This window comes from Shewanella glacialipiscicola (assembly GCF_023283485.1).
GTDB classification, from domain to species: Bacteria; Pseudomonadota; Gammaproteobacteria; order Enterobacterales; family Shewanellaceae; genus Shewanella; species Shewanella glacialipiscicola.
Genome location: NZ_JAKILU010000015.1, coordinates 1 through 57,671 on the forward strand (window position 1 = coordinate 1; position 57,671 = coordinate 57,671).

Consider the following 57,671-nt stretch of genomic DNA (forward strand, 5'->3'; position numbering starts at 1 on the left):
ATGCCTTAGGCGTTGACGATACTGATGATATCGATGCCTTACTGGCTGATTTTGATAAGCCGACACCCGCTTATGTACCTGAACCTGAAATCACCGAGCCTGATCTTAGCGCTGAAATTGCTGCTGAGTTAGATGCAGAGCTTAATGCCTTTGGCGTTGCCGATACTGATGATATCGATGCCTTGTTGGCAGATTTTGACAAGCCGACACCTATTTCTGTACCAGAATCTGAACCAGAAATCACCGAGCCTGATTTTAGCGCTGAAATTGCTGCTGAGTTAGATGCAGAGCTTGATGCCTTAGGCGTTGACGATACTGATGATATCGATGCCTTACTGGCTGATTTTGATAAGCCGACACCCGCTTATGTACCTGAACCTGAAATTACCGAGCCTGATTTTAGCGCTGAAATTGCCGCTGAGTTAGACGCTGAACTTGATGATTTAGGTGTTGATAATAGCGATGACATTGACTCCTTATTAGCAAGTTTTGAGACCAAACCTGAAATTGATCTTGATACCACTGCTGAGTTTCAAAACAGTGTCCAAGACGGTTCGCAAAACGTTACTCAACACGATGTTACTGATGATGTTAAAGAGAGCATCGACAACGAAATCAACGCAGTCATTGCCGCAGAGCTGCAAGCTTCGTTGCCTGAAGATTTAACCGATGAAGAAGATTTAGATGCGCTTTTAGCTCAGTTTGAATTACCAGAGCAATCAGAGGCCGATGCAGACGAAATTAATTTTGATCTCGAAACTGCAGAAATAACGCCTACTGACACCGATGATACTGATGATTTACTTAAAGGTATTGGTGCTGGGCATGACTTAAATGGTACTGACGATACGTTTGAACTCGATGATGAACCTCAAGTGAGTCTAACGACTACTGGGGTAGCCGCAGCCACGGCCGCTGCATTAATCATTGCTAAAGATAAAGAATCATCATTCTTTAATGATTTAAAAGCCAATAAAAATCCAGATCCTCATGTACTCGATTGGGATTCAGAGCTTGATTTTGCCCCTAAAGTTAACCCTGTAACGCCTCCAACAGATATTGAGGATAATGATGTCGAGCTTAAAATCGATGCCATTACCCAGACGACTGAAGAAAAGCCTATTAAGGCTACACGCAACGATCTTGATTTCAGTGAAGATTTTAAACTCGATACTCAAAAAGAGCCGGACGAGTTAGATTTTGAGCAAGGGTTTGATTTAAGTGACGATAACGTACTCGCCGCCTTTACGGCCAATGTCGATTTTGATGAAGACGAAGATGTACTGACGTCGGAAGACAGCTTTTCCCTTATCGATGACCATAATCTTACGGTCGATGAAGCCTTGGCCGCGCTTGACGCCCAAGAGTCGCGTAAAGCACAGCAGAGGTTTGTGCCAGAACACGATTTAACTCATTTCCAAAATGAAAATGGTTTTATTGATATCGATAAGTTATTAAATGATGCCAATGAAGAAGGCTCTGATACTGATCAGTATTCGGAAATTGACGTTGAAATGAGTGATGTCGATGCGTTAATCGGTGATGCGGCGATGATTGATGTGGATGACGAGGAAAACTCAGTTAGTGCAAAGCTTGATTTAGCCCGTGCTTATATTGAAATTGACGACAGTGATAGCGCTAAAGCCTTGCTTAAAGAAGTCAACATTGATGGCAATGCGCGTCAGCAAGAAGAAGCGCAACGTTTACTGAAGGATATCACCTAAAGCAGTTTCTCTTTCAGTTTCGATTAAACGGCGCTAACAGCGCCGTTTTTTTTAGTTAATGCTGTGATAAAATGCGCCGCTAAATAATAGTCACAAGTGAGGATAAGTGAATGCGGATTGCATTAGGTATTGAATATGACGGTAATGGCTATTTTGGCTGGCAACGCCAAACCGACGTCGATTCAGTACAAACGCAATTAGAACGCGCGTTATCGATAGTGGCCAATGAGCCTATCGGCGTATTCTGTGCAGGCCGAACCGATGCGGGGGTTCATGCTACTGGCCAAGTGGTGCATTTTGAAACAAATGCAATTCGTAACGAAAGCGCATGGACCCTTGGGGTGAATGCTAATCTGCCTGATAATATTGCCGTACGCTGGGTGAAAGAGGTGGATGATAGCTTCCATGCCCGTTTTTCTGCCACGGCTCGTCGCTACCGTTATGTGATTTATAATCATCAATTTCGCCCAGGAATTTTGCGTCAGGGCGTCAGTCATTATCATGGCGATATCGATGCTAACAAAATGCATCAAGCGGCGCAGTTATTACTCGGTGAACATGATTTTACCAGTTTCCGTGCTATGCAGTGTCAATCTAAAACGCCATTTCGTAATGTGCATTGCGTAAATGTGACTCGCCAAGGTATGTACGTGATTGTTGATATTGCTGCTAATGCCTTTTTGCACCACATGGTGCGTAATATTGTGGGTTCGTTATTAGAAATTGGTTTAGGTAATCAGCCTTTAACGTGGATGACAGAGCTATTAGCGCTAAAAGATAGAAAACAAGCGGCAGCAACGGCAAAACCTAATGGGCTTTATTTAGTTGATGTGACGTATCCAGAGCAATACCAATTACCTAAATTGGCTCTAGGGCCACTGTTTATGTTGGATTAAGATTACCGCTCCACACTCAAGCTTTATTGCAATAGATTGTAAGGCATCGAATACGAGGATGTACCGATATGCTAACAGTACCAGCGTCAAATGCAGAACTTAATCAGTGGCTTGATTATTTATTATCCATTCATCCCACTGAAATCGACATGGGCTTAAGCCGTGTTTCGCAAGTGGCGCGCCGCTTAGATCTACTGGCATTGGGTCAGGCTAAAGTGGTTACTGTGGCTGGCACAAATGGTAAAGGCACCACTTGCGCTATGTTAGAACAAATTCTGCGCTTATCGGGTTTAACGGTGGGCGTGTACAGTTCGCCGCACATGCTCAAGTATAATGAGCGAGTGCGTATCAATGGTGAAGATGCGCAAGACCGCGCTTTTGTGGCGGCTTTTGAGCAAATTGAAGCGGCGCGCGCCGAGATTTCTCTGACCTTTTTTGAATACGCTACGCTGGCGGGATTAATCATTTTTAAAGCCGCAAAGCTCGATGTGGTGATCCTCGAAGTTGGATTAGGAGGGCGTTTAGATGCCACCAATATCATTGATGCCGATATCAGCGTGGTCACATCGGTGGATTTAGATCACGAAAGTTATCTTGGTAATACCCGTGAACTCGTGGGCCGTGAAAAGGCGGGGATTTTCCGCGCCGGTAAACCCGCTATCGTGGGGGAGCCTAATTTGCCATGCAGTGTGAATGATGTCGCTAACGAAGTTGGCGCAAGCTTGTACCGTGTTGGTCATGAATTTAGTTATCAGAATAATGGCAACTCATGGGATTTCTTGGGGCAAATAAGGCAGCTTAATCAATTAACGTTACCTACCTTGCCCTTGCCCAATGCGGCATCGGTACTGGCGGTGATTGAACATGGCTGGCCTGATATTTCGGCGGATATTATTGATAAAGGTATTAGTTCGGCTCGTTTAACCGGTCGATTAGAGCGAGTGAGCGAACAGCCTTTGGTGGTGCTTGATGTGGCTCACAATCCCCATGCGGCTCGATTTTTAGTGCAACAGCTACAGCCGATAGTTGCAGGTAAACGTGTATTTGCGCTATGTGGCATGCTTAAAGATAAAGATATTACGGGCGTGCTATCGGTGGTTGAACCCTTAGTTGACACTTGGTATTTAGTGAGTCTGCAAGGTGAACGCGGTGCAAGCGCGGCACAATTACGTCAAACCTTAGCTGCAGATAGCAAAGCGATTGAGTTTGAGGGCATAGATGCCGCCTGGTCGGCACTAAAAGCGCAAATAACCCCAGATGATGTGGTAATTGTGTTTGGCTCCTTTTACACTGTGGCAGGTTTTAAGTCTCAATTTAAGCAGGAAGTGCGTTTTGTCTAGCCAGTTTCATAATCGTTTAGTTGGCACTGTAGTGCTGGTTGCGCTTGGTGTGCTTTTTTTGCCAGATATTTTGGATGGCAAAATAGATCGCCAAGAAGAGCAATTTTCAGAAATCCCTTTACGTCCAACTGTGATTGAACAGCAAAAAACCGACGATATGTTTGAGGTTTTATCGGTTGATGATGTGCCTAGCTCAAAGGAACCTGAGTTAGCGGCTGATGACCAAACTCATGCGGATAATCAGCTGGCGACAGCCGTCAAAGAGACCGCTAAGCAAGACGTTAAGGCTGAAGTCCAGCCTGAGGTAAAAAAGTCTGAGGTTAAAAAAGAACCACCTAAGGCAACCGCTAAAGCTGAACCGGCCAAAAAGCCTGAGAGAAAACCGGTTACAGTAGCAAAGGTTGAAAAACCTAAAGTTGAAACGCCTAAAGCGAATACGGCAAAAGAGGCCACGGTTAAAACGGTCAATCCTGACAAAATAAAAAGCGGTTTTACCTTGCAGTTAGGTGGGTTTAATAATGCCGCTAATGTTAAAACCTTAGTTGCGCAGCTGCGTAAAAGTGGTTTTAAAGCTTACACTATCCCAGCAACACCTAAGGATGGCGTATTGACTAAAGTTTTTGTTGGGCCAGATGTGTCCGAAGCCAAACTGAAAAAAATACAAGCTGAGGTTGAAACCCTCACACGGCTTAAGGGCTGGATAGTACCTTTTAACCCCTTAGAGTCTTAATGGCGATACTACACCTGAGACTGTAAATGATTTATTTACCTCGCTAGGGGTGAGAATCGTTTCAGTCTCTGGTAGAATCGCGCCGTCTTAAAGCCCATGTCGGAAAGCCATCTCAATGGTTTGGATTGATTACGCTATCATATTCGTCATCGGATTATCGACTCTCATCAGTCTGATCCGAGGATTTGCCAAAGAAGCCATGTCGTTAGTGGTATGGTTTGCAGCATTCTTTATTGCCAGCCAATTTTACCTCGATCTTGCCGTTCATTTAACGCAAATGAGCGATGAGATGCTGCGCAATGGCGTTTCCATTGCCATTCTGTTTATTACTACCTTAGTGCTCGGCGCTCTAGTTAACTACATTCTTGGACAACTGGTTGTTAAAACCGGATTATCTGGCACTGACAGGCTTTTAGGCCTTTGTTTCGGTGCCATTCGCGGCGCCTTGATTGTGAGTGCTTTACTGTTTTTTATGGATGCTTTTACAGGCTCACCCAACACCCAATGGTGGAAGGACTCTGTGCTAGTGCCCGAATTTGGCGTGGTTATTCAATGGTTTTTTAACTATTTGGAAAACACCTCCAGCTTTGTACCCAAACTATAAGAAATAAAATTAATTAATCCTAAATGCTGAAAAACGCTGTCGCTTGGGAATTTATGTTACGCATGTTTAAGGGCTGATGCCTATTACATACACGCGCCATTTAGATAATGACCTCGATGTTGTTATTTGAATAAGCAGAAACGTGACCGAATACCTGAGTGATAAATAACGTCGTATTTAAACCGAAAGGTAAAAGTATGACCTTATAACCTGCTTATATTTCAGCATAAAAGGCATAGAACATCTTACAATGAGGAAGCTTATCCATGTGTGGTATCGTCGGAATAGTTGGCCAATCATCGGTTAATCAAACCATTTATGATGCACTGACAGTGCTGCAGCACAGAGGTCAGGATGCGGCAGGTATTGTGACCATTGATCGTGGTGCTTTCAGGCTGCGTAAAGCCAATGGTTTAGTCAAAGACGTTTTTGAAGTCAAACACATGCAACGCCTACAAGGTAATGCTGGTATTGGCCATGTGCGCTATCCAACGGCGGGTAGTTCAAGCGCATCAGAGGCGCAACCTTTCTATGTTAACTCGCCATTTGGGATCTCTTTAGCCCACAACGGCAACTTAACCAACACAGTTGAATTAGCCGAAGGGCTGATCAAAAAACGTCGCCATGTTAATACTACTTCAGACTCTGAAGTGTTATTAAACCTATTGGCTGATGAATTACAAAAAACCACTAGCTTAACCCTGACTTCAGAAGAAGTATTTGATGCGGTTGCTAACGTGCACCAGCAAGCTCGCGGCGCTTATGCGGTAGTGGCGATGATCATTGGTCAAGGCCTTGTCGCGTTTCGCGATCCCTTTGGTATTCGTCCTTTGGTGTTAGGTAAGCACGAAACGCCAACAGGTACCGAATACATGGTCGCCTCTGAAAGTGTTGCCCTTGATGCCGTCGGCTTTGAAGTGATGCGTGATGTAGCGCCGGGTGAAGCGATTTATGTGTCTATTGATGGTAAGCTCTATACTCGTCAATGTGCGGCCGATCCTAGCTATGCACCTTGTATTTTCGAGTTTGTCTATTTTGCCCGTCCAGATTCGACCATCGACAAAGTGTCTGTGTATGCAAGTCGCGTCAATATGGGCGCTAAGCTTGGCGAGAAAATTAAGAAGGAATGGTGCGATCACGATATCGATGTGGTTATTCCTATTCCTGAAACCTCTTGCGATATCGCGCTTGAAATTGCCCGTTGCATGGATTTACCTTATCGACAAGGGTTTGTTAAAAATCGTTATATTGGCCGTACTTTCATTATGCCGGGTCAACAGGAACGTAAAAAGTCTGTACGCCGAAAACTCAATGCTATTAATACCGAATTTTACGGTAAAAATGTATTGTTGGTGGATGACTCGATTGTTCGCGGTACGACCTCTGAGCAAATCATTGAAATGGCACGTGAAGCGGGTGCTAAGAAAGTGTATTTTGCCTCAGCAGCTCCAGAAATTCGTTTCCCTAACGTGTACGGCATCGACATGCCAACATCAAACGAGTTAATCGCTTATGGGCGTGATGCTGATGAAATCGCTAAATTAATCGGTGCCGATGGCATTATCTTCCAAGATTTACCCGACTTAATTGAAGCGGTAAGAATGGAGAATCCAGCGATTAAACGTTTCGAAACCTCAGTATTTGATGGACATTATATTACTAACGATGTCGATCAAGCGTATTTAGATCACTTAACGCAGCTGCGTAATGATGATGCTAAAGTGGATCGTAATAAAGATATCGGCACTAACCTAGAGCTGCATAACGTCTGTCATCCATAATAAAGACAAGCGTTTGAGCAGGAGTCGTTAGCGTATCGATACCATAAGCCAGTGATTTTTTCACTGGCTTTTTTTATTGACTCTGATTACCCCAAAAACCATAACAGCATCCACACACCAAATAAGTAGCTCAAGCTATAACGCGTCACCTGATGCCTTAGCAGTAGCGATAAACTCACCGCAATCGGTAGCAATAACATCAATCCCCATGCTAGTGGTAAATCGATAATGTTAACCTGTCCAAACCATCGGTTAGCAAGCAGGCTAATCGCGAGTAACATTAAACTGTAAAATAGCAGTAGTTGGTTGAATCTTAACGTTAATGCAGGGCTGAATGTCATCTTTTCTCGTGCGTGTATCGTAAACTGTCTCATAATCACTCCCGTTGAATTCATTGTACTTTAGTCGTTGTTGAGAACTATTATCAATTGAATTTACAGTTGAGGCGGTTTTTAAATGAACGAGTTTGATAGAAATTTGCACTCAGCTCATGTTTGGGCTAAATTGTACTGTAATTATATCCAGTGCTTGGTGTTTGTATGATCCTCTATATCGCAGAAAAACCTAGCCTAGGGCGGGCCATCGCCGATGTATTGCCTAAACCTCATAAAAAAGGCGATGGATTTATTGAAGCCGCCAATGGTGATTGTGTGTCTTGGTGTGTGGGGCATTTGCTAGAACAAGCCGAACCAGATGCCTACAATCCTGAATTTAAGTCTTGGAAGTTCGAGCATTTACCGATTGTGCCAGACAAGTGGCAATTGAAACCCAAAGCTGCAACTCGTAGCCAGCTCACAGTGCTTAAACGATTAGTTAAACAAGCCAACACGCTGGTCAATGCGGGCGATCCTGATAGGGAAGGGCAGTTGTTAGTGGATGAAGTGATTGCCTATCTTGGGGTGACGGGCGATAAATTGCATCAAACCCAGCGCTTACTTATCAGTGATTTAAACCCCCAAGCAGTAAAACGTGCGCTGACACAATTACGCAGTAACCGTGAATTTATTCCATTATCAACCTCAGCTCTTGCCCGTAGCCGCGCCGATTGGCTCTATGGAATGAACATGACGCGTGCCTACACTATCCAAGGTAAAAAGGTCGGTTATCAAGGCGTGTTATCCGTTGGTCGAGTGCAAACCCCCTTACTTGGGCTGGTGGTGCGCCGAGATGAAGAGATAGCCAATTTTCAATCTAAACCTTTCTATGAAGTGTTGGCCCATTTGGCGACACAAAAGCAAGAAACCTTCAGCGCAAAATGGCAACCCAGTGAGGCCTGTTTACCTTATATGGATGAAGAACGGCGAGTGTTAGTCAGAGGTTTAGCACAAAATGTGGTGAGTCGGATTAGTGATAAATCTGCTGTCATTACACAATTAGTCTCTAAGGATAAAAAACAGCATCCACCGTTACCTTATAGTTTGTCTGCGTTGCAAATTGATGCGGCAAAACGCTTTGGTATGAGTGCTAAGGATGTACTTGATACCTGCCAGAGTCTGTATGAACGGCATAAACTGATCACTTATCCACGATCCGACAGCCGTTATTTGCCCGTTGAGCAACATGGTCTCGCACCTTTAGTATTAAAAGCGATTAGTGGTGGAGCCGCTGAACTATTACAACAGGTTGACGCGCCCGATCATCGCCTTAAATCCAAAGCATGGGATGATAAAAAAGTTGATGCTCACCATGCGATAGTGCCTACAGAGAAAACAGCTAATTTATCGAGTTTGAGTCTACGGGAAAAACAGCTATATCTGCATATTGCTCGTCAGTACTTAGCACAGTTTTATCCCGCTTATTGTTATGGCGAAACCACAGTGCAAGTGACTATCGAGGGTGGATTATTTAATACCAAAGCGCGTCAGGACAAATCTTTAGGCTGGAAGCAACTCTTCGCCCGCCAAGAATCTCATGGCAATAAACCTATAGAAAAAAAGCCAGCGGAGGAAAGCACCAGCAAAGACGATGATGACAATGACGAGTTTATCGGCCAACTGCCGCCCTTAACATTAGGGCAATTGTTGCATTGCACTCGGGGTGAACTGCTTGAAAAAAATACGCAGCCGCCTAAAGCCTTTACCGATGCAACTTTACTTGGCGCTATGACTGGGATTAATCGTTATGTGACCGATGCTAATATTCGTAAAATTCTCAAAGAAACCGATGGCTTAGGCACTGAGGCCACCCGTGCGGGTATTATTGAATTACTATTTAAACGCAGCTTTTTACAGCGTTTGGGTAAATCTATCGTATCAACTGAAGTGGGTAAAGGGTTGATAAACAGTTTGCCCGTCAGCGCAACGTCACCTGATATGACAGCACTATGGGAGGCGAGTTTGAACAGTATTTGCCGTAAAGAAACATCCTATCAAGCCTTTATGCAGCCACTACTGGACACACTATTTACCCTTATCCAAAATGCAGGGGCGCAGCTGCCTACCGCGCTTAATGGCTTAAAGGGCCAAGGCTATGGTAAATCTACGAGTGGTAAATCGGGTTATCGCAAGTCGACTTATCGTAAAGCGTCAAATGGGTCAAAAATAATTGCCACTAAAGCCAGTGGTGCTAAAGGCTCTGGCATTAAAAGCCGCACCGGCAAGCCGCTTGCTGTATAGGCTTGATTATTTTAACTCGTTAAAATGTAAGGGATTGATGACTAGCTGATACAGGTATATTGGCTGGTTAAGTTTTTCTGGTGCACGACATAGATATTAATAAATATTCAATTAGCTTATTCAGTGAACCATTTTAAAACCGTTATTAAAGATAAAAAAAGAGTAAACCAATACGGTCTACTCTTACGGAAATAAGTCGTTGTAAATTGGCAAAATCACTCAATTGATGTAGAGCCAGAGCATCATGCCAGCGCTATCTTAATTAACGCTTAAAAACGAACATTGAGTTTTACCTTAAGCTTTGGCCTCGATTTAAACTAATCAGTTTATCGAGTATTCGTTCGCCATCCATGCGAATGCCATTGTGTTCATATTCAGATGTTAACCAATATTTGAGCCTACCGACTTGCTGGGCCGTTTCTAGACTGTATTGCATCTCTACGAACATATCTTCGCTGTATATCGCCGCCGCGACTGGCACACGATTTTTTGCTAGCTGCTCAAGATTATAAAGTGCTGGCCAATCTGCTTTATGGGCCAAGATTTCTGCCGCTGCCTTTAAAGGCATTAAGTGGCTAAATTGGTCAAACATCCATGGGTAAATCATCTCACCGGTAAATAACAACGCTTTGCCAACTTGATAGTTAAAGGCTGGGAAGTTTTTTCTAACCCTGTGCGCCGCCCATTGTGAGGCGGAGTGTTGGCAATAGATGGCTTCGTGCAGCATAGCAAAAATAGGGTTAGTGTTGTAATCGAGCAGCTGGCCGAAGTGATTTAAAAACAAGGGATTGACCTCAACCCCAGATGCAGTGTCAATCAATGCTTGTTCAAGTAGGTAATAAACCGATTCTGGTCCTTGCTCCATACCAATATTGATACCAAGTAGCTGCAACATTTCAACCGTAAGCTGTTCTCCGGTGGCTAAATACACTTCATGTTCACATAAATGCTTTGCTAAGCGTGTGGCCAAGTGTTGCGCATCGTGGAAACGCTGAAAAAACTGCTTGTTTTTGGCCAGTACTCGTTGATAGGTCGCGAGATAAACGTCATCGGCGCTGCGGGTAAGCGACGGTATGCCGCCGGTAATATAGGCTTCACTAATGCCTTGAGGCGCCGCGCTTAAATAATGTAAAACGCAAAATCCTCCAAAACTTTGGCCTAGAATTGCCCATTTATCGGCGGGACAGAGTTGTGCTCGAATGGCTTCAGCATCGCGTACTATATTATCTGCACGAAAATGGCTAAGGTAATCTGCCTGCGCGACCGGATCTAAATGCTTTAAACTGAGGTGGTTGATGGGCGTTGATAAGCCAGTGCCCCGTTGGTCGAGTAATAAAACCCGATACTCTTTTAAGGCGCGGCGGATCCAGCCGCTGTTACTGGCAGGACGCATGGCAGCAAACCCCGGACCACCTTGAAAAAACACCAGATAAGGTAACTTTTTGTCTTTATTTTCTAGGCTACAGAGTTCTCTGGCAAATATTTGGATTTGTTCTGCGATAGGATGTTGATAGTTTAGTGGCAAGGTAAAAGTGTGCTTTTTAGCCAAAACATCAGCAAGAATAATATCGGGTTTCATCAGGTCACCTTAATGGCTGAGGATGCTGTATTGTATTTAGCAGATTGTATACAAAACAGTTTATGCTGCAAGCTAGGATTATTTGCTTGGCTTCGGGTTAAGATCAACTTTTTCAATCCTAATTTGAGCCATGATGAGTGGCTTAGCGTAATCTATCGCTTATGGATAACACGAGATTGAAGCTATGAAATATCAGATTATTCCAGTGACACCTTTTCAGCAAAATTGCAGCCTTATCTGGTGTGAGAAAACCAAGCGTGCAGCGGTTGTTGATCCTGGGGGGAACATAGATAGGATCCAAAACGAAGTCGTCAAGCTCGGCTTAGTTCTCGAAAAAATTCTGCTTACTCATGGCCATATCGATCACGTCGGCGGCGCTAAAGCGTTAGCTAAAGCTGCAAATATTCCAATTATCGGCCCGCATATTGCCGATAAATTTTGGATTGAAAACTTACCTAAGCAAAGCCAAAATTTCGGTTTTCCCCATTGCGATGCCTTCGAGCCCGAGCAATATCTACAGGACGGCGACATCGTTAATCTGGGCGAACAACGTTTGTCTGTACTGCATTGCCCTGGGCATACGCCGGGACATATCGCTTTTTTCTCTGCTCAATCTCAGTTAGCTTGGGTCGGCGATGTTTTGTTTAGAAGCTCGATTGGTCGCACTGATTTCCCCCAATCGAACCATCAGGATTTAATTCACTCAATCACCGAGAAGCTTTGGCCTTTGGGCGCAGAGGTAGCATTTATTCCAGGCCACGGTCCTATGTCCACTTTTGGTGAAGAACGCGAGCATAACCCCTTTGTAGCAGACCAACTTTTGCGTTAATACAGCACAGTGTATTGAAAATAAATATCACAATTTAGAATGTGCTCTCAAACATACTTTTTTTTGCAACAATAAACACACATTTCGTTCCTCTATATTGTATTTTACCTCTAGACTCACATGAGTGATTGCGTGTGTCTACTGAGGTGTTTATGAAAACAAAAACAATGATGAGTGTGGTATTTTCGACGATAGTCGCCAGTGCCGTGATTACTGCGGTGCTGAGTTTTAATCTTAAATCAAAAGTTGACTTATTTAATGACGCGGCAAGTATTCGATATCAGTCCTATCAGGTCGCTGATGAGCTAAGACAAAGTTCAGATGACTTAACTCGCTTTGCTCGTACTTATGCCGTTACGGGTGATGAAAAGTACGAAAAAATGTATATGGATATTTTAGCTATCCGTAATGGTGAAAAACCAAGGCCAGAAAAATATCACCAAATTTATTGGGATCTGGTGCTTAATTATGGTGATAAACCCAAACCAGATGGCGCCAAAGTTGTATTGAAAACCAAAATGCAAGCTCTTGGTTTTTCAGATGAAGAGTTTCGTTACCTTGAAGAGGCTCAACAAAATTCAAATGCTTTAGTGGCTATCGAGCTGAAAGCGATGAATGCAGTTAAAGGCATTTTTCTCGACCCTAATACTCAAGCGTATACTGTAAAAGGCGATCCTAATATCGTGATGGCGAGGGAGTTATTGCATAGTGAGCAATACCATAAAGAAAAAGCCAAGATTATGACTCCAATCGATAGCTTTTTTAGTGCCTTAGATAAGCGTACCGAAGGAGAGGTCGTCCATCGGCTGGATAATCTTCATGCTGCGTTGAATTGGGTCCAATTAGTGTTGTTACTTGTTATTTTAGCGGCAGTTAGCGGTTTTGTGATAGTGAAGAGTCGCATCGTTACTCCCTTAGTACAAATGTGTCGTGAGTTACTGGATATCCAGCAATCTAAAAATCTTGCACGGAGAATTACTGTGACGACTCAAGGTGAAATCGGTGAAATTGTAAATCAAATCAATTTGTTTATAGCTTCACTTGCGAATTCATTATCGACGACTGACAGTATTGCAAAAGAGGTTGCTGACTTAGCTAAACAGACTAAAGCATCGATTCAAATTTCCCGTGAAAGTTCAAATCGCGTGGCAAGAGAGCTGGACGCTAGCGCGAGTGCCATGGAAGAAATGACCACAACACTGGTTCATGTGAGCGAAAGCACTTCCAATGCTGAAAGCCGAGCGGCTGAAAACGAAACTCATGTCACTGTGGGTCAGCAGACAGTATCGGAAGCACTCAAAGCGATGTCAGTATTAGAAGGTGCATTCACCAACACCCAAGACTCTATGTTGCATTTGGTCAATGAAAGTACCCAAGTTAGTAATGTGTTGAGTGTGATTAAGGCTATTGCCGAACAAACTAATTTGCTGGCACTGAATGCGGCGATTGAAGCGGCACGTGCTGGTGAGCAGGGACGAGGCTTTGCGGTGGTGGCTGATGAGGTGCGATCATTAGCCCAGCGCACTCAAGATTCAACCAAGGAAATCGATGACATAGTTGCAAGTCTTCAAAATCGGACTCATCAAGTGGGCACATCAGTTACTCAAGCCGCGACATTAATGCAAAAGGCTGGGGGTGAACTACAACGTATCGTCATCGTTTTTGAGGATATTCGTTCTAGCACTGAAGCCATCCATGGGCTCAATACTCAAGTGGCCGCCTCGACCGAGGAGCAGTCATTGGTGTCTAAAGAAATAGCCACGAGTATGATAGTGATCCGTGATAATTCCCGCGAGGTATCACAGATTATTGAACAAATTGAGTCAACCTCTATTTGCCTCGATAATCAATCACAAATGTTGCGTACTAAAGCGGGAGAATATCAGTTTTAGTTTAGCTGCGGCTCAGTTGCGATAAACAAGAATTATAGTTCCCCCCTTAAGACATGGATGTCTACCCCCTTCACTTGATGCACTTTCACACTGATTTTTGACATCAATACTTTTGTGCTCTATTACTCCTTTCAATACGTACACGCCTTTGCTAACTTGGTTATTCAGCGGCTTAATGTAGGGACACGGCAATTTCTCACAATGGCTTAATTTTGTGAAAATACTGATTGTGAATACCTATCGTATTGAGTTTTTACCTATCCTAACCCAATGGAGCCCGTGCAAATGGATCACCAAATCGAAGGTTTATTAGAGCATTGGTTACCGCTTGCAGATGATGCTTGGGTACTGGCAGTCATCACTCACATTCAAGGCTCTGCCTACCGTAAACCAGGTGCCATGATGTTATTTCATGAATTTGGCCAAGGCGCAGGAATGTTAAGCGGAGGATGTTTAGAGGCTGATTTACGCCGCCATGCGCAAAAAGCCATGCAAACTAAGCAAGTGATGTGCGTGACGTATGATGCTAGCGATGAGTCCGATGCCAGTTACCGTCTTGGTTGTGGCGGTATTGTCGATGTTATGTTGGTGCCATTACTGAAAGAAAATCATGATTTAGGTTTAGTTGAACTGGTAAAGGCATTTCGTCACGGCCAATCGGGCTTTTATCAATTGCCCTTAGTGAGCGCGGGCTTTGATGCTCGGTTGTATCAAGCGGCCTTTTACCCAGCAGAGTTAACGCCTTTTCCTGCCAGTGATTATGTGCGCACGGGTATCTTTAACCAAGAAACGGGTGAGTCGTTAATTATCCCCCTAAGGCCGAGGTTTCATCTTGGGATTATGGGCGGTGGGATTGATGCCAAACCCCTTGCCGCGATAGCGTATTCTTTAGGCTGGCAGGTGACGGTTATTGATAGTCGTACTGCTTATGCTAGAGCGGCAGATTTCCCCCATGCACACATTATCAAACAACCCATTGAAGATATTGCGGCTAGCGTTATCGCATCACTCGATTGCGTTGTAGTGATGAATCACAACCTTGGGTTAGATGCAGCGGTATTAAAGGTCATTCAGCCTTATGCTTTGGCATATATTGGATTGCTTGGGCCAGCCCATAGACGCGATAAAGTGCTGGATATAGCAGGACTTAACACTCAATCTTTTTCGGGAGTGTTTTCAGCGCCTGCGGGACTGGCCCTTGGCGGCGAATTACCCAGTAGTATTGCGTTAAGTATTTTGGCTCAATGTCATGGTGTGCTTCACGGCGCAACGTTAAAGCAATTAGTTGAGGTTATGCGTTGATAACACCCACAATACCTCTGGAATCTTCGCCTAAGCGATTACTTATCGTGGTACTTGCTGCGGGCCAGAGCCAGCGTTTTGAAGGGGTAAAGTTAGCGCAACTTATTCCTTCACATTATGCTTTTAGCACAGAAAAATTGCCTATCATCAACTGCCATATTGCCCGCTTGCAGCAACTCGATGGCCTCACTTTAGATAGGGCGCGCCCAGATGCTCATTCGCCTCAAGTCGCGCCTTTACTCATTATACTTGGCACTCATCATCATATATTACAGCCATTATTAGCTGAGCTTAATTCCCGTCAGCCATTTGATGTAGTGATTAATCAGCAGTCGCATACGGGCTTAGCATCCTCTGTTCGTTTGGCGGCAAGTTACGCGCTGGAACAGGGCTTTGATGGCATGTTGTTAACACTGGCCGACCAAGTTGCGCTGGACGTTGATGATTACCAGCAATTGATTTCGATGTGGCATCAAACAGGTAAAGACGTTGCTGCTTACTATTTAGATGATGTCGGTGTACCTGCTATTTTTAATGCCTCAACATTGCCGTTACTCACACATTTGAGTGGTGATCGCGGGGCAAAACCTATCTTAAAACAACAAGAGAAACTGGGCGCGTTAGTGACAATACCCCTCCCTCGCGCCGCCATTGATATTGATACCCAAGCCGATCTTGCGTCGTGGTTGGCACTTAAGGAGTGAGTTATGGCAGAAGTTTTATCAACCAAAGCAGTCGTCAAGGAAGCGAATACCGCCGCTTCCACCCAGACACTTTCCACCCAGACACTGATCATCAACGGGAAATCATTTACCTTAGATGCCGATCCTAAAATGCCAATCCTTTGGGCGTTACGGGATATTTTAGGGCTCACGGGTACTAAATATGGTTGTGGAGCTGGGCTATGCGGTGCTTGCACTGTGCATTTAGACGGCCAACCCGTACGCGCTTGCTTAACCAGTTTGGGGCAGGCGCAGGGTAAACAACTCACTACCATTGAAGGACTTGATAATCAAAAGCTTAAAGATGCATGGGCTGAGTATAACGTGCCCCAGTGCGGCTATTGTCAGGCAGGGCAATTGATGTCAGCTGCGGCGTTAGTAGCGCAGCATCCGAAACCTTCTGAAGCACAAATCAACTCGGCCATGTCGGGGAATATCTGCCGCTGCGGCACATACCCGCGGATTAAAGCGGCACTGCAAAACTATGCCAAACAGGAGGACTAATATGAGTACTTTTACTGCCGTAGAAAATATCAGCCGCCGCGATGTGTTAAAGCTGTTTGGCGCAGTGGGTGGCGGATTAGCATTAGGGGCGAGTGGACTAACATGGAGCCCCATGGCGCTGGCGCAGGATAAAGAAGCGCGGCTAAATTTATTTATTGCCATTGGTGAGGACGACAAAGTATATCTCACCTGTCATCGCTCAGAAATGGGGCAGGGGATCCGCACTGGTATTTTGCAAGTATTAGCCGAAGAGTTAGAAGCGGATTGGGATAAAATCGTCCCTATTCAAGGCTTAGCCGATAAACGTTATGCCAGCCAAAATACCGACGGTAGCCGCAGTATTCGCGAAAATTACGACCGTATGCGTCAGATGGGGGCGATGGCAAGAGCCATGCTAGAGCAAGCCGCCGCCGCGCGCTGGAAAGTCCCCGTGAGCGAGGTGCATACTGCTCACCATAAAGTGCTGCATGTTAAATCGGGCCGCTCGGCTAAGTTTGGCGAGTTAGCGTTAGCGGCGTCTGAGCAGGTAGTTCCCGCTGTTGAGTCGCTAACCTTTAAAGACGTTAAAGATTTCAAACAGATTGGCGCATCACGCCAAATTGTTGATATGGATGCCATGTTAACTGGGCGCGCAATTTATGGTTACGATATCAAACTCGATGGCATGTTCTACGCTAGCATCATGCGTCCGCCTGTGCTTGGGAGCGATGTGGCAACCTTGGATGATACTGCGGCGCGTAACGTGGCAGGAGTATTGGATGTGTATCGTTTGCCCGCCGCTAAGGGCGCGCCCGCGTTCCAGGCTTTGGGCGGCGTAGCTGTTATCGCTACAAATACTTGGAGCGCCCTTGAGGGCCGCAAAGCATTAAAGGTCACTTGGACTGCGTCCGATAATAGCCAGCATGATTCAAGTCTTTATTTGCAAGAGCTCGTCGAGCGGGTGCAGCAAAGCGGTAACGTTGTGCGTCAATATGGTGATGAGATTAAAAACTGGCCCGAGGCGAATACGCTAAAGGCGGTTTATACCGTGCCTTATTTAATTCATTCCTCCATTGAGCCGCCTGTAGCGACTGCCCATGTCACTGATAAGGGCTGTGAAATATGGGCATCGACCCAAACGCCCCAAAGCACACAGCAAAATGTGGCTGCAGCGTTAGGCATGGAAGAAGAGGCGATTAAAGTAAATGTGACTCTGCTGGGCGGCGGCTTTGGGCGTAAATCTAAACCTGACTTTAGCGTTGAAGCCGCGCTGTTATCGAAGCAATTTAAGCGCCCCGTTAAAGTGAGTTGGAGCCGCGAAGATGAAATCCAAAATGGTTATTACCACGCCATCAGCGCGCAGTCCTATCAAGCGTTGTTCGATGCCAACAATAAACCGAGCGCTCTTTTAGCCCGTACCGGATTCCCGTCCATCAGTTCAACCTTTGCCGAAGGGGTGGAATATCCTTCTGGTGGCGAGCTAGATTTAGGCTTTGTCGATGTACCCTTTGCTTTGCCGAATTTAAGATACGAAGCGGTAAAAGCGCAGGCGCACAGCCGCATAGGTTGGATGCGCTCTGTGTGTAATATTCAACATGGTTTCAGTGTGGGCAGTTTTGTCGATGAAATGGCTCACCGTTCTCAGGTTTCTTGCCCGCAGATGTGGCGTAACCTGTTAGGTGAGGCAAGGCGTGAAACCTTTACCGACCAGCAGTTTAAATACGGCAACTATGGCGAAGAGCTTAATCGTCATCCCGTAGATGTGAGCCGCTATTTAGGGGTAATCGATGCGGTTGAAAAAGCCCAAGCTAAAGCGCCCAAGGCAGGTAAAAATCAGGGCTGGGGTTTTGCCGTACATCGCAGTTTTGTCAGTTATGTTGCTGTGGCTATGCTGGTGGAAGTGAGCGAGGATAAACAGCTTAAAGTGCTGAATGCCATCGCTGCCATCGATGCGGGCACGATAGTTAACCCCGATAGGGTAAAAGCCCAGACTGAAGGCGCGATAGTGTTTGGTCTGAGCTTAGCCTTGATGGGCGAAATCACTTATAAAGAGGGTAAAGTGCAGCAATCGAATTTTCACGATTATCCTTTACTGCGCATGCCTCAAGCACCGGATATCGAGATCATAATTATTGAATCTGATGCGCCGCCAGCAGGTGTGGGTGAGCCAGGTGTGCCGCCCGTTGCCCCGAGCTTAACCAATGCGATTTTTGCTGCCACGGGACAAAGGATCCGCGATCTTCCCGTTAATAAGCTGCTTCGAGTTTAAGTACTGCAAAGCAATATAAGTGAAACAGCCGAACAAAAAAGCGTCTAAAAAGCGCTTTTTTTGTTTTTTTACTACAAAATATTTGCTTGTTAGTTATTTTGCAGGCATTAATGCGGAAAATTTGTAATAGATCAGGTTTTTGTTACCGTAATAGAGGTAATTTAACCAATGTGTTTACCCACGCGAGCTTAAGACATGAGTTTCAGAGCAGCCAAGGGTATGAACTTCCGTGATTGAATAAAAAAGGGGTCATCCATGGAAAATCGTTGGCAAGTCGCTATTTCTGCCGGCCTATTGGCTGCAATTTGGTGTGGCGTCGCAGATGCCTTTCATCTGGTTACTTGGATTGGCTTTTTAGGTTGCAGCACTTTTTTTGCGCAACCTAAAGCGGGCTTTCAGGGCGTGATGATGGCGTGGTGTACCAATCTGTCGGGTGTATTTTGGGCTTGGCTCATTATTGCGGGTAGTAGCTTTTTTATCTCGCCGGTATTTGGCCATATTTTTACAGGCATAGCCACATCGGCTATGTGCTTACAGGCAAGCTATCAAAAGCTTAGTTTTATTCCTGGTGCCTTTATTGGCTGTTGTATTACGTTTGCGATGGCGGGTGATGTCGCTAATATAGTGCCATCGTTAATCATCGGTGGTTTATTAGGGTATAGCATGAGTCTGTTAACGGGTCAGTTAGTTTACTTGACACAAAAATGGTCAGCAGCCAAAGATAATTCCGTGTCGAGTGCGGATTAACATTATCTTTATTCGGAACTCATAACAGGCATTTCTATAGTAGCATTCTGAGTTATAATGCTGATTTAGCGCCAAATAGTATTTTGTCCTTAGGAATTATAACAATGAAACAAATCCAGTTTCGCACCATTGATGCAATATTAATAAAATTCAGTCTCAACGGAAAGTTTTGGGTTGTGTGTTCTATGGTGGCCTTGATCACGGCCAGTGTGGCGCTGGTTAACTATCAACATGCACAACGCAATGTTGAGCAAGCCTCTATTGCCCGAGTTCAAGCGAGTGTTGATGCCTTAGCGCAAGTCGCTTCAATGCAAAAATTAGATGCAGGCGCTTTAACACAATTTGCCAGTCAATACGGCTTAACCGTGACCTCAAGGCAAAGTGAGGCGCAGCGCCAAGGGGATAACGTGACGGCCACTGCCAGCGTGTCAGGCACACAAGCCTTACAACTGACGCAAAATACCCATGAGTGGGAAGCTGATGCGCGTAGCGATGCTAACTTTATGCTTTGGTTGGCTTTATTGGGTTTATTGCCTTTATTCCAACTGAGTTATTGGATCTCCACTTCTTTGGGTGGCGGATTGTGGGACATGTACCTAGCCATCAAACGCTTAGCCGATGGTGACTTGAGCTTTAGATTAAACTTCTTTGGTACAGATGACTTTAGTTTGATTGCCCGTGAAATTGATCGCTGCGCGGATAACATGAGTGAAATGGTATCGGCGATTGGTAAGAATGCTAAGACCTTATCATTAGCGGCGGATGAATTTAATCAACAGGCGGCCACCAGTGAAAAACTGATCAGCAGCCAACATCAATTCCTCGATTCAGTTGCTGTGGCAATGGCACAAATGACGTCGGCCATTGAAGAAGTCTCTATTAATGCCAGTAATACGTCACTGCAAACCAAAGAAAACTCAATGCAAATATCAACCAGTCAAGAGCGTGTTGCCAACACGGTTAACAGCATTGGCTTGCTTTCAACTAAAATTGGCGCGGCATTTTCGTCAGTAGAACAGTTATCGAAAGATGCGGCGAGTATCGATGCGGTTGTGACTACGATTAATAGTATTTCGCAACAAACCAACCTGTTAGCTCTAAATGCGGCGATTGAAGCGGCACGTGCTGGCGAACAAGGGCGTGGTTTTGCGGTTGTCGCCGATGAAGTGCGTACCTTAGCGGGCCGAACTCAGCAAGCGACGGTAGAAATTCAATCGATGATTGAAGGTTTGCAATCCGGCACGACTCGTTTATCGAGTATTACGATGGAAATTGTCGATCAAGCAGACGAAGGCCGCAGCGCGATTATTGAAGTCGGTGACGATGTTCAAGGCATGGCACAATCTATCAATGCCGTATTTGACATGAGTAGCCAAATTGCCGCCTCGGCAGAAGAGCAAAGCATGACTTCTCGCGATATTGCAGGGCAGTTAAATGAAATTCGTCATCAATCGGAAATCATCAAGCAAACTTCTCAGCGTAGTGTCACTTTAGCTAACGATTTACACCATGCATCGGTCGATTTAGAAGGCATTTTGCAGCAGTATCACACGAGCTAATTTTTCACCCTTCAAGGTGGTGAGTCGTCAGCATTGCCAGTTTCCAGCGTTGGTAATAGAGCCATAACGCCCGATACAGAGTCTCATATTAAGCATTAGCGTATCATCTGAAAATGGTGGAAATCTTGGATTTCCGCCATTTCATTCTCGAAATACCTCAAAAGTTAGCTATATATTGCTAGTTGCGCAGTATTCATTGTCATTGTTTCCACTATGACTCGCCATAAACTCGTCCCTGAGGGCTCGACGACGGCATCCATGCCGCCAACGGTCACAGTTGCATCAATGCCAATCCTCACTAACCCTATCGCTGTTCGATTAGCTAAAAAGCTATTGCCTCAATCCGTGTTTCGGCTCGTTAGCTCAATCGAAAATCCCCACTCCTGTTGCCATACAAACTCTTATCTATTTGCCTATGTTTGGCCCTACCATAAATCGACTAATAATGTGTGGGTATACAGTCGTATTTAAATTTAGATAGTTAGGTGGGGATTTGAATGCAGAATCAGTGCGCACTAACTCCATCAGCAGCAAACAAAACTCTATAAAATCAGGTGACTATAATAGCTGACTTTTAGTTAATAGGTTTGGAAAACGTGCATGCGCGTTTTTCCAGATGGTGTATTTGGTAGAAAGCTGATAAGTTCTTTGCATACAGATAGTTAACCGTGCGCGTTTTCACTGATCCAACGAGGTAAAAATGGACGTTCTAGAATCCTTCCATGAAGAAGAATGTCTTGACTTTGAGTTGATGGAAAGGTTCTCAGAGTTGTTGCTGAATAAATTAACTCAATGGGCAAATAATGAGATTTTCCATCCGATTGGTGGGGAATTAACCACAAATACTCCTTTGAAAGACTCTGTTAACGCAGCAGCTATTGTAAATAAGTTATCCCCCAAAAAACCTACAATCATCATTCACTTTGGAATGATTAAAGAAATCTATCGTGATGCCCTAACATTCCCAATTTACTCTGAAAAACTAGCAAGTAATACTCATAATTTTAAAAACAAAAATTGGGATGCTTTTAAAGGAGCCAGATTTAAATTTGAATCTGGTGTACCTGATTTAATGGAATATGAAATTAGTCATATATGCGCATTATTTTCCTCGGTTTGGCTGGAGGTTTTCGAAGAAAAAAGCAGTAAAAACCCATCATTAAAAAATGAAAAACGGTTAAGTTTACTCAGGAGAACAGTACCAGTTAGATTTTTAATGTTTGAGCTTATGTTATCTTGGGTATTTTTCCATGAGCTTTCTCATCTAATTCAATGTCATTACAAGCTTAAAGAAAATACATCTAATAATTTTGAATTTTACGAAATAAATAGCGAACCTTCCGAAATTGATATTGGGGGACAATCAAGAGAAATCCTTGCGGATATTGAAGGGCTAGATCTTACTATACGATATATGGAGAGAGAAGGTTTTTGCGGGCCGAATTCAATGTATTTGTTACTTTGTTCAGTTACTTGCATGTTTAATAGGTTTTGTGAAAAGAGTTATTCTGAGGAGTTTCATGAGGTGAAAGGCGTACATCCTCACCCTGTAATAAGAGATGATTTTATGCATGCTTACTTCTGTGTTTTGCTAGGAAAAACTACGCCACTCGTGTGGAAGTATAGTATTAGAGAATCAATTCTAATGGGATACGCATATCTTACTATACGTTCAGGGATGGCCGCTTGTCTGTTTTGGGCAAATAAATACCAAGAATTTGATGGTCATGATTACCCATCGTATATGACGTTGCAAATGAAAACTAGAACAGATTCGGCTGAAAAGTATAAGTTGCATCTTGGCGGCCTAGCCCATGAACAATTAGAGGCTATTTGTGGCGGACATTTGTACAAAAATACAATTACCGACCAATTATTTGGGGAAGAGTTTTTTAAGCATAAAATAACCTAACAAACACAATCAGAGGAACGGTTTTAAGCTGCTTTCGCTTCGCTACATCAACTTAAGACACGTCTGCTGTTGTGAGCGTTAAATGTACAGAGAGTAATCATGTATACCGGATATTGGATTGACGATAATTACATTTGGGGGCCTGAAGAATCGGGCAAATTCTGGATCGACGATGGTTGGATCTGGGGGCCATACAATTCTGGAAAGTGGTGGATTGAAGACAACTGGATTTGGGGTCCAACTGATGGTGGTAAGTTTTGGATAGACGATGGTTATATTTATGGCCCCTCCAATACACTACCTTGGCTTAAAAAGTAGGAGCTCAAATGACTGAGTGGGTAAATGTTAGGTCTACGGCTATACGCCGTATTGGATATGACTCAGATTCAATGCGCATGTATATCGACTTTGAAGATAGTGACCCTGTCTATACATTTTGCAGAGTTCCTGAGCGTGTATTTAAAGAGTTCGTGAATGCTCGCTCAGTTGGTCAGTATTATCATCAATATATAAAAGATCGCTACGATTGCTAAAAACATTTAACAGGGCCAAGCACATCGTGCAATGCAATAAACGCATTGCACTGGACGGCCTACACTACGTTTCGGCTGCCCGTGTTGGCACCGTTATCTCCAGAGAAATTTTAATCTGAAACTGACGAGTTAGAGCAAAGGAGCTATCACGCTTTTGTCCAGAAGTAAGCTACGTTCAGTATCAAATCTGACTCATTGACTATTCATCGAGCGACAAAGATAAAATATATTTAGCCCATAAAAAAACATCGGCCTAAGCCGATGTTTTATATCTACTAAGATGGTCTAACGTTAGCTGATTAAGCCTCTTTAAACGTACTCCAGATGGGCGCGTGATCTGAGGGTTTTTCTATGCCGCGCAGATCGTAATCGACATCGGATTCAACTAAACGCGCCGCCAGTGCAGGCGTGGCTAAAATCACATCAATACGTAGGCCACGGTTATCATCAAAACCTTTGCTGCGGTAATCAAACCATGAATAACGCTCAGTGCGCTCTGGGTGTAATTGACGGAATGTATCGACTAGTCCCCAGTCCTGCAAGGTTTTCAACCATTCACGTTCTTCTGGTTGGAAGCTACATTTGCCGGTTTTTAACCAACGCTTACGGTTAACTTCGCCAATCCCGATATCTAAATCGGTCGGTGAAATATTGATATCACCAATAATAGCAATGTCTTCATCGTTGCTGTGGTTGGTCTGCAAATATTGCATTAAATCCTGATAAAACTTACGTTTAGCCGGATATTTTGTGGGGTGATCTATGCTTTCGCCTTGGGGGAAATAGCCGTTAAATACCGTCAGCGGGCGGCCATTTTCTTGGGCAAAGGTGCCAATGATCATGCGGCGCTGCGCTTCTTCATCATCGTTTGGAAAGCCTTTTTGGATTTTAATTGGCACAGCCTTCGATAGCATAGCCACGCCATAATGGGCTTTGCCGCCGTGGTAATGCACCTGATATCCCATGGCTTCGACGTCGGCTAATGGAAACGCCTCATCGTGCACTTTGGTTTCTTGCAGGCCGATAATGTCGGGCTGGTGGCTATCAATCAAGGCTTGTAATTGATGCAAACGGGCACGCAGACCATTGATGTTAAAAGACACTATTTTCATTAAGGCAGAACTCGCTTAAAGGGTTTTACTACCACACTTTGGTAAACACCCGCGGCAAAATAAGGGTCAGCATCTGCCCAGAGTTTGGCGCTCTCTAACGAGTCAAAGTCTGCAACGACCAGTGAGCCGCTAAAACCTGCATCACCTGGGTTCTCGCTGTCAATCGCAGGGTGTGGGCCCGCAATCAGTAAACGGCCTTCATCGGCGAGGGCTTGCAGGCGCTCTAAATGAGCGGGACGCGCGGCTAAACGCTTTTCTAAACTGTTATCAACATCCTGAGCTGAAATCATATACCACATTATTTGAGTTCCTTTCTTTGGTCTTCTGGAAGGTGTTTATACAGATAAAATACGGTTAACACAGTATTGGCTAAGGTTAAGGCGGTTAAACCAAACACTTTAAAATTAACCCAAGTTTCTAACGGCAAACTAAAGGCAACATAGATATTGACTAGGCCACAAATTGCAAAAAACACTACCCAATACCAAGTGACGTGGGCCCAAATGTTATCGTCGACTTGCATTTCTTTGCCTAACATCGATTTGAGTATCGATTTATTCAGTAACTGACTGACGCCTAAGGCAATAGCAAACAAGCTATAGATGATGGTGACTTTCCATTTGATAAAGGAATCATCGTGAAATACTAATGTTAGCGTGCCAAACACGGTCACCATGACGAAGGTGATGATGTGCATTTTTTCGAGCTTTTTGTATAGCGCGTAAGTCACGATTAATTGAAGCGCGGTGGCTGCGATTAATGCGCCGCTGGCGATATAAATATCGAAAAATTTATAGACAGCAAAAAAGATGACGAGGGGCAGGAAATCAAGCAGTTGTTTCATAAGTAATCGTGTTAAAGAGACATGGGCTTGAGTGTAGCATGCGCAACATGAGGGAAAAAGCACTCAGGGTCTAGGATTGCGATATTGCCGATTAAACGGGTCTTGTTGCTAGTGTTTTTAATCGCACGTTCGCAAGCACTATCTTGACGAATGATAGCAAAGCGTATTAATAAAGCGCGCTATTTTAAAGAGGATCTTGATTGCTTAAATTTATCGATGCAAAACCATTTACATGATGTCACATCGATGAATTAACCCACCTGAGCTTGGGGTGGTCTCTGTGGTAAAATATTGATTTTATTGCCTTAAATAAAAATAACCGGTAGAGGCGCGGAGCTTATCCTCAACTTCAACTTAAATAGGTTGTTTAGCGTAAATCGACAAACGCGCCCGTCAGTTTACGCACGAAAGGTAGCACTATTAATAAAGTTGGAAAAGCCACTGCCCATGAAATTAACCAAGCACCGAGCCAGAGTTCGGTAAATTGGGACACTGCACCAACGCCATTGAATGTGCTGATCCCTGAAACAATGCAGCTCATAAGAATCGAAAGAAAAAATGGCATTACGATTGTTGCATATTTTGCAGGTAATTTAGGTGTGCCTATAAATGTCCGTGGTGCAACATTAGATAAAGGTTTAGACATGGTGATTAAAGCCTTAATGGGAGATGTATCAAATAAATGAATAATGGTTGGTAGCAGTTGTTAGCGATTCGTTTTGAGCAATAAAGCGTAAAGAATGAGTCTATTAAGGACGGTGTAAAGCTACAATCTGCGCGGGCGTATTTTAGAGAGGTACTATAGAAACAGCAATCAGAAAGGGCAATTTTTAACACCAGTAAGGGCCAAAAGTATTCTTAGCCCTTATAGCAATCACATTTATATCTAATCAGTTCAAGGCCTCACAGGTATTTTAATCCGAGACGCATTGACACAGAAATGGTTATTTCCTTTTAAGTCAATGCAACACGGATGCCTGCCAGGTTCCCAAAGGGCAACTAGGTAGGCTTAGTATAGATAACCATATCGCTAACTTAAGTTGCCGCCTTCATCGCACGGGTAAATGTTGCGAGTGCTGCAAGCAATGTGGCTTCATTGTGTTGGTGAGCCTCAATTATTTTTACTACGGCAGAGCCTGAAATCGCCCCAGCAGCACCAGCTTTGATGGCGTCGCTCACTTGTGCTGGCTCGGCAATACCAAAACCGAGCAGCGGTGGCGGCGCGTTAAAGGCTTTCAATTTAGATAGAATTTCTTCTATTGGAACACCTGCTTTGGTATCTGTGCCTGTCACGCCTGCACGGGATAGCAAGTAAGTGTAACCTTCACCACTGGCGCTGACCTGTTGTAATGTATCGGTATCAGCATTGGGCGGTGCAATAAAAATGGGCGCAATACCATGTGTTTTGGCGGCGTCAATAAAGGGCGCCGATTCTTCCACTGGCACATCGGCAATAAGCACTGAATCCACACCCGCATTTTTCGCTTTGGCATAAAAGCTATTGATGCCGTTGGCAAAGACCAAGTTGGCATAAAGTAGCAAACCTATTGGTAGTTCAGGATATTTAGCCCGAATTTGCGCCAGTAATTCAAAACACGCCGTTGGAGTGGTGCCCGCAGCTAAAGAACGTAGATTGGCGCCTTGGATCACTGGGCCATCGGCCAAAGGGTCTGAAAACGGAAAACCTAGCTCTAAGGCATCAGCGCCATTTTGTACTAAGGTGTCGATGATTTTAAGCGACAGTTCAGGGCTAGGATCGCCAAGGGTGACAAATGGCACAAAAGCACCACGACCTTCGGCTTTGAGTTTGGCAAAGGTGGCTTGATAACGGCCAGTGTTGGTTAATGTATCACTCATGTTCGTTATACCTCTTTACCATTCAAAATATCAGAAACAGTGAAAATATCTTTATCGCCACGGCCAGAAAGGTTAACCACTAAAATGGTTTCTTTAGTGCACTCACGTGCCATTTTCACTGCATAGGCGATAGCGTGCGCTGATTCTAATGCGGGGATAATACCTTCGCAGCGCGCCAAAAGTTGGAAAGCGTCTAAGGCTTCATCATCCGTTGCTGACTCGTATCGGGCGCGGCCAGTCGCATGAAGATGCGCGTGCTGTGGGCCAACTGAGGGGAAGTCTAATCCGGCTGAAATCGAGTAGGATTCTTCAATTTGACCTTCACTATCTTGCATTAAAGGCGCTTTCATACCGAAGAAAATACCAGTTTTACCGTGTTTGAGCGGTGCGCCATGCATTGGTGTGTCAATACCTTTACCTGCGGGTTCAACGCCAATCAGTTCAACACTGGGCTCATCAATAAAATCGGCAAACATACCAATGGCATTAGAGCCGCCGCCGATACAAGCAATAACCGCATCGGGTAAGCGTCCTTCACGTTCAAAGAGCTGTCTTTTGGTTTCTTCGCCAATAATGCGTTGAAATTCACGCACTATGGTTGGGAACGGATGTGGCCCTGCGGCCGTGCCTAATAAATAGTGGGCTTTTTCGTAGCTGCCAGACCAATCGCGCATCGCTTCGTTACAGGCATCTTTTAAAGTGGAAGAACCTGACGTCACTGGGATCACTTCTGCGCCCATTAAACGCATTCTAAAGACGTTAGGTGATTGACGCTCTATATCTTTAGCGCCCATATACACCTTGCATTTAAGGCCCAATAAAGCACAGGCGAGGGCGGTGGCAACGCCGTGTTGTCCGGCGCCCGTTTCAGCAATAATCTCTTTTTTACCCATGCGTTTAGCCAGTAAGGCTTGCGCTAGCACTTGGTTAGTTTTATGGGCGCCGCCGTGGAGTAAATCTTCCCGTTTGAGATAGATTTTAACCAGTGGGTTAGGACTTAAATTACGCGTTAAAGTCAGCGCCGTTGGACGGCCGGCATAGTTTTTGAGTAAATCATGTAATTCGGCTTTAAAGGCTTCATCTTCTTGTGCTTCCACAAAGGCGGTTTCTAATTGCTTAAGGGCTGGCACTAAAATTTGTGGCACATACATGCCGCCGTATTCGCCGAAATAAGGGTTAAGCTTTAACTTTGACATACCTGTTTCCTTATCTTATCAATCTGTTTGCCAGTGGCTTGGATTGAGCTGTTATTTAATTGAACTGTTTTCAATGGGCCATTGGTATTAATAGGGTTATGTTTCTATATCTAGTATTAAAGTCATCCAGGCTTTTTAAAAGCGCTAGGTTAGAGACGTAAATGGGTAAAAGCCGTTTGGATCAGTTGCGCCGATTTAATACCTGCGGTGGTTTCTAGGCCGGAATTAAAATCTAAACCGTAAAACCCTTGCGTATTAGCACTCGTTGCATTGTCGGCATTGAGTCCCCCCGCCAGCATGGCATGGGACTTTTGCGGAATGTTACTTTGCCAGTTAAAGGCTTTGCCAGAGCCACCAAATTGGCTAGCAGTTTTACTATCAAAAAGATAACGCTGCGCGCCCTTAGGCAGTAAACCTATCTCGCCAGTTTTTGCATCAACACTGACCGCTTTCCAAATTTGGGTGGTAAGTCCCGCATGTTGCAAATGTTCGGCGAGCTCGGCTATTTCAAGTTCGGTTTCTGCGCCGTGCAGTTGCACTGCAGATAATTGCAAACGAGTGGCAATATCACAGATGGTGCTGGGCGTAGCATTTACAAACACGCCAACAAATTCAATTGCTGGCGCATCAGATGCGTGGTACTCGCTGAGCAGTTGCTCTGCGTGATTAAGCGTTAATGCGCGCGGCGATTGTTCAGCAAAAATCAGTCCAGCATAAACCGCGCCTGATGTTGCCGCAGCGCGAATATCTTCCACGCGGGTGAGACCGCAGACTTTATTGTGACCGAAGATCAATTTACGGCAGGCTAAGTCGATATCAGCCTCGGCCATAATCGAACTGCCAACCAGAAAACCATCAACCAACGGGCTCAAACGGCGCACTTGCTCATTGTTGTAAATGCCTGATTCGCTGATCACCACGCGGTCGCTGCCAATGTGTGGCGCTAAGGCTTCTGTGGTGGCAAGATCGGTACTCAAATCTCTTAAGTTACGGTTGTTGATGCCAATAATCGGCGCATCTAATACGATAGCGCGCTTAAGTTCTTCTTCGTTACTGACTTCGGTCAGTACATCGAGTTGGTACTTTGCCGCTTCTTTCGCTAGACGTTGATATTGCTCATCATCAAGTACAGACAGCATTAACAAAATAGCATCGGCGCCTTGGTGGGCGGCGAGTTTTATTTGGTATTCATCTATAAAAAAATCTTTACATAGAATGGGTTGGCTTACCCGAGCACGCACTTTCGGGATATAGTCCATATCCCCTTGAAAGAATTGCTCATCGGTTAACACCGAAATACCCGCCGCATATTTGCCGTAAATATCAGCAATAGCTTCAACATCAAACACATCACGGATAAGCCCTTTAGAGGGGCTGGCTTTTTTACATTCTAAAATGTAGCCCGCTTTAGGCGTTTTGAGCGCGTCAAATAGACTGCGATCAGACACCTTAGGTGACAGGCTCGCCTCGGGAAAGCGGAGTTTTAGGGCGGCAATATGGGCCGCTTTGGTATCAACAATACGAGTTAACACGTTGCCTTTTTGCACAGTGTCTAGTGATGACGGCATTCTAACATCTTGAATATCAGCTTTAAATTCTGGATTCATTACTGCGTTTTCCTTTGTTTCACTGCTGACTTTTGCGAGCTGACTTAACAATTCAAAGGCTTTGCCACTTTGGATGGTAGCGAGTGCCAGTAAAGTGCCCGCTTTAACTGAATCGGCAATACCGCATATATATAAAGCACAACCCGCATTGATAGCGACTGCATTGGTATGGGCATCTGTGCCACGGCCTTTTAAGATTGCCTCGGTAATCAAAGCATTTTGCGCAGGCTCGCCACCTTCTAAATCAGTTATGTGTGCTAAAGGCACACCTAAATCGGCTGGTGTGAGTTGATACTCAATAATGTCGCCGTCTTTTAACTCAGCAACTTGGGTGTTGCCGTGCAGCGCAACTTCATCTAAACCGCTGCCGTGCACTACCATAGCGCGTTTTGTGCCAAGCGCCTTTAATACTTTCGCAATCGGTAAAACCAACTCAGGGCTATATACGCCAAGTAACATAAACTCAGGTCGTGCGGGATTAATAAGCGGCCCTAACACGTTGAATAAAGTGCGAGTTTTAAGTGCTTGCCTAACCGGTACTGCATGTTTTACACCGCCATGGTAGTGGGGTGCAAAAAGAAAACACAGATTCAAGGCTTCAAGGCAACGACTGGCGGTATCTGGCGACATGGTTAAGTCAATGCCAAACTGCGCGAGTAAATCTGACGATCCCGATTTACTCGATACACTACGATTACCGTGTTTAGCGACCTTAGCGCCTGCCGCAGCGGCCACAAAGGCGGCGGTGGTGGAAATATTTATGGTATTAAAACCATCGCCACCGGTGCCAACAATATCAATAATGCCGTTATTCAGCGTGCCGTTAGCCTGTGTTTGGTTGTTAGCTTGGGCGGTATTAAACTCAGGGCAAGGGAAATATTTGGCCGCGGCGCGCATGGCATCGGCAGCACCGCTGATTTCATCAATGGTTTCACCGCGCATTTTGAGCGCGACTAACATGCCTGCCATCGCGGTTTCGCTCATTTCGCCACGAATTAACGCGCCAAATAACTCGGCGGTTTGCTCACGACTTAGGCTGTTACCTTGATACAAAATATCAAGCAAAGTTTGAATGTTTTTTGTGCTCATACATTTGCTCCTACGGCGACGTCTTGGGTTAGAAATGCCAAGGTTTGAATGAGCAGTGTGCTACCTAATGTGGTGAGAATCGATTCTGGATGAAACTGAAACCCTACGGCTCTGTGCTCTGAGTGTAAAATAGCCATCGGCATATCTTCTGTAGTTGCTATGACTTGTAAGCAATCGGGCACTTTGGTGGCGACTAAGCTGTGATAGCGGGCAACGGGTAAAGGAGAAGGTAAACCGGCAAATACGCCAGTGCCATTATGGAAGGTAGGGCTTGCTTTGCCGTGCACCACAAAAGGTGCGCGCGCTACAGTACCACCGTAATACTCCACCATGGCTTGATGGCCAAGGCAGATGCCCAACATCGGCACTTTTCCCGCGACTTTGGCAATCAGCGCCATCATAGATCCCGCTTCATGGGGCGCGCCAGGGCCAGGTGATAACACTAAGGCCGCAGGTTTGGGCTCATTAAGCAGTTTTTCGGCAATATAGTCGGCGGCAACATCGTTGCGGTAAATCACCACTTCACAATTTAGGCTGCGGAATTGATCCACTAAGTTGTAGGTGAAGGAGTCAAAGTTATCGAGTAGATAGAGTTTCATGTTCGGCTCCTATTTATATTGCACTGAAGTGGATGGTGTCGACTCATCATTGACTGGCAGTCCCGCGCCCATTTTTATGGCTGAGATTACCGCTTGTGCTTTTTGACGGGTTTCGTCAGCTTCACTTTGGGGATCTGAATCAAACACCACGCCCGCGCCCGCTTGAATAAAAGCAGTGCCGTTTTTAACAAAGGCGGAACGGATCACAATACAGGTGTCCATATCGCCAAGGGCATTAAGGTAACCCACAGCGCCGCCGTAACTTCCGCGACGGGCCTTTTCCGCTTGGCGTACTAGTTGTGAGGCTCGCACTTTTGGCGCGCCGACTAAGGTGCCCATATTCATACAGGCTTGATAAGCATGCAGCGCATCTAAGTCTTGGCGCAGTTGACCTGTCACGCGGCTGACAAGGTGCATCACGTGGGAATAGCGGTCTACTTTCAATAATTCGGCGACTTTACGACTGCCGCTTTGGCTGATACGGGCGATATCGTTACGGGCTAAATCGACCAGCATTAAGTGCTCTGACAGTTCTTTTTTATCTAAACGCAGCTCAAGTTCAATGCGGCTATCTAAGTCGAAATCAATCTCACCTGTGGCGGTTTTACCGCGTTTGCGGGTGCCTGCAATCGGATACACTTCGACCTGATTACTACTGGCATCGTATTTGAGGGCGCTTTCTGGTGAGGCGCCAAAGAGTGTAAAATCTGGGCCTCTAAAATAAAACATGTAAGGGCTTGGGTTTGTCAGGCGCAGGGCGCGGTAAGCCCCTAAGGTATTTGGGCAAGGCAAACTAAAGCTGCGCGATGGCACTACTTGAAAAATATCGCCAGCAATAATGTGCTCTTTTAAATCGACAACTGTTTGCTTAAACACCTCATCGGAGATATTGACTTGCTCAGTTGCGTTGATGGCGACGAGCATTGGCACATCGCTTGGTAAATTAGCCAAGGTTTTACATTGGATACTTAAGCTTTGTACTCGCTCATTTAGTGCGGTGGTGGCAGCAGCATATTGAGCTGAGTCGAGGCTAAAATTATGGGTAATAATATCGGCTTGTTTTAGCTTATGGTCGATAAGAATTAAGGTTTCGGCGAGATAGAATAAATAGTCTGGGCAATCATTATCGCTGTTTGGTACCACTGGCAGTGGTTCAACGGTATCAATTAAGTCATAGGCCAGTACGCCACCTAAAAATAGATCCTCAAAGGCAGGCTTGGTTTGGCTGTCAGTATGGGCGCCACAATCAATCTGCTGGATAAACATCCGCAGACCATCAAGCGGCGAGGTCGATTTTAAGCGCGCATCTTCATCTTGTAGCTGTGTATCTTTTTGCAGCGTTACGATTAAGGCTAAATTATCACGCACCACATGAGCGGTAGTACTGAAAAAAAGCGCGATAGAATCGAGTAAACTTGCGCCGTTATTAGTCAATGCACTAAAGGTCAGCTGATAACCATCGCAGCGGATCATCATGGCTGCATGAGTCATCAACATACTTTTTAAGTGATCTTTACTGTCGATTTCAGCCGACTCCAACAGCATAGTGTGTGATGCATCTTGAGTAATGCGTTGGTATAAACGCAATGGATCGCTGTGATAGGTTAATGGCGCTTTTAGTGTACTTGAGCGTGCGAATGTCTGTTTTTGCATATTCATACTCTAGCTACCTTATAAAATGTCTTAAACGTCATGGCGTTGTCTCTATTGCTAATTTTATTACCCGAGTTTGCCGACATTTTTCGCACCTAACAAAAAAGCCCGCATTTCTGCGGGCTTCTTGTTGGTTCTGTTCACTTTCAAATGAGCACAGAGCTTCACACTACCCGCTAAGTTGGGAAGTGCCACCACCAAATGATGTTTAATGAAGCGTTAATGTGTGTCATTCAAAGGAGTCTCACTAATTCGTAAATTGATGTATAGAAAGCCTTAGCTAGGAGCGAATGTCAATTGAATATTTTTCATTTTCGTAGATTTGTTGACTTTAATGCTGCAAAAAAATTAATCAGCACAACCATAAAATGCGAGATAACAGCGCATTGATTAACAAATTCACGTACAATAGCCCTATGAATACTCAAAGCATATTGGCTGATCTGCACAGCCACACGACCGCATCTGATGGTCTATTAACACCGTCTGAATTGGTGGCGAGAGCCCTTGAAAAGGGCGTGCAGTTGTTTGCTATTACTGATCACGACACGGTCGCAGGTTTACCCGCAGCCCGTGCTTTTAATCAGTTGCAAGCAGAACCCTTAAAGTTGATCTCGGGTGTCGAAATCTCAACTCGCTGGAACAGCTACGATATCCATATTGTGGCGCTTAACTTCGATGCAGAGAACCCTGAGTTATTAGCATTTTTAGAAAACCAGCGCGACTTACGTGAATTACGCGCCCAAGAGATTGGCCACAGATTAGCCAAAGCGGGTATTGAAGGCGCTTACGAAGGCGCTAAAGCTATTGCGGGTGATGCAGCGTTAAGTCGTGGGCATTACGCGCGCTGGATGGCTGAAAATGGTCATGCAGTGGATATGCCCAGCGTGTTTAAACGCTATCTTGCTCGCGGTAAAACCGGTTACGTACCCAATAATTGGGGTGATATGGCGAGCGCCATCGACATTATCCACAACGCAGGTGGATTAGCCGTGTTAGCCCATCCCAGTGGTTATAAGTTATCGGGTAAGTGGCTTAAACGCTTAGTGCGTGAATATAAAGAAGCGGGTGGGGATGCCATGGAAGTGATACTCGGCCAGCAAACATTAGATGACAGGGCTAACCTTGTGGCCCTGAGTATACAAAATCAATTACTTGCATCGATAGGGAGTGATTTTCACTTTCCAAGTAATTGGATTGAATTAGGTAAAAATCTGTATCAGCCCCAAGGTATTGATTGGGTCTGGCAATCGGAATTCTGGGTGGAACGACCATGAGTCAATTTTTTTATGTACATGAAGTAAATCCGCAAACGCGCCTTATCAGTCAAGCCGTTGCCGCTTTAAAAGCAGGCGGTGTGATTGTTTATCCAACCGATTCAGGTTATGCATTAGGCTGCTTGATTGGTGAAAAAGACGCGATGACGCGCATGGCACGAATTCGTCAAATTGAGAACGATCATGACTTCTCTTTGATGTGCCGCGATTTATCTGAATTAGCGACCTACGCCAAAGTGGACAATCAGGCGTATCGCATCCTAAAAAGTTGCACGCCTGGGCCTTATACGTTCATTTTTAAAGCGACTAAAGAAGTGCCACGTCGTCTACAAAATGACAAGAAAAAGACCATAGGTATTCGCGTGCCTGACAATATTATCGCTCTGGCACTGCTTGAAGCCTTAGGCGCACCGCTAATGTCGACCAGTTTAGTGATGCCGAATGCAGAATTTGCCGAGTCTGATCCTGAACAAATTCGCGATTTGCTCGAGCACCAAGTGGATGTGATTATCCACGGCGGCTATTTAGGTGAAAAACCGACGACTGTGATTGATATGTCTGAAGATGGCGCTGAAATTTTGCGTGAAGGCGCGGGAGATATCACGCCTTTTCTCTAAATCTATCGCAATTGATTTATCGCTAATTGGCGTAAGTGAATGATGCGGCGAGTGGTAGTAAATATTTGACAGTTTTATCGCCGCAGGTTTACAGGTATAATCGCGCGTTTGGCGTGAGTCTAGGTTGGATGACGCACTGTTAACGGAGCAAAATAGCGGATGCAGGGCACGCAACAGAGTTTACCCTTAGCCGTTATTCGTGGTCAGGCAATGACCGAAATGCCGCTGGATTTGTTTATTCCACCGGAGGCGTTAGAAGTCTTTCTTGAGTCCTTTGAAGGGCCGTTAGATTTACTTTTGTATTTGATCCGTAAGCAAAAGCTAGATGTTGTCGATTTACCTATTCAGCAGATTACCGCGCAGTATTTAGAATATATTACGCTGTTGACTCAGGCTCGAATTGAACTTGCCGCCGATTATTTAGTAATGGCGGCAACGCTTGCCGAGATTAAATCCCGTTTGCTGCTGCCGCGTATGGTGGCTGAAGATGAGATTGAGGAAGACCCTCGGGCGCAGCTTATTCGGCAGCTTAAAGCCTATGAAGTGATTAAAGAAGCATCGCAAAAAATTGATGACTTACCACGGCTCGAGCGGGATGTGTTTCAAGCTAAAGCGGTGGTAGCAGCTGATATTAAGCCATTAATGATCCCGCCAGAAGTGTCGCTATTTGACATTGCCCGCGCCTTTGCTGACGTACTTAAGCGTATCGATGCCAATGAAGATCATCATGTTAAGCGTGAACAGTTATCGACCCGTGAACGCATGAGCCAGATTTTAGCCATGTTAAATGCTGAAGACTTTACCGCATTTGACCGTTTGTTTACCGTAGCAGAAGGGCGTGCAGGCGTGGTCGTGACCTTCTTAGCGCTAATGGAATTAGTCAAAGAATTATTGGTTGAATTGTACCAAACAGAACCGTTTTCAACTATTTACGTTAAGGCCTATTAATTGATGCAGATAAATCCTATTCAATTAAAACAGCTTATTGAAGCGAGTTTGTTTGTATTGGGGAAACCCTTGTCGGCGAAAATGTTGAAAGACACTGTGTTAGTGGATTTCTCTGTTTCCAGAGACAAAATAAAAGCTGCATTGGATGAGCTGCAACAGGATTATCAAGACCGAGGTGTGCAACTTGTGAAAGTCGCTGGCGGTTATCGCTTCCAGACCTTAGAGGTGTTGAGTCCTTTTTTGCAGCCCCTGTGGCAAGAAAAGGCGCCTAAATATTCGCGTGCGACATTAGAAACCTTGGCGGTGATTGCTTATCGTCAACCTGTGACTCGCGGCGATATTGAACAGGTGCGCGGTGTGGCCATTAGCAGCCATATCATAAAAAGTTTGTCAGATAGACATTGGATTAAAGTAGTTGGGCATAAAGAAGTACCGGGGCGACCCGCGTTATATGCCACTACCTTAGAATTTTTAGCATATTTTGGCTTAGATACCTTAGCGGATTTACCGCCGCTATCGGACACTGAGTCATTGCAGGCGGTTTTTTCAAGCTTGAAATTAGCGCCAGAACAGTCAGAAGAGCAAAATACTAATGAGTGAAAAGTTGCAGAAAGTCTTGGCCCGTGCAGGCCATGGCTCCCGTCGTGAGATGGAGGCATGGATTGCTGCAGGCCGAGTTAGTATTGATGGTGAAATCGCGGGCCTTGGGGATCGTATTGAAGCCGATGCCAAAATACGTATTGATGGCCGCGCGATTTCGTTAAAGTCTGCCGAAGATGTGATTTGTCGTGTATTGGCATATCACAAACCTGAAGGCGAAATTTGTAGTCGTAAAGATCCAGAAGGCCGTCCAACGGTATTCGATCGTTTACCTAAAGTGCGTGATTCACGCTGGGTAGCGGTAGGCCGTTTAGACATCAACACCTCAGGTTTATTGTTGTTTACCTCAGATGGTGAATTAGCTAACCGCTTAATGCATCCATCGAACGAAGTGGATCGCGAATACGCAGTGCGTACCTTTGGTGAAATCCCTGAAGCGACAGTACAACGTTTACGTACTGGCGTGATGTTAGAAGACGGCCCAGCGCAGTTTGATAGCATTAAGCCTGCGGGCGGCGAAGGCATGAACCAATGGTGGCATGTGTGTTTACGCGAAGGTCGTAACCGCGAAGTGCGCCGTTTGTGGGAATCCCAAGAAGTGCAGGTGAGCCGTTTGATCCGTATCCGTTATGGTATGGTCGAATTGCCAAAATCACTGCCACGTGGTGGCTGGGTTGAATTGCCAATGGAGCAAGTAAACTACTTGCGTAAATTGGCAGGTTTAGAGCCAGAAACCCGTACTATGCTTGCCGCTGATAAACACAGTGTGGCCCGTGCACAAGTAAAAAGTGCCAAAATCCGCCGCGCTGTACGTAAGCATAAAGTGACTGGAACAGGACAACCTAAGCCAACGCGTCAGCGCAGCTAAGTGGTTTAACCTAAGCTGTTTTGCTCATGTTCTACTCATGTCCTGATATAGGTTAACGCTTATTTCAGCTAAAACGCTCGATGAACCTCATCGGGCGTTTTTTATTTTGCTTATTCTTATCTTGAGTGCAGGTTAACTTACCGATTACTCATCAAAAAATCGACAAAGGCACGGTCTGCTTGACTGACGGGGCGCTGTTTTTTCCATGCGATATGTAGGTTCAAAAATACCGGCGGATCAAAAGGTTTAGCTAATATGTCATCTTTGGCACTTATCGCCATTTCAAGTACGCTAGTAATGCCAAAACCTTGAGAAACTATCTGTTTAATAAGATTAATAAGATTAGTCTCAAAAGCAATATTAGGCTTTTTCCCCAGCTCTTTGGCTTGAGATAAAATCCATTCACGGTGGAAGTAACCTGTTTTGAACATCACTAACTCATGGTCAAAAAAGTCATTTAAACTCACGGCACTATGTTCTGCTAAAGGATGTTCGGTCCCCATCGCGATCACCATTTGCTCACGGATCAGCAACTGACTATCTAGCTCAGGTTGCAGATCTTGGGCAGTAATAATAGCAATATCCACTTCTTCCTGTTGCAGCATGCGCAGCGCATCGCGAGTGCCGCCTTCAAACAGTGACAGTTTTAGCTCTGGGTATTTATGCCGAAAAGCCATTAAACGCGAAGGAAGATAGAAAGAGCCCAACATACCCGGTACAGCAATGCGGACTTCACCTGAGGTCAGGTTGGCCATTGCCTTAATTTGCGCTTCGGCTTGTTTCAATTGCTTAAGGATGAGTATGGCGTGTTGATGCAGCACTAAACCTTCGGCAGTGAGTGCGAGTAATTTATCATGCTTATTACTAGTACGGTTGACTAATGTCACGCCCAGAGCGACTTCTAAGCGCTTGATACTTTGGCTTAAAGCCGGTTGTGCCATATTCAGTTTTTTTGCTGCTAAAGTAAAACTACCGGTACTGGCTAGGGCATCTAAATGTTTGAGTTGGCGAATATCCATCAATTGGGCTCATACTGGTTAGTCTGTGGCAAGGATCGTTATTTGAGTCGGCTTATTTATAATTAAGATATATAACAATAATCAATGATTATGATAGATATTATTTATTATTGTTATGTTAAGTCCAGTGATAACCTTTGTCTACCTTATGAGTGATGCTTTGTCGAGGCTCCTGTGCAAGCCGTGTTAGATACTATGATTGACAATAAACAACGTGATAGCCGATTGATGTGGGCGCTGTGCGTAGCCTCTGTGGTGGTATATATCAACCTGTATCTGATGCAAGGCATGCTGCCGCTGATTGCAGAGCATTTTGTGGTATCGGGCTCTAAAGCGACGTTGATTTTGTCGGTGACCAGTTTTTCCTTAGCTTTTTCATTACTCCTGTATGCGGTGCTGTCGGATCGTATTGGTCGGCATACGCCAATTATTGTCAGCTTATGGCTGTTAGCGCTGTCTAATTTATTGCTAATTTGGGCGCCGGACTTTAACGGATTAGTGTTGGTGCGATTATTACAAGGTGGATTACTTGCTGCAGTGCCAGCCATTGCTATGGCGTATTTTAAAGAGCAATTGTCAGCCAGTACCATTCTTAAAGCCGCCGGTATTTATATTATGGCAAATAGCATAGGCGGCATTATTGGGCGTTTACTTGGCGGTGTGATGTCGCAGTATCTCTCTTGGCAAGAATCCATGTGGTTGTTGTTTTTAGTAACACTTGCGGGCGTTGCTTTAGTTAATTATCTATTACCGTCAGTGGCTAATGCACAGGCGATGTCGCAGAATAAAACCGCGCCATCCTTATCAAAATGTGCTCGCTTGATACAAGATTATTACGGTTTTAGCCATCATCTTACCGATGCACAAATGCGCTTAGTGTACGCAATTGGTGGCTTGACCTTTATGATGATGGTGAATCAATTTAGTTTTATTCAGTTGCATTTAATGGCGTCTCCCTATGAATGGAGCCGTTTCCAAGCGACATTGATTTTTTTGTGTTATTCCAGTGGCACTATGGCCTCGTATTTTACTGCTAAATGGTTAGCTAAATTTGGCCAGCATAAGCTGTATCAATGGTCTTGGTGCTTGATGCTTACAGGTAGTTTACTGACCCTGTTTGATACCTCTTTGACCATTTGTTTAGGCTTTTTAATGACCGCTTGTGGATTTTTCTTGACTCATAGTTGCTGTAACTCCTTTGTGGCAATGCGTGCTAATCGCGACCGTGCTAAAGCGACCTCACTCTATTTATGCTTTTATTACCTCGGCGCGGCGATGGGTGGCCCGTATTTGATGATGTTTTGGCATGAGGCGCAGTGGCGCGGTGTGGTGATGGGGTCGTTAACCCTATTAGCCTTAATTGCTTTAGCTATCACCCGTTTGCACTATCATCAAACCCATGTCAAACAGGCATTAGTCGACATTGATTAGTGGATTCATACCCAGTCAATGTTGTTAAACCAAGGCCAACACTAATCTGTTGGCCTTAGTATTTTAGTGCCGCGTTATAGAGGTTTTATCTTCATTTACCTTTTGGTGTATAAAGGTTTTGTGATTCATCCTGTAAACTCACGCTCTAACAGGGTGATATTGCTATCCCTTTAGTGCATTTAAGGGCTAAAGCGATTAGGCTGAGTTTAGATAGCGTGGATAAACGTGATGCAAACCAATACCGTTCGCTAAAATCAGCATCACTTCTTTAAGATGCAGTTTTATATACGGTTTCAGGTATGATTTTAGGTCGTTAGATGCTGCGCTATGTGAGCGGCGCGATATGGATAAATAAGGGGTAATAAGTTTGGCAATTGAACATAATGAGATGGCGGGTAGTTTAAGCGCACTGCAATGTCGCACCAACTTCACCATCAAAAATATTACTGAATATATGCTCCCCGATACCAAAGAGGCTTTCTATTTACACCTCGACGGTAAAGTCCCTAATTTGATTATTCGTCCAGCCTTTGAAGTTTTTTCTGGCGAATTTGCCACTATTGCAGGCGTACATGCTAAATATGATTATTTTCATAATGCGCAAATGACGCGTTTCCCTAAGCGTTTACATAAGAGCCTGACTGAAATTCACTATGGTTTAGCATTTAGCTTTGACACCGTTGAAGCGGTGCAGCTTTTTATTACAAGGCTCAGTGCGATAGTGAAAGGCGCTTAACCCCTAAGCTATTTAGCATTTTATGTTGAATTTAAAGATTAGGTTTAATTTGAAAATTTAGTTCAGCGCAGTAATACCGGTTGTTGTCGAAATGTTCAGTTAGGCCCAAGGAGGCCTGCCATGAGTATGAATATGCATGTCGTCACGGCAAGCTTAGGGTGTTTGTTACTGTTAGTGGGTTGTACAGAACACGCGCCTAGAGTGTTTGGCACTGTTGAGCGGGACAGACTGACACTCACGGCCCCTGTGGGTGAACTCATAACTCAAGTGAATGTAGTTGAAGGTCAGCGGGTTAAAGCGGGTGAAGTGTTACTCACGCTCGATGCCACAGCCGCTAATGCGCGCCTTGCCCTGCGCCAAGCTGAACTTGAGCAAGCTAATGCTAAGCTTGCTGAGGCGATTGCCGGCGCGCGTTTAGAAGATATTAAAAAAGCCAAAGCAGTGCTCGATGGTGCCAATGCCAGCGTTAAAGAAGCACTGCGCGCCTTTGAACGAACTCAGCGTTTGTTTGCGACTCATGTACTCAGTCAAGCTGATTTAGATACTGCCCGCGCGGCGCGTGATACTAGTTTAGCCAAACAAACAGAGGCGGAGCAAAGTCTGCGTCTGTTAGAAAACGGCACCCGCAGTGAACAACTTGATCAAGCAAAAGCTGCCGTAGCTGCTGCTAATGCAAGTATAGGTTTGGAGCAAAAAGCCTTAGCTGATTTGACCTTAGTGGCAGCGCGCGATGCGGTTGTTGACACTTTGCCTTGGCGAGTGGGCGATAGAATTGCACCGGGCACTCAGTTGATAGGCTTGCTCGCGAGCGCTAACCCCTATGTTCGGGTGTACCTACCCGCGACTCAGCTCGATAATGTGAAGGCGGGCACAAACGTTAATATTCTTGTTGATGGCCGTGAAACGCCGATTATTGGCACGGTACGTAATATCCGTAGTCAACCCGCTTATACCCCATTTTATGCACTCAATGAACGTGACCGCGCGCGCTTGATGTATTTGACTGATATTACTATTTCGGCAGAAGGTCAGGACTTACCTACGGGTATGGCATTAGAAGTTGAACTGCCATGAGTCACAGTGACTTTGCGATTGAGACCCACGGCATGACCCGCGCCTTTGCTGGCGTCAATGCAGTGGAAAACCTCGATTTAGCCATTCCCAAGGGGACGATTTATGGTTTTCTTGGCCCTAATGGTTGTGGTAAATCCACCTCCATTCGTATGTTGACTGGACTGTTAAGCCCTACGTCGGGGGATATTCGGGTTTTGGGGGAAACCTTACCCGGCGCTGAGGAAAAATTACGCCGTCGTATCGGCTATATGACGCAAAAATTCTCTCTTTATGACAATCTTTCGGTGCGAGAAAACCTTGAGTTTGTAGCGCAAATTTATGGGTTGAATCGTAAGAATGCCAAGTTGCGCATCGCTGAGTTACTCACGCTTTATGATTTAGGTGGACGTCAGAAACAAATGGCAGGCTCAATGAGTGGCGGCCAAAGACAGCGTTTAGCCTTAGCCGCTGCAACCTTACATCATCCTGAGTTACTGTTTCTTGATGAGCCTACGTCAGCAGTCGATCCTGAAAATCGCCGCGAGTTTTGGGAGCGTTTATTCGATCTCAGTGCCCAAGGTACGACCATACTGGTCTCGACTCATTATATGGATGAGGCCGAACGTTGCCACGGTTTAGCGATTTTAGAGCGGGGAATAAAACGTGCTGATGGCTCGCCGCAACAATTAATGGCGGCGATGGGCGCTAGAGTGATTGAAGTCTCTGGTGATGATTTGCGTACATTAAAACAATCACTTATAACCGAGTCTGCCATATTGTCGGCGGCGCAAATCGGCAGTCGTCTACGGGTGTTAGTGCGCAGTGATATTGCCGATCCATTAGCGTGGCTCAAGCCAAGGGTCGCAAACCGTGCAATGGAAGAAGTACGCGCCAGTTTAGAGGATGTGTTTGTAACGTGCACAGGTGAGCGTGTGGGTGCTAACTCGACTCTTGAGGCTGACCATGTGGCGTAGAATTTTTGCAATTGTTGTCAAAGAGCTGCGGCAATTGTCTCGGGATCGCATGACCTTTGGCATGATAGTGATGATCCCGCTGGTGCAACTCATGCTGTTTGGTTATGCCATCAATACCGATGCGCGTCATCTGCCAGCCGGTCTAGTTAATTTAAGTGATTCCGCTTATAGCCGCGCACTGGTTCAGGCGGTTGAAGCAACGCAGGTGGTGGATTTTCAGCAGCGTTATGTCAGCGTAGTTGAGGCTGAGGCGGCAATTACTCGCGGCGAAGTGAAAGCCGTATTGTATTTACCTGCCGATCTCGATGAGCGTTTAGTGCGCCACCCCGCTTTTGCTGGGCAGGCCTATTTAGCACAACCTATCGGCCAATGGCTGGTGGATGGCTCAGATACTGTCGTTGCCGCAACATTCCGTAGCCTAAGACAAATGCCGCTGGATGAAGTCGCAGGTAGAGCGTCAAAAAGTAGTACGCCGAGTTTTGAAGTGGTGCAATATTTCAACCCCGAGCAACGCTCAGTGGTCAACATAGTGCCTGGTCTTTTGGGGGTGATTTTAACCATGACCATGGTGATGTTTACCTCTGCAGCCATAGTGCGTGAGCGTGAGCAGGGTAATATGGAGTTTTTGATCACCACGCCCGTGCGGCCGCTTGAATTAATGCTCGGTAAAATCGTGCCCTATGTATTGGTTGGCTTTGTACAAGTCATCATTATTTTGAGCGCTGGGCATGTGTTGTTCGATGTACCCATTCGTGGTGGGCTCGATTCTATTGCCCTTGCCGCCATGTTGTTTATTTGTGCCAGTTTAACCTTAGGTTTAGTCATCTCAACCATTGCCAAAACTCAGCTGCAGTCAATGCAGATGACGATATTTATCCTTTTGCCATCAATATTATTATCGGGATTTATGTTCCCCTACGAGGCCATGCCCATCGCGGCGCAGTGGATTGCTGAAGCCTTGCCTGCAACACATTTTATGCGTATGTCACGGGCTATTGTACTGCGCGATGCCCAAGTGATGGATCTACAATTTGATGCCCTGTGGATGATAGGTTTTACCTGTATAGGTTTGTTTATTGCAAGTTTACGATTTTCAAAACGCTTGGATTAGCCTAATACGAGTTTTATTCTCAAGCATAAAGGTTTGAGTGTTGATGTAGCGCAAACTATCACTAAAAAGTGGTACTAAGTTATTGAAATTGATGTTGCTTAATTAGGCATTACTTTACACTTCAATTAGGACTATTGCCGCCATCATGCTTAGTAAAGAGAATATATTATGCCGCCAATTCGTTGTCATAGTGCGCTCAATGCCGTTGCTCTAATTCAAAGCGGCGAGACGCTATGGACGCACTCGATGGGCGCGACGCCCCGAATTTTATTAGATGCTTTAGCCAAGCACGCTCTCACCAAAGATAATCTCACCCTTTTACAGCTACATACCGAAGGCGCCGAATCCTTAAGTCATCCAAATTTAAAAGGGCATTTACGCCACCGCTGCTTTTTTGGTGGGTTGCCAACACGGGCATTATTGCAAAGTGGTGATGCGGATTATGTGCCGATTTTTCTTTCAGAAGTGCCAAAGTTATTTCGCAGTGGCGAACAAAAAATTGATACTGCGATGATCCAAGTTTCGCCGCCCGATAAGCACGGCATGTGTTCTCTGGGGATTTCGGTTGAAGCCACGCTCGCGGCTTGCCAAGTGGCGGGTAAGATCATCGCCCATATTAATCCACAAATGCCACGTACCCACGGCGATGGTTTTATTCATATTAACCGCTTTGCCGCTGTGTATGAACAAAGCGTGGCTTTGCCGATACATTCCTTTGCAACGGGTGATACCGTGAGTTTGGCTATTGGCCAACATGTTGCGCAACTGGTGCGTGATGGGGATTGTTTGCAGATGGGTATTGGCGCAATCCCCGATGCTGTGCTGTCCTGTCTAACCGGGCATCGCGATCTGGGAATTCATACTGAGTTGTTTTCGGATGGAATATTGCAACTGGTTGAAAAGGGTGTGGTGAACAACAGTAAAAAACGTTTTTATCCTGGCAAATTAGTCACAGGTTTTGCTCTGGGCAGCCAAAAGTTATACGACTATGTTGATGATAATCCAGCAGTGATTTTTATGGATATTGAGCAAGTGAATGACACGGCTATTATTCGTAAAAACCCGAATGTGATGGCGATTAACTCGGCGCTGCAGGTCGACCTTTCTGGCCAAGTGTGCGCTGACTCCATCGGGGCTAAAATTTATTCTGGCGTTGGTGGGCAGATGGATTTTATTCGCGGCGCCGGGTTATCAGAAGGCGGTCGCTCGGTGATTGCGCTACCAAGTACAGCAGCGGGCGGCAGTATTTCCCGTATTGCCACCGTGTTATCACCTGGCGCTGGCGTAGTTACAACGAGGGCACACGTGCATTATATTGTGACTGAATATGGCGCCGCCAATTTACGTGGCCGTTCATTGCGTGAACGAGCACAAGCGCTCATTGCCATCGCTCATCCCGATTTTAGGGAGCAACTGAGCAAAGAGGCGTTTGAAGTTTGGGGGTTAAGAGTTTAGTTTTGATATGAAAATGGATGATAAATATCATTCTGTTACATGCCTCTGCATCTGAATCAGTTTTGGCCTATTCTTATAGTCTAAATCAAACTTAGCAGTGAGATTTTCGATGAAAATGCCTGAAGCGAGCTTTTTCGAGTGGCAAGGTCAATTCAATTCTGAAACTGATTGCTTAAATCACATTAAGAAAATGAGATGGCCTAATGGTTTTATGTGCCCTAGATGCGGTTGTGAGCATGCCTATGAGCTTACCACTCGGCAGTTATATGAATGTAGTCAATGTCATAAACAAACATCGGTAACGGCAGACACCTTATTCCACGGTAGTCGTATCCCTTTAACCAAATGGTTTTGGGCTATCTACTTTTTAGGCTCGGATAAAGGCAGTATTTCTGCATTAAGGTTGAGCAAACTCATAGACGTTAATTGGCGAACCGCACGCTTGGTATTAAGTAAGCTGAGAACGGCGATGGGCCATAGGGACAGCCTATATAGACTATCAGGCGTCATTGAAATTGATGATGCCTTGGTGGGTGGCAAAAGGAAGGGCAAACGTGGGCGTGGTGCTGCAGGCAAAACACCCGTTTTAGTTGCCGTTGAAAGCAAAGGAAAAAAGGCAGGTTTTATTGCTATGCAGGCCGTCAATCGTGTTTGCCATGATAACGTTGAACAGTTTGTTGCTAAGCATTTAACGATACAGCAGGAAGTGCATAAAGACGGTTTACCCGCATTGAATATTATCGATAAGACTCAACAACATGAAGCAAGGGTCACGCCCAGTGAGCTTGTTGATGAATGGCTGCCTTGGGTTCATATTGCTATTGGTAATTTGAAGGCATTTTTGCTGGGGACATTTCACGGTGTCACAGGTAAGTTTCTTCAAGAATACCTTAATGAGTTCTGTTATCGGTTCAATCGCAGACAGATGGAGCGAGAGATACCTAACAGGTTGTTGAATTTAGCCATAATTCATGCGCCAGTACATTCTCACTGAGTCAAGTACATAGGCATGTTCTGTTATTTTAATTGCCTACAGTGACCTATGATCAAATCATTTATTACACAGCAATTTACCATGTTGTCGTATTGATTAATAAGTATAAAAGGCATTGATTGATAAACATAAAACGGAATTGAAAAAGGCGCTTAATGCGCCTTTTTTGTTTTCCGTAAATCAACACTATTAAATTTGATAGCTGATATGTTGATGGAAACGTATGACTAAATCTTCACGTTCAGGATCAACGCCGATATCGGCGGCAAAGGTTTTCAGCGCGGTTTCTACATTATTCATAAAGCGACCAAAACCAGCATCATCAGCATCTTTAGTGCCAGCCACTATGATAAAGTGCGCGGCTTCAACTAAGTTATCAGCATCCCAATGGCAAATAACTTGTTGCTCAAGCGCATTAGGATCGAACCCTATCATCTGTACTTCAGTTTTGCTGTCGAGCTTTTCAAACTTACTGTTACGTACCAGTGGCGTTAAACCATTGGCAATCATCGCCAGTCGAGTCAGTTGTCTACTGGCCGCCGCTTTGAGGAAGCTGTCTTCAAGATGTTGGTATAAAGGCGTAAAGTCAGTCGCGGAATCAGGCAATAATCCCTGCTTTAATCTACGACTCAGTGGCAAGCTGACCGTTACATACGTCAGTGAACTGACGTTTTCTGGTAACTCGCATTTTCTTGCTTTATATCTTGGCTCAATTGCGCGCAGCTTATAACCATAGGTTTCTTTATAGCCTTTGGATTTTGCAAAGAGGTCGTAAGATAAGTGCTGATGGTCACGAATCTTCACCTTGAGCTCGCTGATTGGCAGCTTTGGCATCAGTTGATTAAGAAATTCACGCACTCGAGAGTGAAAACTAGCCGAGTTACTGCGAATATCCTCACCAGTCGCTAAAAATACAATGCGCAATTTACGGGCGCGGTAGTTTTCTTGCGTAAATAAATTTTGAGCTTCGTGGTAGGCCGGATTGTAGAAAAATAGAATTTGTTCAGTAGTTTGGAAACAGTACGCTTCGGTATGAAAACGCACAACAGGCAGTTTATCGTTAGTGATCACGTGGACATTACGTAGATCGTGTTGTTCTGCCAAATTAAATACCAAACGGCTTAAACTTTGGTAACAAGTTTGATAGTCGGGATATTGACTCAGTAATGCATCCGTCACCTTAATTTCGGCGGTGATGAATTGTTTGGTACGGGCTTCCTTGGGTAAGTACACTTTTTGCTGATGGCTAAGGGACATATTGACTCCTTGTTTTAGTTAACCATTTGCTAACACTAATTTTACTGTTTATCTATAGTGTTAGTTTTGCGTTAGAACACATTTTTATCAGTTGAACATGAGTTTAGTTAAGCAAGCTGTTTATTAGCTTAAAAATACCGCTATTTTATTGAATTAGCGCACTTTCTATCCAAGGTTGCATCCAAGTGGCAATTTTTGCTTGGGCCTTTTCGTTAGGATGAATGCCATCCCGCTGCATTAACTCTGGATAGGGCGCGATATCTTGCATAAAGAAGGGAATTAAGACGATATTCTGTGCTTTGGATATGTCTTGATACACTTGGGTGAACTTTTGGGTGTAGCGAGGGCCATAGTTAGGCGGTACCATGACTTCGGTCAGTAGCACTTTTGCTCCGCTATCTTTAGCCAGTGTAATGATTTTGGTTAGATTATTTTCAAGTTGTGTTGGGGGGAAACCACGTAAACCATCATTACCGCCCAGTTCAACGACCACAATGTCAGGGGTAACGGAGTCGAGTAAAGCGGGTAATCGGCGTAGGCCGCCCGCTGTGGTTTCACCGCTCACAGAGCCATTTATAAACTGATGTTCGGGTAAGTTTTTTTGCAATAACGTCACCCAACCTAATTGCTCTGCCATGCCATAGCTGGCGCCTAAGCTATCGCCAAGGATCAGTACTTTTGCCGCATGAGCTGGGGCTTGCATCAATGCACTCAAGAGAATAAATGCCACAAGGGCCTTGGTTCTCGATTTAAACCTTAGTGGTTGATACCAGAACGATTTATATGAGAAGGATTCTATGTCTAACGTCATCTTAAAAAACAGTGCCATCAATGTTGTTAACCTCGAAAAATCAGTGACTACCCAAGAAGGGACGCTCACTATCCTCAATGGCATTAACTTAGATGTCAAGCAAGGTGAGAGTGTTGCGATTCTTGGACCGTCGGGTTCTGGCAAATCTACTTTACTAGGGCTGCTTGCGGCGCTGGATACGCCTACCTCTGGTGAGATTTGGCTTGATGGTGTGGCATTATCAAAGCTCAATGAAGAACAAAAAGCGGCATTACGTAAACAAAAGGTCAGCTTTATTTTTCAATCCTTTATGTTAGTCGATACCTTAACCGCGCTTGAAAACGTCATGCTACCTGCCGAACTCGCCGGTGTTCGTAATGCTAAAGATAAAGCGCAAGCCATGTTAACACGCGTTGGCTTATCCCATCGTTTGACCCATTTACCTAAGCAGCTTTCGGGTGGCGAGCAACAAAGAGTTGCGATTGCCCGCGCTTTTATTTGTGAACCTAAAGTGCTGTTTGCCGATGAACCAACAGGTAACTTAGACAGCGTCAACGGCCATAAAATTGCCGATATGTTGTTTGAGCTTAATCAAGAAAGCCATACCACTCTCATCCTTGTTACCCATGATCTGCTGCTGGCTAAACGTTGTCAGCGGCAGTTGGTGATGGATAACGGTCATTTACAGGAAGATAACTCAGCTTCTTTACGTGACGCTGAAACCCTCGCTGACACTAAGGAGGCTTAATAATGGAGTTCAGTCTGGCATGGCGCCTATTTAAACGTGAGTTACAGCAAGGTCAGTTGTTATTGATTATTCTGGCGATTACCCTTGCGGTATTGTCTGTAAGTGGATTAGCGCGGGTAAGCGAGCGCCTACAAGTGGCGATTACGGGCCAAGCCACAGAGTTTATTGCCGCTGACCGTATTATTGACTCACCGGTTAAAATCGACGCGGCGATTCTCGCCAAGGCGGATGAGCTTGGGCTTAAGCATGTTACTAACATGCAGTTTAATTCGATGGTTTATTCGGGAGATAAGTTTCAATTAGTGACAGTGCGCGCTGTAGAGGCGGGTTATCCACTTAAGGGCGAAATTGAACTGATAAACGGTAAAACTAAAGCGTTACCCCAAGCTGATGAAATCTGGTTTGAGAGCCGCTTAGGTGGACTGTTGGGTTATCCCAAGTCCATAGAGTTAGGTAACAGTGAGTTTGTGCTCAGTGATGAAATTAGCCGCTTACCCGATGCAGGTTTTAATCCTTTTGCTTCTTCGCCCGTTGTATTAATGCGCATGGAAGATGTGGCGAAAACCGGGGTGATCCAACCGGGGAGCCGCGTCACTTATTTGTATCAATTTGCGGGCAATGAAGCCTCGCTTATCGCCTTTGAACAAAGCGTTAAACCACTGTTAAATAGCACCCAACGTTGGGTTGATGTGCAATCTGGCGACTCGCCAATTGCCGAAGCTGTAAAACGCGCAGAGCGCTTCTTGCTATTGGCGAGTTTAATGGGCATTGCACTAGCCTGCGCTGCGATAGGTATTGCCGCCCAGCGTTATTGTCAGCGCCATTACGATGTCGTTGCTATGCTAAAAACCTTTGGCGCTTCGGCAAAGCAAATTCGCTTACTGTTTGGTATGCATTTATTGCTGGTGACTTTGCTGGGTATTGTGCTTGGTTTAATCGGTGGTGTGTTGTTGGATTTGGGGATTAGTCATTTACTACCCGCTGAAATAGCGGCTTATTCACCGCCACTGACGCGGCCTTTGTTGCTTGGCGTCGGTACAGGGCTGATTAGTGCTTTCATGTTTTCGGCCTATCCATTGATGCGTTTATTGGCCATTCCACCACTGCGAGTACTACAGCGTCAGTTAGAAGGCTTGCAGCTGGGTATGTGGTTACACTTATTGCTGAGTCTAAGTGCGATGGCACTGCTGGGATATTTGTACTCGCAAAGCTGGGCCTTGACGCTGACGGTGGTCGCCGCTGCATTGTTGCTTGGAGTATTACTCGGGTTACTAGGGTGGGTGATGATCCGCTTGGGCCATAGTGTTGGGATGAAAACCACTAATCCACTCCAGTTAGCTTTAGCGGGATTAAGGCGTCGTGCACGGCAGAACGTGCTGCAATTAGTCGGTTTTAGTGCCGCCTTAGTATTGCTATTGACGATTTTGGCCTTAAGGCAAGATTTGCTTAATGAATGGCAAAAACAGTTGCCAGAGAACGCACCTAACTATTTTCTAGTCAATATCGCCCCCGATGATGCCAAACCCTTAAATGATTTCATGACGGCTAAGGGGATAGAGGCAACGGATATTTACCCAGTGATCCGCGGCCGTTTAACCCAAATCAACGGTGAGGCGTTGATTTCGAATGAGCAGTCTGAAGCGGGTGAAAAGGGCAGAGTTGGTATTTCCCGTGAGCTCAACCTAACATGGCGTAATAGCTTGCCAGCCAATAATGAACTGCTGGAAGGAGATTTTAATCAAGCTGCCGATGAGGTATCAGTAGAATCAGGTGTCGCGGATCGTTTAGGCATTAGCATTGGTGATAAACTCACTTATATTATTGATAATCAAGAACTCACAGTAAAGGTCGCCAGTATCCGTGCGGTGCACTGGGAAACACTGCAACCGAACTTCTTCATGATTTTCACCCAAGAAGCCCTTGCGCCCTTTGCTTATACCTCAATGGCGAGCTTTTATTTAAATGAAACGATGAATGTTGATGGTACGTCTAAAGATGCGGTGATCCTCGCGCTTATACAGCAATTCCCGACGATATCGATTATCGATGTGGGCGCTATGGTGGCACAGTTGCGACAGATTATTGAGCAAGTGTCATTGTCGCTGACCTTAGTGCTAGCACTGGTCCTATTGGCCAGTGCCTTAGTGTTGATTGCACAGACTGAGGCTGGCATGGCAACTCGGCAGCGCGAATTGGCGGTGCTGCGAACCTTTGGGGCATCGGGTTGGTTATTACGCAGTGCAACCGGCTTAGAGTTTGCTTTGCTAGGGGGCATTGCAGGCGTGTTAGCGGTGATTGTGGCTGAATTTGCTTTGTATCTACTTAAAACTCAAGTGTTTGAGCTTAATGTATATATGCACTGGCCATGGTGGGCTATTGCGCCACTGTCAGGCGCTTTGCTGGTAGCATTACTGGGTATGTGGCGTTGCCGTCAATTGCTTAATCAATCCTGCGCGGAGTTATTAAAATCAGGTAGTTAACTGTGATGTGTAAATAGTGAAATAAATAAAAGGCCCTAAGTTATCATTACTTAGGGCCTTTATTTAAACGGATATAGGTAGAACTAACGCTATACTATTAGCTAACCCATTACATTATGAAGCTCAAATAGCCCTGCAATATAATTAAGTTAACAATGTCAATAAAGAAGGCGCCAACAATAGGTACCACCATAAATGCTTGCGGTGAGGGCCCAGTTCGTGACACTAATGCGCCCATATTCATTACCGCCGTAGGCGTTGCCCCCATGCCAAAGCCACAATGTCCACCAGTAATAACGGCTGCATCATAATTCCTACCCATGACTTTAAACGTCACAAAATAGGCAAAAAAGGCCATCACGGCGGTTTGCACCAATAAGATAATGAGTAGGGGAATGGCTAAATCAAAAATTTCCCATAACTTTAAACTCATCAATGCCATAGACAAAAACAGTGATAACGAGACAGTACCAATTACATCAACACTTTCAGTATGAAGTTTATAACCACGGGTAAGTTCAGTAATGTTGGCGATTATTACCCCAAAGAAAAGGGCATACACAAAATCAGGCATTTTTAACCAAGCGACGTTAGATTGAGCAATCCAAGTGGCAAACCATTGAGCCCCTGTAATACACAACAAGAGTATAAATAAGGTTTCAATAATGGTTTTTGCCGTCACATGATCCTCTTCTAGCTGATCATAGGTGACTAAATGCGGATGTTCGGTATGATTTTTACGGCCAATGCCATAAGAAGAAACGAGATTATGTTTACTAATTAATCGCTGAGCAACAGGTCCACCAATTATCCCTCCCATGACTAAGCCAAAGGTTGCGGCAGCCATTGCAAATTCTAAGGTATTGATACCGTAACTATCGGCGAATGTTTGTGACCACGCAACGCCGGTGCCATGGCCACCAGAAAGTGTAATAGAGCCCGCGATAAGCCCCATGATGGGTTCAAGCCCTAATAGGCTGGCTAAACTAATACCTACTGCATTTTGAATAACGATATAAACCGACGCGACCCCCAAAAAGATGAAGACTTTTTTCCCACCACTGAGTAACAGTTTGTAGTTTGCAGAGAGGCCGATAGTGCTAAAGAACATCAGCATTAGGGTATTTTGCATTGAAAGGGAAAATACGAGAGTTATATTTTGGACATGCAGTATGGCAATCACGGCGGCGATAACTAACCCACCGACAATCGGTTCAGGGATATTATATTTTTTAAAAACAGGCACATGGCGATTGATAGAGTGGCCAATAAACAGGACGAAAATGGCAATTAAGAAAGACTCTAATTCGCCAATCGTATAAATCGTGTGCATAAAATTCCTTACAAATTTTTTGTGGGAATGACTCAATGCATAAACGCTATGAGACTGTCCCATCTAGTTATTAAGTACCTGCTAATACTTGGTGTTAAACGCTTGGTCGTAAAGACGGATCCTGTCAATCTCCTAGTGATGGAGAAGGATGAATAAGCGCGAATGTGAGCCGTATCGGGTTTACAGATCAGCATCGCCATATCAACCGATACTGAGGGTAAATTATGGGCATTAAGAGAGCCAATAACGGTGTTGCTGGGGTCAATACTGAGTGCTTAAAGAAAGGCGTTATGTGTCCATTTCTACGAACAATCGCAGAGGATTCTAACAGGATTTTTTTTATTTGTCGTTAAATCATCTTATAAATCATGATGTTGATAAAATGTTTTGTGACTGTTATGTAAAAATCCATTTATTAATTGCCGTGTGGGAGTTGTTTTTTATGGCAATAACGTCTTGTTAATTCTCTATTTATGCTAAGTACAGTTTGAATAATACAACGCTGCTCTACAGGTGAGTCATGAGCTTACAACGTCCATTAATGCAGGCTCAAGTTCATTAAATTGAAATTTAAAACCCGCCTCAAGCGCATGTTTGGGTATCACAAACTGTCCTTCTGTGAGTAACTCTGACATTTCGCCCATCGCTAATCGTAAGGCTAAAGGGGGCGTTGTAATGAGTGCGGGACGATTTAAAGCTTTGCCTAAAGCCTTGGCAAACACAGCATTACTGACAGGGTGTGGGGCTGTGGCATTAAATACCCCTTGGCAATGTTCTTGAGTGAGTAAAAATTGGATAAGTGAGACTAAATCGCTAACATGTATCCAGCTCATACCTTGGCGTCCATGACCTATTGGACCACCTAGGCCAAGCTTAAAAGGGGGTAACATTTTATCTAAAGCGCCGCCTTTACCCAGTACAATCCCGATACGAATAATACAAATACGGGTTTGTTCTGAGCTTGCCTCTTGCGCGGCTTGTTCCCATTTTTGACAGATGTCATGACTGAACTCGGCATGGGCTGCACTTGTTTCATCGAGCAGTTGATCATCATGTCGGCCGTAATAGCCAACAGCTGAACCGCTCACCATGACTTTAGGAGGGTTACTACTCTGCTTTATAAGCTGGGTTAATTTTGCCGTAATATCCCAGCGACTATCACAAATTCGCTGTTTTTGCGCCTTACTCCAGCGCTTAGCCACAATGGGTTCACCAGCGAGATTCACTATGGCATCAAGATGATTTAAGTGACTCAGTTCATCAAGACTCGTAAGGTAATGATGCTGATGACCCAAAACTTTTTGTGTTTGCGACACTGAACGAGTCACTAATGTCAGCTGATGATGTGGCGCTAATCGTTCAACAAGTTGACGCCCAATAAAACCGCTTGCGCCAGTGATCAGTATATTCATGTAACGTCTCTTATCTGTGAGCTTGAGGGTATATACCGTGTTATGGCCTGAAGCGATCACTTAGTTGGTATTTTTTACACCATTATTTTTGATAACATAATTCCATCGAGACAGAATCGGCAAAACGCAGGGCGTGGGGTTTATCGATTTCAACACTGGCAAACTCAACCCACTCGTGTTCGCTAGCGATAGCTAACGCTTGACTGGTAAGGTTTTCCAGTAATGAAAAACGGTTATGCTCAATCAGTTCGATGATTTTTTTAGTGATAGTGCGGTAATTGAGTGCATCTTCTACGTTATCGCTATTACGGGCTTGCGCGGCGCAATAATGGATCACAACATTGATGATCACGTCTTGACGATTTTGAATTTCATCATCTTTAATGCCGATAAAAGTGCGTAGTCTTAAATTTTTAATGCGTATAATCGCTGTTTCTGGTTTCATAATGGCAAATGACTATCTTAAGCTAAGGTGGCTGGGGTTTGGTTCTTACTCAGGTTAGCCTAACAATTTTATCTCAGAACAAGAAGGATTTTTAATACATGACACAACCCAATGCGCCCTTTGCTACTTATCGTGGCTTTGCGGTTATGGCCTTTGTAGTGATTATTTTGGCAGGGATTAAGACAGCGAGCCCCATTGTAGTACCGTTTGTACTGTCGAGCTTTCTGGCTGTGGTCTGTAATCCCGCCATTGGTTTAATGACCCGATTTCGTGTGCCTAAATGGCTTGCTGTAATACTGTTGATGGGTTTTATTGTGCTAATGGGCTTATGGTTAGCCTCGGTTGTTGGCAGTTCTATTAACGAATTTTCAACGCAATTGCCCCAATATCGAGTGCAATTAATCGAGCAATTTGAATGGATATTGAAAAAGTTAGATAACTTCAATATTCGTATTTCTAAGGATCAAGTCTTAGCCTATTTTGATCCTGGCATGGCCTTATCAATGACGACGAACATGCTGTCGGGTGTTGGTAATGTAATGGCGAATTTATTTCTGATCATTCTGACGATTGTGTTTATGTTGTTTGAGGCGCAATCGCTGCCTAAAAAATTACATTTGGCACTGGACGATCCCGATATGCGCTTACAGCAGATTGAGCGCTTTTTACAATCGGTTAATCAGTACATGGTGATCAAAACCTTAGTGAGTTTAGCTACAGCTATTATAGTGGGAGTGGGGTTGTCTATCATCGGCGTTGATTATGCGCTTTTATGGGCTGTTATCGCTTTTTTGTTTAATTACATTCCTAATATTGGTTCAATCATTGCCGCCATTCCTGCGGTGTTGTTGGCATTCATTCAGCTTGGCCCCGCAGCAGCGGGCGCGACCACACTGTTGTATGTGGGTGTCAACATGGTGATGGGCAATATGATTGAGCCTAAATTCATGGGCCGCGGTTTAGGGTTATCGACCTTAGTGGTGTTTTTATCGTTAATTTTTTGGGGCTGGTTATTGGGCTCGGTCGGCATGTTGCTGTCAGTGCCGTTGACTATGGTGGTAAAAATAGCCCTCGAATCGAGTAAAAGTGGTAAATGGTTAGCTATTTTATTATCGGACAATATCGAAGATGCCTACACCGCTAATAATCGGGTAAACGACACTTCGGCTGGTGATGAAGCCGATATCAGTACAAATGAGAGTAAGTAAGAAAAGATGCAAAGTTTTATACAAGCGTTAGCGACAATTGAGTTGGGTAGTGATGCGGTGCGCCTTTTCCACGGCCGCGGCGGGTATTATGCGGAGTGTGAACACCTCTGTTTAGATTGGTTTGCGCCAGTATTATTGCTGACCAGTTTTACTCCCTTAGAAGAAAGCGATTTAGCCGTTTGCCAGCAGGCCATTACGGAGCGTTGGCAAGTCATATGTCCTGATAACCCATTGAATCTTGTTTATCAATATCGCAGCGGGGGAGAGACGCACACCCAATTATTGCAGGGTGAAGTACCTGAGCCACACATTGTCAGTGAAAATGGGGCGCAATTTCAGGTACATCTAATGCGTGGACAAAACCACGGTTTATTTCTCGATATGGCTAATGGTCGCGAATGGGTTCGAGCGAATGCTCGCTATAAAAAAGTGCTTAATTTGTTTGCTTATACTTGTGGCTTCTCGGTCGCAGCATTGCAAGGTGGCGCCGATGAAGTGGTCAATATCGACATGAGTAAAGGTGCATTAAGTATCGGAAAACAGAATCATTTGCTAAATGGTTTTAGTGCGGGCGCACGTTTTTTACCCCATGACATTTTTAAATCTTGGGGCAAACTGAAAAAGCTTGGTCCCTATGACATCATAGTGGCTGATCCGCCGAGTAATCAAAAGGGCAGCTTTGTAGCGACCAAAGATTATGTGCGTTTAATTCGGCGGTTACCTGAGTTACTAGCCCAAAATGGTGAATTGTTGCTCTGTTTAAATGCGCCTGAACTCGATACTGCGTTTTTACGTCAACAAGTGGCTGATGCAGCGCCAACATTAGAATACATTACGCGACTGGATAATCCGCCAGCGTTTATAGATGTGTCCCAAGATAAGTCACTTAAGGTACTGCGCTATTGCAGGTCTGCTTCTGTTTAATAATATATTTAACTTTAACGGCCAGTATTTACTGGCCTTTTTTATGGGGCGAGCATACTCAGCAGAATATTAAATCAAGGTTGTAGGGGGGGAAGTCGTCATGATAATCATCAGTCGGCCCTACATTAAGTCTCGTTTGGTAGCATGCTTAGTATACAAAGATGAGTATTTTCAAGAGTGAATGTAGGTAATTGGTGAAAGTATTTCATTTTCTAATACGGCATTAAGCGCTTTTGGCGATAAATTACACTTAAAACCTATTTTATACAAAACGAAACTGAAAGTTTTCTGTAATTACTGTTTATGCTTTGATATACTGCTGTGCACGGAATATCCCTTTACTCAAAGGCAAAATGTCAGCATAGAAGGACATGCCTCTGCGACCTTACCCAATCAAGCTGGAGTTGTTATGGAAGTTCATGAATACGAAAATGCTTATTACCAAGTGAAAGACGATGTACTTGAGTCTTTACCTACACAAAGCGAAGAATAAGTCATTAAAGCATCATCGATTGCT

General features: G+C 44.8%; 50 protein-coding genes, 1 pseudogene and 1 other annotated feature. Of the genes and pseudogenes, 33 read left to right on the forward strand and 18 right to left on the reverse strand.

Going from position 1 to position 57,671, the window contains the following annotated elements; all coding sequences use genetic code 11:
• The 6 genes from L2717_RS12105 to purF form a co-directional block, all read left to right on the forward strand.
• A partial coding sequence (locus L2717_RS12105) for a FimV C-terminal domain-containing protein (protein WP_283106089.1) occupies nucleotides 1–1,724 on the forward strand: 1,724 nt, incomplete at its 5' end.
• Nucleotides 1,725–1,834: 110 nt separating this feature from the next.
• On the forward strand, nucleotides 1,835–2,620 hold the full coding sequence (truA, locus tag L2717_RS12110; protein ID WP_220772970.1) for a tRNA pseudouridine(38-40) synthase TruA: 786 nt from the start codon (nucleotides 1,835–1,837) through the stop codon (nucleotides 2,618–2,620).
• A 68-nt stretch (nucleotides 2,621–2,688) separates the two neighbouring features.
• A complete protein-coding gene (folC, locus tag L2717_RS12115) occupies nucleotides 2,689–3,960 on the forward strand; it encodes a bifunctional tetrahydrofolate synthase/dihydrofolate synthase (RefSeq protein WP_220772971.1) in 1,272 nt (423 codons plus the stop codon).
• A complete protein-coding gene (dedD, locus tag L2717_RS12120; protein WP_220772972.1) occupies nucleotides 3,953–4,690 on the forward strand; it encodes a cell division protein DedD in 738 nt (245 codons plus the stop codon). The genes folC and dedD overlap by 8 nt, the downstream gene beginning before the upstream one ends.
• Before the next feature lie 115 nt (nucleotides 4,691–4,805).
• Nucleotides 4,806–5,294, forward strand: coding sequence for a CvpA family protein (locus L2717_RS12125; RefSeq protein ID WP_076498148.1), 489 nt, complete (start codon nucleotides 4,806–4,808; stop codon nucleotides 5,292–5,294).
• A 266-nt stretch (nucleotides 5,295–5,560) separates the two neighbouring features.
• Nucleotides 5,561–7,075, forward strand: coding sequence for an amidophosphoribosyltransferase (purF, locus tag L2717_RS12130; protein ID WP_220772973.1), 1,515 nt, complete (start codon nucleotides 5,561–5,563; stop codon nucleotides 7,073–7,075).
• Between the two features lie 86 nt (nucleotides 7,076–7,161).
• Here the strand turns inward: purF and L2717_RS12135 are convergent, their stop codons facing one another.
• Entirely contained in the window at nucleotides 7,162–7,449 is a 288-nt protein-coding gene (locus L2717_RS12135; protein ID WP_220772974.1) for a hypothetical protein, read from the reverse strand.
• A 165-nt stretch (nucleotides 7,450–7,614) separates the two neighbouring features.
• Here L2717_RS12135 and L2717_RS12140 point away from each other — a divergent pair, with 165 nt between their 5' ends.
• Nucleotides 7,615–9,690 carry a DNA topoisomerase III gene (locus L2717_RS12140; protein WP_220772975.1) on the forward strand — a complete coding sequence of 692 codons (2,076 nt, stop codon included), beginning with the start codon at nucleotides 7,615–7,617 and terminating at the stop codon, nucleotides 9,688–9,690.
• A 289-nt stretch (nucleotides 9,691–9,979) separates the two neighbouring features.
• Here the strand turns inward: L2717_RS12140 and L2717_RS12145 are convergent, their stop codons facing one another.
• On the reverse strand, nucleotides 9,980–11,269 hold the full coding sequence (locus tag L2717_RS12145) for an alpha/beta fold hydrolase (protein ID WP_220772976.1): 1,290 nt from the start codon (nucleotides 11,267–11,269) through the stop codon (nucleotides 9,980–9,982).
• Nucleotides 11,270–11,453: 184 nt separating this feature from the next.
• Between L2717_RS12145 and L2717_RS12150 the strand changes: the two genes are divergently transcribed.
• From L2717_RS12150 to L2717_RS12195, 10 genes are all read left to right on the forward strand, one after another.
• Complete coding sequence (locus L2717_RS12150; protein WP_220772977.1) at nucleotides 11,454–12,098, forward strand: MBL fold metallo-hydrolase; 645 nt, start codon at nucleotides 11,454–11,456, stop codon at nucleotides 12,096–12,098.
• A 152-nt stretch (nucleotides 12,099–12,250) separates the two neighbouring features.
• The gene (locus L2717_RS12155) at nucleotides 12,251–13,990 is read left to right on the forward strand and encodes a methyl-accepting chemotaxis protein (protein ID WP_220772978.1); all 1,740 of its coding nucleotides are present in this window, start codon (nucleotides 12,251–12,253) and stop codon (nucleotides 13,988–13,990) included.
• A 285-nt stretch (nucleotides 13,991–14,275) separates the two neighbouring features.
• Nucleotides 14,276–15,292 carry an XdhC family protein gene (locus tag L2717_RS12160; RefSeq protein WP_220772979.1) on the forward strand — a complete coding sequence of 339 codons (1,017 nt, stop codon included), beginning with the start codon at nucleotides 14,276–14,278 and terminating at the stop codon, nucleotides 15,290–15,292.
• Entirely contained in the window at nucleotides 15,289–15,996 is a 708-nt protein-coding gene (locus L2717_RS12165; RefSeq protein ID WP_220772980.1) for a nucleotidyltransferase family protein, read from the forward strand. Before L2717_RS12160 ends, L2717_RS12165 begins: the two co-directional genes overlap by 4 nt.
• Before the next feature lie 3 nt (nucleotides 15,997–15,999).
• Nucleotides 16,000–16,518, forward strand: coding sequence for a (2Fe-2S)-binding protein (locus L2717_RS12170; RefSeq protein WP_220772981.1), 519 nt, complete (start codon nucleotides 16,000–16,002; stop codon nucleotides 16,516–16,518).
• 1 nt (nucleotide 16,519) lies between these two features.
• Nucleotides 16,520–18,766, forward strand: coding sequence for a xanthine dehydrogenase family protein molybdopterin-binding subunit (locus L2717_RS12175; protein ID WP_220772982.1), 2,247 nt, complete (start codon nucleotides 16,520–16,522; stop codon nucleotides 18,764–18,766).
• A gap of 255 nt (nucleotides 18,767–19,021) precedes the next feature.
• Nucleotides 19,022–19,513 carry a DUF1097 domain-containing protein gene (locus L2717_RS12180; RefSeq protein ID WP_220772983.1) on the forward strand — a complete coding sequence of 164 codons (492 nt, stop codon included), beginning with the start codon at nucleotides 19,022–19,024 and terminating at the stop codon, nucleotides 19,511–19,513.
• A gap of 104 nt (nucleotides 19,514–19,617) precedes the next feature.
• Entirely contained in the window at nucleotides 19,618–21,072 is a 1,455-nt protein-coding gene (locus L2717_RS12185) for a methyl-accepting chemotaxis protein (RefSeq protein ID WP_220772984.1), read from the forward strand.
• Between the two features lie 700 nt (nucleotides 21,073–21,772).
• Nucleotides 21,773–22,984 carry a hypothetical protein gene (locus L2717_RS12190; protein WP_248938061.1) on the forward strand — a complete coding sequence of 404 codons (1,212 nt, stop codon included), beginning with the start codon at nucleotides 21,773–21,775 and terminating at the stop codon, nucleotides 22,982–22,984.
• Nucleotides 22,985–23,310: 326 nt separating this feature from the next.
• On the forward strand, nucleotides 23,311–23,517 hold the full coding sequence (locus tag L2717_RS12195; RefSeq protein ID WP_220773395.1) for a KTSC domain-containing protein: 207 nt from the start codon (nucleotides 23,311–23,313) through the stop codon (nucleotides 23,515–23,517).
• A 299-nt stretch (nucleotides 23,518–23,816) separates the two neighbouring features.
• Here the strand turns inward: L2717_RS12195 and xthA are convergent, their stop codons facing one another.
• From xthA to L2717_RS12245, 10 genes and pseudogenes are all read right to left on the reverse strand, one after another.
• A complete protein-coding gene (gene xthA, locus L2717_RS12200; RefSeq protein WP_076499941.1) occupies nucleotides 23,817–24,629 on the reverse strand; it encodes an exodeoxyribonuclease III in 813 nt (270 codons plus the stop codon).
• Nucleotides 24,629–24,928, reverse strand: coding sequence for a YciI family protein (locus tag L2717_RS12205; protein WP_220773396.1), 300 nt, complete (start codon nucleotides 24,926–24,928; stop codon nucleotides 24,629–24,631). Before L2717_RS12205 ends, xthA begins: the two co-directional genes overlap by 1 nt.
• Nucleotides 24,928–25,473, reverse strand: a complete 546-nt coding sequence (locus L2717_RS12210; protein ID WP_220773397.1) for a septation protein A — start codon at nucleotides 25,471–25,473, stop codon at nucleotides 24,928–24,930. The genes L2717_RS12205 and L2717_RS12210 overlap by 1 nt, the downstream gene beginning before the upstream one ends.
• A gap of 367 nt (nucleotides 25,474–25,840) precedes the next feature.
• Complete coding sequence (locus L2717_RS12215) at nucleotides 25,841–26,125, reverse strand: DUF2798 domain-containing protein (RefSeq protein ID WP_220773412.1); 285 nt, start codon at nucleotides 26,123–26,125, stop codon at nucleotides 25,841–25,843.
• A gap of 383 nt (nucleotides 26,126–26,508) precedes the next feature.
• Nucleotides 26,509–27,330, reverse strand: a complete 822-nt coding sequence (gene trpA / locus L2717_RS12220; RefSeq protein WP_220773398.1) for a tryptophan synthase subunit alpha — start codon at nucleotides 27,328–27,330, stop codon at nucleotides 26,509–26,511.
• Between the two features lie 5 nt (nucleotides 27,331–27,335).
• Nucleotides 27,336–28,526, reverse strand: coding sequence for a tryptophan synthase subunit beta (trpB, locus tag L2717_RS12225; protein WP_076499948.1), 1,191 nt, complete (start codon nucleotides 28,524–28,526; stop codon nucleotides 27,336–27,338).
• A 149-nt stretch (nucleotides 28,527–28,675) separates the two neighbouring features.
• Nucleotides 28,676–30,094: a bifunctional indole-3-glycerol-phosphate synthase TrpC/phosphoribosylanthranilate isomerase TrpF gene (gene trpCF / locus L2717_RS12230; protein ID WP_246611754.1), complete on the reverse strand. Its 1,419-nt coding sequence runs from the start codon at nucleotides 30,092–30,094 to the stop codon at nucleotides 28,676–28,678.
• Nucleotides 30,095–30,139: 45 nt separating this feature from the next.
• Nucleotides 30,140–31,222 (reverse strand): annotated as a pseudogene (trpD, locus tag L2717_RS12235) (anthranilate phosphoribosyltransferase); the annotation flags it as partial.
• Nucleotides 31,219–31,821 (reverse strand): aminodeoxychorismate/anthranilate synthase component II, encoded by a 603-nt coding sequence (locus L2717_RS12240; protein WP_220773399.1) that lies wholly within the window; start codon nucleotides 31,819–31,821, stop codon nucleotides 31,219–31,221. The pseudogene trpD and the gene L2717_RS12240, both read right to left, overlap by 4 nt.
• A 9-nt stretch (nucleotides 31,822–31,830) precedes the next feature.
• Nucleotides 31,831–33,474, reverse strand: coding sequence for an anthranilate synthase component 1 (locus L2717_RS12245; RefSeq protein ID WP_220773400.1), 1,644 nt, complete (start codon nucleotides 33,472–33,474; stop codon nucleotides 31,831–31,833).
• Between the two features lie 98 nt (nucleotides 33,475–33,572).
• Nucleotides 33,573–33,680 (reverse strand) — a sequence feature (Trp leader region).
• Nucleotides 33,681–33,890: 210 nt separating this feature from the next.
• On the opposite strand from L2717_RS12245, the gene rnm reads away from it, so the two are divergent.
• The 5 genes from rnm (at nucleotide 33,891) to rluB (ending at nucleotide 37,784) form a co-directional block, all read left to right on the forward strand.
• Nucleotides 33,891–34,751 carry an RNase RNM gene (rnm, locus tag L2717_RS12250; RefSeq protein ID WP_220773401.1) on the forward strand — a complete coding sequence of 287 codons (861 nt, stop codon included), beginning with the start codon at nucleotides 33,891–33,893 and terminating at the stop codon, nucleotides 34,749–34,751.
• Entirely contained in the window at nucleotides 34,748–35,368 is a 621-nt protein-coding gene (locus L2717_RS12255; RefSeq protein ID WP_220773402.1) for an L-threonylcarbamoyladenylate synthase, read from the forward strand. Before rnm ends, L2717_RS12255 begins: the two co-directional genes overlap by 4 nt.
• 159 nt (nucleotides 35,369–35,527) lie before the next feature.
• A complete protein-coding gene (locus L2717_RS12260; RefSeq protein ID WP_220773403.1) occupies nucleotides 35,528–36,316 on the forward strand; it encodes a segregation and condensation protein A in 789 nt (262 codons plus the stop codon).
• A 3-nt stretch (nucleotides 36,317–36,319) separates the two neighbouring features.
• Nucleotides 36,320–36,916 (forward strand): SMC-Scp complex subunit ScpB, encoded by a 597-nt coding sequence (gene scpB, locus L2717_RS12265; RefSeq protein ID WP_076499953.1) that lies wholly within the window; start codon nucleotides 36,320–36,322, stop codon nucleotides 36,914–36,916.
• Nucleotides 36,909–37,784 carry a 23S rRNA pseudouridine(2605) synthase RluB gene (rluB, locus tag L2717_RS12270; RefSeq protein WP_076499955.1) on the forward strand — a complete coding sequence of 292 codons (876 nt, stop codon included), beginning with the start codon at nucleotides 36,909–36,911 and terminating at the stop codon, nucleotides 37,782–37,784. Before scpB ends, rluB begins: the two co-directional genes overlap by 8 nt.
• A 137-nt stretch (nucleotides 37,785–37,921) precedes the next feature.
• On the opposite strand, the gene L2717_RS12275 is transcribed toward rluB, so the two are convergent.
• The gene (locus L2717_RS12275; protein ID WP_220773404.1) at nucleotides 37,922–38,803 is read right to left on the reverse strand and encodes a LysR family transcriptional regulator; all 882 of its coding nucleotides are present in this window, start codon (nucleotides 38,801–38,803) and stop codon (nucleotides 37,922–37,924) included.
• Between the two features lie 174 nt (nucleotides 38,804–38,977).
• Between L2717_RS12275 and L2717_RS12280 the strand changes: the two genes are divergently transcribed.
• The 7 genes from L2717_RS12280 to L2717_RS12310 all read left to right on the forward strand — a co-directional run bounded on the left by L2717_RS12280 (nucleotide 38,978) and on the right by L2717_RS12310 (nucleotide 46,557).
• Nucleotides 38,978–40,234 carry an MFS transporter gene (locus L2717_RS12280; protein ID WP_220773405.1) on the forward strand — a complete coding sequence of 419 codons (1,257 nt, stop codon included), beginning with the start codon at nucleotides 38,978–38,980 and terminating at the stop codon, nucleotides 40,232–40,234.
• Nucleotides 40,235–40,601: 367 nt separating this feature from the next.
• Nucleotides 40,602–40,970, forward strand: a complete 369-nt coding sequence (locus L2717_RS12285) for a hypothetical protein (RefSeq protein WP_373316150.1) — start codon at nucleotides 40,602–40,604, stop codon at nucleotides 40,968–40,970.
• A gap of 120 nt (nucleotides 40,971–41,090) precedes the next feature.
• The gene (locus tag L2717_RS12290) at nucleotides 41,091–42,044 is read left to right on the forward strand and encodes an HlyD family secretion protein (RefSeq protein WP_220773406.1); all 954 of its coding nucleotides are present in this window, start codon (nucleotides 41,091–41,093) and stop codon (nucleotides 42,042–42,044) included.
• The gene (locus L2717_RS12295) at nucleotides 42,041–42,997 is read left to right on the forward strand and encodes an ABC transporter ATP-binding protein (protein WP_220773407.1); all 957 of its coding nucleotides are present in this window, start codon (nucleotides 42,041–42,043) and stop codon (nucleotides 42,995–42,997) included. Before L2717_RS12290 ends, L2717_RS12295 begins: the two co-directional genes overlap by 4 nt.
• Entirely contained in the window at nucleotides 42,987–44,108 is a 1,122-nt protein-coding gene (locus L2717_RS12300; protein ID WP_220773408.1) for an ABC transporter permease, read from the forward strand. The genes L2717_RS12295 and L2717_RS12300 overlap by 11 nt, the downstream gene beginning before the upstream one ends.
• A 168-nt stretch (nucleotides 44,109–44,276) precedes the next feature.
• On the forward strand, nucleotides 44,277–45,563 hold the full coding sequence (locus tag L2717_RS12305) for an acetyl-CoA hydrolase/transferase family protein (RefSeq protein ID WP_220773409.1): 1,287 nt from the start codon (nucleotides 44,277–44,279) through the stop codon (nucleotides 45,561–45,563).
• A 109-nt stretch (nucleotides 45,564–45,672) separates the two neighbouring features.
• Entirely contained in the window at nucleotides 45,673–46,557 is an 885-nt protein-coding gene (locus L2717_RS12310; RefSeq protein WP_220773410.1) for an IS1595 family transposase, read from the forward strand.
• Nucleotides 46,558–46,746: 189 nt separating this feature from the next.
• Here the strand turns inward: L2717_RS12310 and L2717_RS12315 are convergent, their stop codons facing one another.
• Nucleotides 46,747–47,814, reverse strand: a complete 1,068-nt coding sequence (locus L2717_RS12315; protein WP_220773411.1) for a DUF3083 family protein — start codon at nucleotides 47,812–47,814, stop codon at nucleotides 46,747–46,749.
• Nucleotides 47,815–47,959: 145 nt separating this feature from the next.
• Nucleotides 47,960–48,517 carry an arylesterase gene (locus L2717_RS12320; RefSeq protein ID WP_220775049.1) on the reverse strand — a complete coding sequence of 186 codons (558 nt, stop codon included), beginning with the start codon at nucleotides 48,515–48,517 and terminating at the stop codon, nucleotides 47,960–47,962.
• A gap of 94 nt (nucleotides 48,518–48,611) precedes the next feature.
• Between L2717_RS12320 and L2717_RS12325 the strand changes: the two genes are divergently transcribed.
• A complete protein-coding gene (locus L2717_RS12325; protein WP_220775047.1) occupies nucleotides 48,612–49,352 on the forward strand; it encodes an ABC transporter ATP-binding protein in 741 nt (246 codons plus the stop codon).
• Nucleotides 49,353–49,354: 2 nt separating this feature from the next.
• Nucleotides 49,355–51,832: an ABC transporter permease gene (locus L2717_RS12330; protein WP_248938062.1), complete on the forward strand. Its 2,478-nt coding sequence runs from the start codon at nucleotides 49,355–49,357 to the stop codon at nucleotides 51,830–51,832.
• A 109-nt stretch (nucleotides 51,833–51,941) separates the two neighbouring features.
• Here the strand turns inward: L2717_RS12330 and gltS are convergent, their stop codons facing one another.
• The 3 genes from gltS to folX all read right to left on the reverse strand — a co-directional run bounded on the left by gltS (nucleotide 51,942) and on the right by folX (nucleotide 55,022).
• Complete coding sequence (gltS, locus tag L2717_RS12335; protein WP_220774826.1) at nucleotides 51,942–53,165, reverse strand: sodium/glutamate symporter; 1,224 nt, start codon at nucleotides 53,163–53,165, stop codon at nucleotides 51,942–51,944.
• Nucleotides 53,166–53,683: 518 nt separating this feature from the next.
• The gene (locus L2717_RS12340) at nucleotides 53,684–54,577 is read right to left on the reverse strand and encodes a TIGR01777 family oxidoreductase (protein WP_220774827.1); all 894 of its coding nucleotides are present in this window, start codon (nucleotides 54,575–54,577) and stop codon (nucleotides 53,684–53,686) included.
• 82 nt (nucleotides 54,578–54,659) lie between these two features.
• Nucleotides 54,660–55,022, reverse strand: a complete 363-nt coding sequence (folX, locus tag L2717_RS12345) for a dihydroneopterin triphosphate 2'-epimerase (RefSeq protein WP_220774828.1) — start codon at nucleotides 55,020–55,022, stop codon at nucleotides 54,660–54,662.
• Between the two features lie 98 nt (nucleotides 55,023–55,120).
• On the opposite strand from folX, the gene L2717_RS12350 reads away from it, so the two are divergent.
• Both L2717_RS12350 and L2717_RS12355 read left to right on the forward strand, forming a co-directional pair.
• Entirely contained in the window at nucleotides 55,121–56,230 is a 1,110-nt protein-coding gene (locus L2717_RS12350) for an AI-2E family transporter (RefSeq protein WP_220774829.1), read from the forward strand.
• 6 nt (nucleotides 56,231–56,236) lie between these two features.
• Nucleotides 56,237–57,154, forward strand: coding sequence for a class I SAM-dependent methyltransferase (locus L2717_RS12355; RefSeq protein WP_220774830.1), 918 nt, complete (start codon nucleotides 56,237–56,239; stop codon nucleotides 57,152–57,154).
• The last annotated feature ends 517 nt before the right edge of the window (nucleotides 57,155–57,671 follow it).

Coding starts and splice junctions, on each gene's coding strand:
- truA (WP_220772970.1), top strand. CDS start 1,835: ATGCGGATTGCATTAGGTATTGAATATGACGGTAATGGCTATTTTGGC.
- folC (WP_220772971.1), top strand. CDS start 2,689: ATGCTAACAGTACCAGCGTCAAATGCAGAACTTAATCAGTGGCTTGAT.
- L2717_RS12125 (WP_076498148.1), top strand. CDS start 4,806: ATGGTTTGGATTGATTACGCTATCATATTCGTCATCGGATTATCGACT.
- purF (WP_220772973.1), top strand. CDS start 5,561: ATGTGTGGTATCGTCGGAATAGTTGGCCAATCATCGGTTAATCAAACC.
- L2717_RS12135 (WP_220772974.1), bottom strand. CDS start 7,449: ATGAGACAGTTTACGATACACGCACGAGAAAAGATGACATTCAGCCCT.
- L2717_RS12140 (WP_220772975.1), top strand. CDS start 7,615: ATGATCCTCTATATCGCAGAAAAACCTAGCCTAGGGCGGGCCATCGCC.
- L2717_RS12145 (WP_220772976.1), bottom strand. CDS start 11,269: ATGAAACCCGATATTATTCTTGCTGATGTTTTGGCTAAAAAGCACACT.
- L2717_RS12150 (WP_220772977.1), top strand. CDS start 11,454: ATGAAATATCAGATTATTCCAGTGACACCTTTTCAGCAAAATTGCAGC.
- L2717_RS12155 (WP_220772978.1), top strand. CDS start 12,251: ATGAAAACAAAAACAATGATGAGTGTGGTATTTTCGACGATAGTCGCC.
- L2717_RS12160 (WP_220772979.1), top strand. CDS start 14,276: ATGGATCACCAAATCGAAGGTTTATTAGAGCATTGGTTACCGCTTGCA.
- L2717_RS12170 (WP_220772981.1), top strand. CDS start 16,000: ATGGCAGAAGTTTTATCAACCAAAGCAGTCGTCAAGGAAGCGAATACC.
- L2717_RS12175 (WP_220772982.1), top strand. CDS start 16,520: ATGAGTACTTTTACTGCCGTAGAAAATATCAGCCGCCGCGATGTGTTA.
- L2717_RS12180 (WP_220772983.1), top strand. CDS start 19,022: ATGGAAAATCGTTGGCAAGTCGCTATTTCTGCCGGCCTATTGGCTGCA.
- L2717_RS12185 (WP_220772984.1), top strand. CDS start 19,618: ATGAAACAAATCCAGTTTCGCACCATTGATGCAATATTAATAAAATTC.
- L2717_RS12190 (WP_248938061.1), top strand. CDS start 21,773: ATGGACGTTCTAGAATCCTTCCATGAAGAAGAATGTCTTGACTTTGAG.
- L2717_RS12195 (WP_220773395.1), top strand. CDS start 23,311: ATGACTGAGTGGGTAAATGTTAGGTCTACGGCTATACGCCGTATTGGA.
- xthA (WP_076499941.1), bottom strand. CDS start 24,629: ATGAAAATAGTGTCTTTTAACATCAATGGTCTGCGTGCCCGTTTGCAT.
- L2717_RS12205 (WP_220773396.1), bottom strand. CDS start 24,928: ATGTGGTATATGATTTCAGCTCAGGATGTTGATAACAGTTTAGAAAAG.
- L2717_RS12210 (WP_220773397.1), bottom strand. CDS start 25,473: ATGAAACAACTGCTTGATTTCCTGCCCCTCGTCATCTTTTTTGCTGTC.
- trpA (WP_220773398.1), bottom strand. CDS start 27,330: ATGAGTGATACATTAACCAACACTGGCCGTTATCAAGCCACCTTTGCC.
- trpB (WP_076499948.1), bottom strand. CDS start 28,526: ATGTCAAAGTTAAAGCTTAACCCTTATTTCGGCGAATACGGCGGCATG.
- trpCF (WP_246611754.1), bottom strand. CDS start 30,094: ATGCCGTCATCACTAGACACTGTGCAAAAAGGCAACGTGTTAACTCGT.
- L2717_RS12240 (WP_220773399.1), bottom strand. CDS start 31,821: ATGAAACTCTATCTACTCGATAACTTTGACTCCTTCACCTACAACTTA.
- L2717_RS12245 (WP_220773400.1), bottom strand. CDS start 33,474: ATGCAAAAACAGACATTCGCACGCTCAAGTACACTAAAAGCGCCATTA.
- rnm (WP_220773401.1), top strand. CDS start 33,891: ATGAATACTCAAAGCATATTGGCTGATCTGCACAGCCACACGACCGCA.
- L2717_RS12255 (WP_220773402.1), top strand. CDS start 34,748: ATGAGTCAATTTTTTTATGTACATGAAGTAAATCCGCAAACGCGCCTT.
- L2717_RS12260 (WP_220773403.1), top strand. CDS start 35,528: ATGCAGGGCACGCAACAGAGTTTACCCTTAGCCGTTATTCGTGGTCAG.
- scpB (WP_076499953.1), top strand. CDS start 36,320: ATGCAGATAAATCCTATTCAATTAAAACAGCTTATTGAAGCGAGTTTG.
- rluB (WP_076499955.1), top strand. CDS start 36,909: ATGAGTGAAAAGTTGCAGAAAGTCTTGGCCCGTGCAGGCCATGGCTCC.
- L2717_RS12275 (WP_220773404.1), bottom strand. CDS start 38,803: ATGGATATTCGCCAACTCAAACATTTAGATGCCCTAGCCAGTACCGGT.
- L2717_RS12290 (WP_220773406.1), top strand. CDS start 41,091: ATGAGTATGAATATGCATGTCGTCACGGCAAGCTTAGGGTGTTTGTTA.
- L2717_RS12295 (WP_220773407.1), top strand. CDS start 42,041: ATGAGTCACAGTGACTTTGCGATTGAGACCCACGGCATGACCCGCGCC.
- L2717_RS12300 (WP_220773408.1), top strand. CDS start 42,987: ATGTGGCGTAGAATTTTTGCAATTGTTGTCAAAGAGCTGCGGCAATTG.
- L2717_RS12305 (WP_220773409.1), top strand. CDS start 44,277: ATGCCGCCAATTCGTTGTCATAGTGCGCTCAATGCCGTTGCTCTAATT.
- L2717_RS12310 (WP_220773410.1), top strand. CDS start 45,673: ATGAAAATGCCTGAAGCGAGCTTTTTCGAGTGGCAAGGTCAATTCAAT.
- L2717_RS12315 (WP_220773411.1), bottom strand. CDS start 47,814: ATGTCCCTTAGCCATCAGCAAAAAGTGTACTTACCCAAGGAAGCCCGT.
- L2717_RS12320 (WP_220775049.1), bottom strand. CDS start 48,517: ATGCAAGCCCCAGCTCATGCGGCAAAAGTACTGATCCTTGGCGATAGC.
- L2717_RS12325 (WP_220775047.1), top strand. CDS start 48,612: ATGTCTAACGTCATCTTAAAAAACAGTGCCATCAATGTTGTTAACCTC.
- L2717_RS12330 (WP_248938062.1), top strand. CDS start 49,355: ATGGAGTTCAGTCTGGCATGGCGCCTATTTAAACGTGAGTTACAGCAA.
- gltS (WP_220774826.1), bottom strand. CDS start 53,165: ATGCACACGATTTATACGATTGGCGAATTAGAGTCTTTCTTAATTGCC.
- L2717_RS12340 (WP_220774827.1), bottom strand. CDS start 54,577: ATGAATATACTGATCACTGGCGCAAGCGGTTTTATTGGGCGTCAACTT.
- folX (WP_220774828.1), bottom strand. CDS start 55,022: ATGAAACCAGAAACAGCGATTATACGCATTAAAAATTTAAGACTACGC.
- L2717_RS12350 (WP_220774829.1), top strand. CDS start 55,121: ATGACACAACCCAATGCGCCCTTTGCTACTTATCGTGGCTTTGCGGTT.
- L2717_RS12355 (WP_220774830.1), top strand. CDS start 56,237: ATGCAAAGTTTTATACAAGCGTTAGCGACAATTGAGTTGGGTAGTGAT.